General features: G+C 44.2%; 47 protein-coding genes and 1 pseudogene (2 of these 48 only partly in view). 26 read left to right on the top strand and 22 right to left on the bottom strand.

The window, feature by feature from the left end; all coding sequences use genetic code 11:
- Positions 1-157: the final stretch of a hypothetical protein gene (locus M1D71_RS28805; RefSeq protein ID WP_458124663.1), read on the top strand. The gene continues 392 nt to the left of window position 1, outside the view; the window shows 157 of its 549 coding nt (coding positions 393-549); its start codon lies beyond the left edge, outside the window; the stop codon is at positions 155-157.
- Between the two features lie 81 nt (positions 158-238).
- Here M1D71_RS28805 and M1D71_RS28800 read toward each other — a convergent pair whose 3' ends face one another.
- From M1D71_RS28800 to M1D71_RS28775, 6 genes are all read right to left on the bottom strand, one after another.
- Positions 239-1,099, bottom strand: a complete 861-nt coding sequence (locus M1D71_RS28800) for a GNAT family N-acetyltransferase (protein ID WP_458124662.1) — start codon at positions 1,097-1,099, stop codon at positions 239-241.
- A 121-nt stretch (positions 1,100-1,220) separates the two neighbouring features.
- Entirely contained in the window at positions 1,221-3,089 is a 1,869-nt protein-coding gene (locus M1D71_RS28795) for an AbfB domain-containing protein (protein WP_458124661.1), read from the bottom strand.
- A gap of 285 nt (positions 3,090-3,374) precedes the next feature.
- Positions 3,375-4,820, bottom strand: a complete 1,446-nt coding sequence (locus M1D71_RS28790; RefSeq protein ID WP_458124660.1) for a DEAD/DEAH box helicase — start codon at positions 4,818-4,820, stop codon at positions 3,375-3,377.
- A gap of 123 nt (positions 4,821-4,943) precedes the next feature.
- Positions 4,944-5,897, bottom strand: a complete 954-nt coding sequence (locus M1D71_RS28785) for an SDR family NAD(P)-dependent oxidoreductase (protein WP_458124659.1) — start codon at positions 5,895-5,897, stop codon at positions 4,944-4,946.
- A gap of 99 nt (positions 5,898-5,996) precedes the next feature.
- Positions 5,997-6,608 (bottom strand): TetR/AcrR family transcriptional regulator, encoded by a 612-nt coding sequence (locus M1D71_RS28780; RefSeq protein ID WP_458124658.1) that lies wholly within the window; start codon positions 6,606-6,608, stop codon positions 5,997-5,999.
- 64 nt (positions 6,609-6,672) lie between these two features.
- A complete protein-coding gene (locus tag M1D71_RS28775; protein WP_458124657.1) occupies positions 6,673-7,029 on the bottom strand; it encodes a hypothetical protein in 357 nt (118 codons plus the stop codon).
- A gap of 431 nt (positions 7,030-7,460) precedes the next feature.
- Between M1D71_RS28775 and M1D71_RS28770 the strand changes: the two genes are divergently transcribed.
- Positions 7,461-8,393 (top strand): macrolide 2'-phosphotransferase, encoded by a 933-nt coding sequence (locus M1D71_RS28770; protein WP_458124656.1) that lies wholly within the window; start codon positions 7,461-7,463, stop codon positions 8,391-8,393.
- Between the two features lie 186 nt (positions 8,394-8,579).
- On the opposite strand, the gene M1D71_RS28765 is transcribed toward M1D71_RS28770, so the two are convergent.
- A complete protein-coding gene (locus tag M1D71_RS28765) occupies positions 8,580-10,868 on the bottom strand; it encodes a 5'-nucleotidase C-terminal domain-containing protein (RefSeq protein WP_458124655.1) in 2,289 nt (762 codons plus the stop codon).
- Positions 10,869-11,120: 252 nt separating this feature from the next.
- Between M1D71_RS28765 and M1D71_RS28760 the strand changes: the two genes are divergently transcribed.
- Entirely contained in the window at positions 11,121-12,083 is a 963-nt protein-coding gene (locus tag M1D71_RS28760) for an endo-1,4-beta-xylanase (RefSeq protein WP_458124654.1), read from the top strand.
- 96 nt (positions 12,084-12,179) lie between these two features.
- On the opposite strand, the pseudogene M1D71_RS28755 reads toward M1D71_RS28760, so the two are convergent.
- From M1D71_RS28755 to M1D71_RS28745, 3 genes and pseudogenes are all read right to left on the bottom strand, one after another.
- Positions 12,180-13,335 (bottom strand): annotated as a pseudogene (locus tag M1D71_RS28755) (MFS transporter).
- A gap of 309 nt (positions 13,336-13,644) precedes the next feature.
- On the bottom strand, positions 13,645-14,985 hold the full coding sequence (locus tag M1D71_RS28750) for a glycoside hydrolase family 30 protein (protein ID WP_458124653.1): 1,341 nt from the start codon (positions 14,983-14,985) through the stop codon (positions 13,645-13,647).
- Positions 14,986-15,270: 285 nt separating this feature from the next.
- The gene (locus M1D71_RS28745; protein ID WP_458124652.1) at positions 15,271-16,788 is read right to left on the bottom strand and encodes a leucine-rich repeat domain-containing protein; all 1,518 of its coding nucleotides are present in this window, start codon (positions 16,786-16,788) and stop codon (positions 15,271-15,273) included.
- Between the two features lie 360 nt (positions 16,789-17,148).
- On the opposite strand from M1D71_RS28745, the gene M1D71_RS28740 reads away from it, so the two are divergent.
- The 7 genes from M1D71_RS28740 to M1D71_RS28710 all read left to right on the top strand — a co-directional run bounded on the left by M1D71_RS28740 (position 17,149) and on the right by M1D71_RS28710 (position 23,219).
- The gene (locus tag M1D71_RS28740; RefSeq protein WP_458127380.1) at positions 17,149-18,039 is read left to right on the top strand and encodes a diacylglycerol/lipid kinase family protein; all 891 of its coding nucleotides are present in this window, start codon (positions 17,149-17,151) and stop codon (positions 18,037-18,039) included.
- A 147-nt stretch (positions 18,040-18,186) separates the two neighbouring features.
- Positions 18,187-19,104, top strand: a complete 918-nt coding sequence (locus tag M1D71_RS28735; protein ID WP_458124651.1) for an aldo/keto reductase — start codon at positions 18,187-18,189, stop codon at positions 19,102-19,104.
- A 275-nt stretch (positions 19,105-19,379) separates the two neighbouring features.
- Positions 19,380-20,762, top strand: coding sequence for a transcriptional regulator (locus M1D71_RS28730; RefSeq protein WP_458124650.1), 1,383 nt, complete (start codon positions 19,380-19,382; stop codon positions 20,760-20,762).
- Positions 20,763-21,004: 242 nt separating this feature from the next.
- Positions 21,005-21,175 (top strand): aspartyl-phosphate phosphatase Spo0E family protein, encoded by a 171-nt coding sequence (locus M1D71_RS28725; protein WP_336763156.1) that lies wholly within the window; start codon positions 21,005-21,007, stop codon positions 21,173-21,175.
- 99 nt (positions 21,176-21,274) lie between these two features.
- Positions 21,275-21,655 carry a GntR family transcriptional regulator gene (locus M1D71_RS28720; protein WP_036611682.1) on the top strand — a complete coding sequence of 127 codons (381 nt, stop codon included), beginning with the start codon at positions 21,275-21,277 and terminating at the stop codon, positions 21,653-21,655.
- Positions 21,652-22,527: an ATP-binding cassette domain-containing protein gene (locus M1D71_RS28715; RefSeq protein WP_458124649.1), complete on the top strand. Its 876-nt coding sequence runs from the start codon at positions 21,652-21,654 to the stop codon at positions 22,525-22,527. Before M1D71_RS28720 ends, M1D71_RS28715 begins: the two co-directional genes overlap by 4 nt.
- Complete coding sequence (locus M1D71_RS28710) at positions 22,524-23,219, top strand: hypothetical protein (protein WP_458124648.1); 696 nt, start codon at positions 22,524-22,526, stop codon at positions 23,217-23,219. The genes M1D71_RS28715 and M1D71_RS28710 overlap by 4 nt, the downstream gene beginning before the upstream one ends.
- A gap of 94 nt (positions 23,220-23,313) precedes the next feature.
- Here M1D71_RS28710 and M1D71_RS28705 read toward each other — a convergent pair whose 3' ends face one another.
- The 3 genes from M1D71_RS28705 to M1D71_RS28695 all read right to left on the bottom strand — a co-directional run bounded on the left by M1D71_RS28705 (position 23,314) and on the right by M1D71_RS28695 (position 25,791).
- Positions 23,314-23,829 carry a hypothetical protein gene (locus tag M1D71_RS28705; protein ID WP_458124647.1) on the bottom strand — a complete coding sequence of 172 codons (516 nt, stop codon included), beginning with the start codon at positions 23,827-23,829 and terminating at the stop codon, positions 23,314-23,316.
- 50 nt (positions 23,830-23,879) lie between these two features.
- Entirely contained in the window at positions 23,880-24,653 is a 774-nt protein-coding gene (locus tag M1D71_RS28700; RefSeq protein WP_458124646.1) for an isocitrate lyase/PEP mutase family protein, read from the bottom strand.
- A gap of 85 nt (positions 24,654-24,738) precedes the next feature.
- Positions 24,739-25,791 carry a bifunctional transcriptional activator/DNA repair enzyme AdaA gene (locus tag M1D71_RS28695; RefSeq protein WP_458124645.1) on the bottom strand — a complete coding sequence of 351 codons (1,053 nt, stop codon included), beginning with the start codon at positions 25,789-25,791 and terminating at the stop codon, positions 24,739-24,741.
- A gap of 310 nt (positions 25,792-26,101) precedes the next feature.
- Here M1D71_RS28695 and M1D71_RS28690 point away from each other — a divergent pair, with 310 nt between their 5' ends.
- Together M1D71_RS28690 and M1D71_RS28685 are read left to right on the top strand one after the other, a co-directional pair.
- Positions 26,102-26,479 carry a LysM peptidoglycan-binding domain-containing protein gene (locus M1D71_RS28690; protein ID WP_458124644.1) on the top strand — a complete coding sequence of 126 codons (378 nt, stop codon included), beginning with the start codon at positions 26,102-26,104 and terminating at the stop codon, positions 26,477-26,479.
- A gap of 407 nt (positions 26,480-26,886) precedes the next feature.
- Positions 26,887-27,456, top strand: a complete 570-nt coding sequence (locus M1D71_RS28685; protein ID WP_458124643.1) for a hypothetical protein — start codon at positions 26,887-26,889, stop codon at positions 27,454-27,456.
- 349 nt (positions 27,457-27,805) lie between these two features.
- On the opposite strand, the gene M1D71_RS28680 is transcribed toward M1D71_RS28685, so the two are convergent.
- Positions 27,806-28,723, bottom strand: a complete 918-nt coding sequence (locus M1D71_RS28680) for a phosphatidate cytidylyltransferase (RefSeq protein WP_458124642.1) — start codon at positions 28,721-28,723, stop codon at positions 27,806-27,808.
- Between the two features lie 96 nt (positions 28,724-28,819).
- On the opposite strand from M1D71_RS28680, the gene M1D71_RS28675 reads away from it, so the two are divergent.
- The 3 genes from M1D71_RS28675 (at position 28,820) to M1D71_RS28665 (ending at position 32,101) form a co-directional block, all read left to right on the top strand.
- Positions 28,820-29,374, top strand: a complete 555-nt coding sequence (locus M1D71_RS28675; RefSeq protein ID WP_458124641.1) for a hypothetical protein — start codon at positions 28,820-28,822, stop codon at positions 29,372-29,374.
- Between the two features lie 242 nt (positions 29,375-29,616).
- Positions 29,617-30,912, top strand: a complete 1,296-nt coding sequence (locus tag M1D71_RS28670; protein WP_458124640.1) for a GntP family permease — start codon at positions 29,617-29,619, stop codon at positions 30,910-30,912.
- A 22-nt stretch (positions 30,913-30,934) separates the two neighbouring features.
- Positions 30,935-32,101 carry a glycerate kinase family protein gene (locus tag M1D71_RS28665; protein WP_458124639.1) on the top strand — a complete coding sequence of 389 codons (1,167 nt, stop codon included), beginning with the start codon at positions 30,935-30,937 and terminating at the stop codon, positions 32,099-32,101.
- 124 nt (positions 32,102-32,225) lie between these two features.
- Here the strand turns inward: M1D71_RS28665 and M1D71_RS28660 are convergent, their stop codons facing one another.
- Entirely contained in the window at positions 32,226-33,272 is a 1,047-nt protein-coding gene (locus M1D71_RS28660; protein ID WP_458124638.1) for a CdaR family transcriptional regulator, read from the bottom strand.
- Between the two features lie 420 nt (positions 33,273-33,692).
- Here M1D71_RS28660 and M1D71_RS28655 point away from each other — a divergent pair, with 420 nt between their 5' ends.
- On the top strand, positions 33,693-34,076 hold the full coding sequence (locus M1D71_RS28655; protein ID WP_458124637.1) for a hypothetical protein: 384 nt from the start codon (positions 33,693-33,695) through the stop codon (positions 34,074-34,076).
- A 94-nt stretch (positions 34,077-34,170) separates the two neighbouring features.
- Positions 34,171-34,635, top strand: coding sequence for an S-layer homology domain-containing protein (locus M1D71_RS28650; protein WP_458127379.1), 465 nt, complete (start codon positions 34,171-34,173; stop codon positions 34,633-34,635).
- Between the two features lie 295 nt (positions 34,636-34,930).
- Here the strand turns inward: M1D71_RS28650 and M1D71_RS28645 are convergent, their stop codons facing one another.
- From M1D71_RS28645 to M1D71_RS28630, 4 genes are all read right to left on the bottom strand, one after another.
- Entirely contained in the window at positions 34,931-36,040 is a 1,110-nt protein-coding gene (locus M1D71_RS28645; RefSeq protein WP_458124636.1) for a response regulator, read from the bottom strand.
- A complete protein-coding gene (locus tag M1D71_RS28640; protein ID WP_458124635.1) occupies positions 36,037-39,087 on the bottom strand; it encodes an ATP-binding protein in 3,051 nt (1,016 codons plus the stop codon). The genes M1D71_RS28645 and M1D71_RS28640 overlap by 4 nt, the downstream gene beginning before the upstream one ends.
- Before the next feature lie 220 nt (positions 39,088-39,307).
- Positions 39,308-42,670 carry an S-layer homology domain-containing protein gene (locus tag M1D71_RS28635; RefSeq protein ID WP_458124634.1) on the bottom strand — a complete coding sequence of 1,121 codons (3,363 nt, stop codon included), beginning with the start codon at positions 42,668-42,670 and terminating at the stop codon, positions 39,308-39,310.
- A 414-nt stretch (positions 42,671-43,084) separates the two neighbouring features.
- Positions 43,085-43,651 carry a GbsR/MarR family transcriptional regulator gene (locus M1D71_RS28630; RefSeq protein WP_458124633.1) on the bottom strand — a complete coding sequence of 189 codons (567 nt, stop codon included), beginning with the start codon at positions 43,649-43,651 and terminating at the stop codon, positions 43,085-43,087.
- 198 nt (positions 43,652-43,849) lie between these two features.
- Here M1D71_RS28630 and M1D71_RS28625 point away from each other — a divergent pair, with 198 nt between their 5' ends.
- The 6 genes from M1D71_RS28625 (at position 43,850) to M1D71_RS28600 (ending at position 49,374) form a co-directional block, all read left to right on the top strand.
- Entirely contained in the window at positions 43,850-44,725 is an 876-nt protein-coding gene (locus tag M1D71_RS28625) for a carbohydrate ABC transporter permease (protein ID WP_458124632.1), read from the top strand.
- A 59-nt stretch (positions 44,726-44,784) separates the two neighbouring features.
- Complete coding sequence (locus M1D71_RS28620; RefSeq protein ID WP_458124631.1) at positions 44,785-45,630, top strand: carbohydrate ABC transporter permease; 846 nt, start codon at positions 44,785-44,787, stop codon at positions 45,628-45,630.
- 81 nt (positions 45,631-45,711) lie between these two features.
- Positions 45,712-47,085 (top strand): ABC transporter substrate-binding protein, encoded by a 1,374-nt coding sequence (locus M1D71_RS28615; protein ID WP_458124630.1) that lies wholly within the window; start codon positions 45,712-45,714, stop codon positions 47,083-47,085.
- 95 nt (positions 47,086-47,180) lie between these two features.
- Complete coding sequence (locus M1D71_RS28610) at positions 47,181-47,951, top strand: HAD family hydrolase (RefSeq protein ID WP_458124629.1); 771 nt, start codon at positions 47,181-47,183, stop codon at positions 47,949-47,951.
- Positions 47,948-48,286, top strand: a complete 339-nt coding sequence (locus M1D71_RS28605) for a DMT family transporter (protein WP_051447260.1) — start codon at positions 47,948-47,950, stop codon at positions 48,284-48,286. Before M1D71_RS28610 ends, M1D71_RS28605 begins: the two co-directional genes overlap by 4 nt.
- A complete protein-coding gene (locus tag M1D71_RS28600; RefSeq protein ID WP_458124628.1) occupies positions 48,286-49,374 on the top strand; it encodes a metallophosphoesterase family protein in 1,089 nt (362 codons plus the stop codon). The genes M1D71_RS28605 and M1D71_RS28600 overlap by 1 nt, the downstream gene beginning before the upstream one ends.
- Positions 49,375-49,468: 94 nt before the next feature.
- Here M1D71_RS28600 and M1D71_RS28595 read toward each other — a convergent pair whose 3' ends face one another.
- Positions 49,469-50,851: an HlyD family efflux transporter periplasmic adaptor subunit gene (locus tag M1D71_RS28595; RefSeq protein WP_458124627.1), complete on the bottom strand. Its 1,383-nt coding sequence runs from the start codon at positions 50,849-50,851 to the stop codon at positions 49,469-49,471.
- Complete coding sequence (locus M1D71_RS28590; RefSeq protein ID WP_458124626.1) at positions 50,848-53,082, bottom strand: peptidase domain-containing ABC transporter; 2,235 nt, start codon at positions 53,080-53,082, stop codon at positions 50,848-50,850. Before M1D71_RS28590 ends, M1D71_RS28595 begins: the two co-directional genes overlap by 4 nt.
- Positions 53,083-53,329: 247 nt before the next feature.
- Here M1D71_RS28590 and M1D71_RS28585 point away from each other — a divergent pair, with 247 nt between their 5' ends.
- The gene (locus tag M1D71_RS28585; protein WP_458124625.1) at positions 53,330-53,800 is read left to right on the top strand and encodes a hypothetical protein; all 471 of its coding nucleotides are present in this window, start codon (positions 53,330-53,332) and stop codon (positions 53,798-53,800) included.
- Positions 53,801-53,887: 87 nt separating this feature from the next.
- Positions 53,888-54,112 (top strand): hypothetical protein, encoded by a 225-nt coding sequence (locus M1D71_RS28580; protein WP_458124624.1) that lies wholly within the window; start codon positions 53,888-53,890, stop codon positions 54,110-54,112.
- A gap of 1,394 nt (positions 54,113-55,506) precedes the next feature.
- Here M1D71_RS28580 and M1D71_RS28575 read toward each other — a convergent pair.
- Positions 55,507-56,319 (bottom strand): LuxR C-terminal-related transcriptional regulator, encoded by an 813-nt coding sequence (locus M1D71_RS28575; RefSeq protein WP_458124623.1) that lies wholly within the window; start codon positions 56,317-56,319, stop codon positions 55,507-55,509.
- Between the two features lie 287 nt (positions 56,320-56,606).
- Between M1D71_RS28575 and M1D71_RS28570 the strand changes: the two genes are divergently transcribed.
- Positions 56,607-57,671, top strand: the 5' portion of a protein-coding gene (locus tag M1D71_RS28570; protein ID WP_458124622.1) for a carboxylesterase/lipase family protein. The gene runs 393 nt beyond the window's last position; only the first 1,065 of its 1,458 coding nucleotides appear in the window; its start codon is at positions 56,607-56,609; its stop codon lies off the right edge, out of view.

Raw genomic sequence — 57,671 nt, 5'->3', positions numbered from 1 at the left:
CTGGGAGTTGTTCACCAATCCATCGGAGAGAAATAAGATTGGCCAATCTTTCTGGCGAAAAACAGTGGCTAATTATACCAAAGTTAACTATCGGGAGATGTACGGGCAAACGTTCGATGGCTATAAATTGATTTTTCAATTCTCCAATCAGTTCTAAAATAATAATGTAATGGTCTATACCTATAAAAGAGAGAGATCGTCTCCCTTTGCGGAAAACGATCTCTCACTGTACTGCTTTTTATAAATTACCGCTGAAATAGTGGTACTCAGAATTCACTTCAAAACCAACACTGCGGTATAAGTTCAAAGCACGTTCGTTCTCAGTAACAACGGATAGGCGAGTATCTGTATAACTTTGTTTTCGTAAGAGATCAACCAGGATGCTAAGCGCAGTGCGCCCCAGTTTCTGTCCCTGATAAGCAGGTAAGATACAGAAATTATGAATAAATGCGGTTGTCGTGTTAATGGAGTTAACCCGTACCAACCCAACAGGCTGTTGATCCTGCCATGCAATATAGGTGACTCGGCTGGGTTCATTCGTTTGCATGAAATAATCGCGTGTCCAGTCCTCCGAATCTCCAAAGGCCTGGGATGAGCAAATGACCATAAACTCCATATCTTCGGCTTCTGCCACGGACAACGTTAGTTCAGGCGGCTCCACAACCGAAAGGACTTCATTCACAAGTTGCATTGAGTACTCGGCACGATCATAAATGGCTCCAAGGGATTTAGCGGTATGAACACCTGGAGATAAGCCCTGAGGAACGCGATAGCTGAGTTGTTGGATACCCTGTGGTTTCATGTCTAAGATAGCTCGGTCCAGTAGGCTACGGAAAACACCTTGGCGACGAACATCTGGGTGTACGATGGCATTAATATTGCCGGTTACGGTGTCAGAAGCATACCAACTGAGGAGTCCTACTAATTCGCCGTCGCGATAACAGAGGAGCGCATGATCTCCGTCTTTTTTGCTGATATGGTCAAGGTCTGCCTTCAGATGAATGGAATCGAGCTGTTTACATTGTTGTTCGAGTAAAATAATAGCTTCAATCTGCTCCTTGGAATCATAGATCATAGGAACGACTTGATAAGTTGACATAACTTTCACACCTTCATTGTTGAAGGAAACACGCAGTTATTGGACCCGCAGGCGCTATCCTTCGAAATTCGGTCCACTTCCCGATGACTATAACACAATCTATGATGCAGATGACACCCAATTAGAAATTGGTTCGCCCAAATGTGGCATCACTTTTCATCGTTGAGCTGCTGGATGCATTGATGGCATCGAGCTGTAATGCGTAATCATAATGCCGGATGTAATATCCGGGCTGACTGTACGATTGAAGGGATACTTTGGTGCTGTCCGCCCAGCCGGCACTGCTCAGGAACGTAGCATCTCCCTTAAAGGCGGTGGTATCGGCGTAAGCTTCAAGTACAATTTTGTTGCTGGCATTACGCTTCAGAAAGTAGCCTAGGAAGTTGATGGACTCCAGTGATATTCCTGTGGAGCTGGCTAGACCCGGTACGACGCGGAACTGTGAATCCAGAACAGGGGAGACGTTGGCATCCACGCGAGCGGTGTAATTGGCATGACGGATGTATCGATCCGGATAGTTGTGTGAACTGAAGCGGCTGTAACCTGTGGCTTCTGGTGGAGCAGGGCCCCACATTTTGACCTCATGAAGGGTTGGAGTGTACCAGTTCCCCGGATTATTCCACAAGACCGCGTTCACCATATTAATCCGCACATAGCGGGCTGTGAAATGAACAGCATCCGTGGTGAAACCGTAGGTCAGATTGTTGGTGCGATCCAAGGTAGAGTAATTGACACCATCGTTGCTAATCTCGATTTTGTATTTGTAGTAGCCTTCGGAACCTTTATACATAAACCAGGACGTGTCGATCTCCGTGATCGTCTTCGGTGCGCCAAAATCCGCTTGCCACCAGGCAGGCCAGCTATTGGAGGAAGCGACCCATGAAGTCTGGTAGTTGCCATCATTGACGTTGGATGCAGATGAGCCGGAGGCTGTGGAGCTGGCGGTAGCTGTTTTGCCTTGTGCATGATTGACGAGGGCGGGCAGTGTTACCGCACCCGTTACTGCGTCGATATTCCACGTTGTATACCAATCCAGTGATGCTGTTCCGTTCGAATCATTCAAGGTTAGCGGCAGCCAGATATGCTTGTGCTCTCCGAGGTTCATCGGATTCCAGCGATCCCCCATGTAGATGTAGGATGTGGTGTTGCTGCCTGTGATCGTGGCAATATCATGAATCTGCGAACCGAAGGCAGATGGATTGCCATATGGCGTAAGCGCAGTCCATGGACCCGTCATGGAAGTTGCTGTAGCATAAGCGCCCTGATTCGGATACCAGCCAGCGGCTTGGGAGGTGAAGAGGTAGTAACGGTTCCCTTTTTTCACAACAGCAGGCGCTTCACGGTAGGCGTTCTCGAACAGCCAGCCCTCGAAGGATTGTATCCCGGTGTAACTTGCATTCATTTTGAAAATAGCCATCGTATCATTGGCACCGCCATTTTTGCGGGAAGCGGTAACCAGATAACCTGTACCATCTGTATCGACAAAGACGGTCATGTCACGAGATTCATAATTCATTGGGCGGAAGCTGCCCTCATAGGTGAATTTGCCATTCGGGGTATTGCTTGTTGCGACCGCTACACGCCCGAGGTTGTAATCAGTACCGTTCTCGTAGTGTGCCCAGAGCACATACTGGTTGGTGGAGGCGTTATAGATGACTTTGGGGCGTTCAATCTTGCTGGAGGCCAGCTCGGTTGCGGAATCTTTCGTCAGGATGGCGTTGCTGAAAGTCCAGTTCTTCAGATCAGTGGAGGTGTAGACGTTCACGCTGTCGAACCTGCCGCCCACCGCATGTTCACCGTACAGATAATACGTCGAGCCTACCTGCAGAATGTTGCCGCTGTTCGCATGGATGGGGTTGCCTGCGGTGTCGAGCCAATCGGTACCGTTGGTTATCGTGACACTTGCTGCGCTTGTCCGTTGAGGATGAAGTCCAAACAGGGTGAACGTGAGTGCGAAGACCAGAAACCAGACGGCTTTCCTGTTACCCATTACATACACCTCCCGAAAGATATCAGATTAAATGTAGCGCCTTCATTTATATTTTAGTTCGGCTAGACTCTTTTTCAAGTGAACAATCCATCCATTGCTGAACAAACCTTCATTTCTTCGGGGTTGAGCGGTGAGAGCGGGGTTGATTTTTTCAAAATTCATGTTTCGTACAAGCAGCCATTTGACCAAAAACGAAAGCATGGAAAAAGGGGATAGCCGACATGTTTTCCAAGTCGATTACCCCTTTTTTGGTCTGGACCTATTTATTTAAACCCATCTATTAAACTACTTATGACCTTTGCGAACCTTGAGCTGCATCTTTTTGATCGTTGTATTCTGCATGAGCTCCAGTACAAGTGGGCCTTTACCGTTCAGGATTTCAACATCCGTTACATTATCCAGAATCGTAATGATCCCGATGTCGTCGGCGGTTACCCCTTCAAGCTTGGCGATGGTACCTACAAAGTCTACGGCGCGAAGTTTTTTCTTCTTGCCTCCGTTGAAGTTCAGCTTCATGATCTGTTGGTTCAACTGTTCACGCTTGTCCTTTTTGCGTTCAGGAACGATCTTCAATCGCTTCTCGAAGTCTTCTCTGCGGCGATCTACAGCTTCTTCGGAAGGAGCTTTCACGACAGGGATTTGGAATCCAATATAGGATTCAATCTCCGCCAGACGCCGGCCATCTTTCGGTGTAATCAACGTAATGGCTTTACCTGTTTTGCCTGCGCGACCCGTACGGCCTGTGCGGTGCACATAACCTTCTTTTTCCAAAGGAATATCGTAGTTGATGACATGAGTAATATTTGTGATATCAATACCGCGTGCAGCTACATCCGTCGCAATCAGATAACGGAACTGTCCCCGTCTGAATGCGTTCATCACTTCGATCCGCTCATCCTGCTCCATGCCTCCATGGATACGATCTGCTGGATAGTCAAGGTCAGCCATGACCCGGAACAGCTTATCTACATTCTCTTGCGTACGGCAGAACACGATACAACTGTCCGGATTCTCCACAATGAACAAATCCTGAAGCAACGCGGTTTTGTTCACCTCTGGTACGTGAATTACAGCATGTTCAATGGTGGCTGTTGTCAGTCCGCTTGCCTTGATCTCAATCTCCACCGGTTTGTTCATGTATTTACGTGACAGCTTGGCGACATCTTCAGGGAACGTTGCGGAGAACAACATGGTCACTCGTTCCTGTGGCAGCTTCTGAATGATGGACTGTACTGTCTCAATAAAGCCCATATTCAGCATCTCATCGGCCTCGTCAATAACGAGATAAGCGATCCGTTCGAGTGGCAGCGTGCCTCGTTCGATATGATCCAGTACCCGACCCGGCGTACCAACAGCCACATGGGTTCTTTGTTTTAACTCCGCTTTTTGAATATGAAAAGGGGACTGTCCGTATAGTGCGGTTGCTTTAATACGCTTAAAGCGGCCGATATTCGTAATATCTTCGTTAACCTGCAAAGCCAGTTCCCGGGTCGGTGTAAGAATCAAAGCCTGTGGCTTATTCTCATTCCAATCCACCAGCTCGCAGAGCGGAATGCCGTAGGCAGCTGTTTTACCACTACCTGTCTGTGATTTGACCACAAGATCCTGATTCTCCAGTGCTACCGGAATAACTTTAGTTTGAACCTCGGTTGGTGTCTCATAGCCCAGACTGTCCAGTGCTTTTACGATCTCTTCACCAAGTCCATAATCTTTAAATTGTTGCTCGCTCATTGTTTACCTCTTTTGCGTTAGTTTTGAATACTCTACATACAAGCATTGCACCGTACATTGATCGTATACCTTTTTATTATACTCTATATGCGGGCAACCTAACGGAGTAATTCACAATGATGTTTAAATCGTATTATGCAAACCAAGTCTTTCTGAACTCCAGTCCCATAATTCTACGGCACGCTCAGGGCTGTAGGATTCCTCGGAAGAAGGGATTTTCTTCGGTCCATCCCAGTATGTTCCCTTCAATTCGCTTATAGGTTGATGTAATACGAGGCTTGCAAGGTCAGCTCCTGATTGCCTGGTGGTGCGTATGCCAGCATTAAAGAAACGCATCAGAGGCATTACATAATTCCACATGAAACGAAGGAGCGGGCGATACTCTCTGGCGAGAGCGGAACCTTTGCCAGGCATCATCCCAGGATTAAATGCAGCGACTGCAACAGATCTGCCAGATTGTTGGACTTGGCGGGTGAGTTCATAGGTGAAATACAAATTGCATAACTTCGATGTTGTATAACGTAGTTGTCCCCGGGCAGAAGGAGAGAGGTCGGCGAGAAATTGATCAGACTGGGCAGGATTAGACATGATATTGGGATGAGCATAGCGAGGAGCCGGCATACCGGTTCTGGCTCCTGGGTCGTGTGTGTCACTGGATACAACGATGATTCGCCCCTGTTCCTGAAGCGACTCAAGCAGCAAGCGGACGAGGAGGAAATGCCCCAGATGGTTCACACCAAAGGTTGCCTCGACACCATCCGTAGTGGATTGTGTACTTTGCACAAATTGGGAGCCGGCATTGCAAACGATGGCATGGAGAGGTGGAAGATCGGCTTGGATATATAGCGCTGCAAGTTTCCTTATGGATGTCGTTGAAGCCAAATCTAGCTCCATAGCCGAGATATTGGGGTTACCCGTAGATTGGATCAATGTCTGCACTGCAGCGTTCCCTCTACTTAGGCTGCGAGAAGCAATAACGACATGCCACTTCTGAGATGAAGCAATCACTTTGGCACTTTCGTATCCAAGACCGGTATTACCGCCTGTAATAATCACTGTTTTATTTGGTTTACTCATGGATTACACTCCCTTGTATGATTTTATACTATATACGATACTGTATCGTATCGTTAATTGTCAATAAAAAAGGTCTTGCTAATCATAGCGAGACCTAAATCATTTGGATTGTATTCCGTTTAAAATCATATCAATACCACGTTTCAGTTCGTTATCCAGATCGAATGAAGTCGGTTTGAGCAATAGCTGATACATAATAAAACCGATTATAAAATCAGACACCAGATCCAGATCTGTACCTTGGCGGAGTTTTTCCTTCGGGATATGACGTTCAAGCAGACTGGAGATTTCCTTGGTCTTCGGCAGTGAATGGTTTTCCCAATACGACTTTGAAATCTGTGAACTGCCAGATAGGGTAGAAATCAGCAAAGAGAGCATCTGCTTCCCAAGCGGATTGTTCATCTGATGGGCAAAACTTTGGGCCAACTCGTACAACACTTCATGTAGTTCGCCTTGTACAGCTGTGCTGAACTCCGGCTTGAGACGTTCCAGTGCATCCACGACCAGCGCTTCCTTGCTGCTCCAACGCCGATAGATTGAGCTTTTGCCTACGCCTGCGAGCTGTGCGACAGACTCTATACTCAGTTTCTCCACACCTACTTCGCCAAGTAAGGTTAACGTGGCATCCAGTATGCGTTTGTGAACTTCTGTACTCCTTGGTCGACCACGAGAAATGGGATTCTCCCGATCTGGGGGTTGTTTAGCTTCCATGCGAATCCTTCCCTGTTCCTTATAAGATTATTTCGTTATTATAACATATCATGTGTTCAATCTGTTAATGAATGGCCATCTTCACAGCCTTGGTTTGGGGAGGGTAAGATTGAGCAATAACTCCATTGATCCACACTTCTGTACTTCGACCAACGAGTGTCTCATCCAAAGAGACGGTCACAGTCTCTCCTTCGATGATGAGTTCGGCGTTCTTGCTGAGCGAAATCCAAATCGGTCCTGATTCAACACCTCCATCTTCTTTATTGTCGATGAGTACCTGACCTCTTTCTTCCTCATAATCCGTAATAATTCCTCGTACATGTGGCTTCTCTTTCCCTTGTTCCTCAGATTGCTCTGCACATCCGAGCGTTAATAGGACCATGATGACTGGTAATAAGGATAATCTTCGTACAATGTACATCGGGTTACTCACCTCTCATCCTTTTTTAATGTAGCTATAACTATGGACGTTACCTGAGTCAGCGAAGTTCCTGTACATCCATAAAAAAACGAAAATCAGTCCATTCAGTCTGGCACTAAAAATTGGAATATGTTAGCATATAGTTAACTTACTGAACGGAGGGATACGTGTGGTAAATTTTTTTCGATTGAGATAGTAGCGGAACGTTTGCTTGCGCTTGCTGTTTCACTGCCTGTGTTGCAGATCATCGGGAGAAGTTTGCCTGTTTACACGTATGCCGTTATTTGTAGTGGACACTCTTGCATAAGAGTGGTTCTTTGATGTACCACTATGGGATGCGCAAAAATAGGTATAGCCCTATTCCGAGATCGAAAGCACAGGCATGAATGTCTGTGTTTTTTATTTTTCCAAGGAAAAGGGGAGGTTTGGATATGACAAAGTCAAATGAACAAGTGGATTTCACACAGGATATATGGTTGCTGGCTGAACAAAATGGGCTTCAAATCCGTAAGGAATCGATGGAAATCAATGAGTCCGGGATGGACTTCCGGGTAGCCTTCGCCACTGATATAAGTGGACAAAAGTGGGTTCTGCGTCAGCCGCGACGCGAAGACGTATGGGAGCGAGCCGAAAATGAGCGCAGGGTGTTGGATGTGGTCCAGGGGAGTGTTCCGGCACAGGTGCCGGACTGGCGAATCTGCACGCCCGAACTTATCGCTTATCCACTATTGGATGGCGACCCGATTGCAGTGGTAGATCCTGCTGGTGCAGGATATGCGTGGCGTTTCCCGCAGGAGACCTTGTCTGACGAGTTCCTGGATTCACTGGCTGCTACACTTGCCGCATTGCACAACATTGATCCTGAGGAGGCGGCCAAGGGCGGAGTTCGGATCAAGACGCCTATGGAAGCTCGCAAAGAGTTTGCGGCAAATATAGAGGAGATTAAAAAGAATTTTACGGTGCCGGACCAACTGGCGGAACGTTGGACGGTGTGGCTGTCTGTAGGTAGCTATTGGCCGAAGCACTCGACGTTTAATCACGGTGATCTGCACCCACCGCATATCATTGTCGATGATACACAGCGGGTAACCGGACTCATCGACTGGACGGAAGCGGAGATCGCTGATCCGGGTAAGGATTTTGTAATCCTTTATGGACTTTTCCAAGATGATGGACTGCGCGATCTGCTGAAGCGATACGAGAAGGCAGGGGGAAGGACATGGCCTCAGATGTTTGAGCATATTCGGGAACAATGGGCTGCTTACCCGGCACTGGTTGCCAAATTTGCTCTAACCACAGGGGAAGAGTCGACGATGGAAATGGCGAGAGGCATGCTGGCGAGCTGGGATGTGAAGAGGGGCTGAGCATCGAAGATGTATGAATCTTAATGATGTCAGATGAGGGGGATGGATATGGCACGGGTACGGATGATTTGTTTACAGCGATACTCCTAACGTTTTGTTAATATAGCAAAGGGCGATCCCGACCATGATTTCCATGGGAGGATCGCCCTTTTTCTTTTTCGTTAAGCTCGGTGCGTAACGATTACGCTATTTCAACATGCTCACATATTTCCCGTATACGAATGCTACACGTCCATCCAGCTTCACTTTTACCCAGCCAAACTTGTCTGTGCTGATTACTTCAAGTACGGTGCCTTTCGGTACAGCAGCTACGACCTTGGATTTGGATGAAGCGCCAGCGTGTACGTTCAGGTAAGTTGCAGTAACCTTGGCTTGTTTGCCTTTGGTGACAGTTCCTGGTTTGCCAGTGCTTGGTGTTGATGGCTTACCAGGTTTCGGCGTGCCTGGAGTTGGTGTTGGATTTGGTACTGTTGGTGTCGTAGGCTTCTCAGGTGTGGTTTCTTCCTCGCCATTACCTGCTGCTTTGCGAGCTTTGTTCAGCTTTTGATAGAACGCTCCCTTGGTTTTCACGCCAGAGAATTGGGCTGTATTCACACCTGCTTTGGCAGATAGAGTATCCATCTCTTCCTGGGTCACCGCATCCAAAATGTTAATGGAGGCAATATTGGTGTATTTGCCATCTTCCGTTGTTGGCACAGACATGATGCCATCGTTAATTAACTCGACCACATCCGCACGTTCTGGTGCAGTCAGGTCTACGCCGGTGATTTTCCAGTTCTGCTGAATCTTCGGTTCGTAGACACCCTTCATGACATCTTTCAGATAGGCGATGGACAGATTACGAATCGTACCTTGGATCTCACCAAATGCCGAGGCATCCTTGGAAGACCAGAGCTGCTTGAACTTACGTCCTTCCATGGCGCCGCCTTTCGCAATCAGGGCTTCCATTCGATAGGCGTTCATGCCAAGTTTCAACGTATCGTCTTCTTTTACTGCCGTACCGTTACTGTACTTCAGATTCGTAATCCGACTGCCATATGGCTTGGTCAGGTCAATCTCATACGTTACGCCGCCGAAGAAATCATCGGTGCTGTATTTGGAAGCACGTCGTTTCGGATCGAAACTAATGGTCACATCACCAGGGCGTGTAGAGTTGAAGTACCCCGCAGACCACTCCATATAATCTATCAGATCACGTCCGGACACTTCATACACGGTTACTTCACCGAAGGTGTACTGGTAGTTGAACGCAATATCCTTCTTCTTGATCGGGCCTACCTCCAGCTTGGCCTTGTCGTTATCTATCTGGTGCGCGACCACATCGGCATCGCTATAATGCAGCATAACTTCGGTGAAGAAGTCCGAGAGAGGAGTCTCCTGAATCTGCACAGCAGGAATGCCTTTGATTTCGTCCGCAGGAACCAGATTCGTTCCTTTCAGTTCAGCCACTTCGATGTTGGCATCGGCACGAGCGAACTCGTGAAACGGGTGAAGTGTCTCTTCCAGCGCAGGATCGGAGACTTCATACGTTCCGTCAGCTGCTTTTACAGCGAGTGCTTGAGCTTCCTTGCTTTTGAGCACAACTTTATCGCCGTCTTTAGAAAATGTCAGATCAATTCGCGAGATATGTGAGCCATATTTATTCGGTTCGGAGATCAATACGCCGTTAACCGTTTGAGATTCAATCAAAGTATGCATGTGTCCGGCAAAGATGGCAGCCAGCTCCGGGTTCGCATTGGCAATATCCGTCACTCCCGTTCCCGGATTCCCATTCTCATTTTCGAGTCCCAAGTGCATGACTCCAACCATGACATCGACTTTGCCCTTCAACTCGGCAACGACTTTTTTCGTTTCTTCTACGGGGTCTTTGACGATAACGCCGTCGAGATGATCCGTACCTTTTTCATACTCCGTAATTAAAGGTGTTGTCATCCCGATGAGGCCAACTTTGATTCCGTCCTTTTCAATAATCGTATAGGCAGGCATGTAGCGGTCGCCGTTTTCTTTAAAAATATTACCCACGAGAGGCTGTCCATTGAACTGTGAAGATATCTTCTCCAGTACGTCTAAGCCAAAGTTAAATTCATGGTTACCCATGACCCATGCGTCATAGTTCATCTCGTTCATTGCAACCATCATGGGAGATTGCGGTTGATCGTTAAACAGTTCGGCCGAGTTATCTTGGATCATGTCCCCGATATCCAACAGAATGGTATTGGGATTCTCTGTACGAATCTTCTTCACAATGGTGTAGAGCTGAGTTAGACTCCCTGTTGCATTAGGGCCGTCCAGCGCGTAATCCCATGGCATGAATCGACCATGAATATCGGATGTTCCCAGTAGTGTGATTTTGGTTTCTTTGTCTGCTTCAGCAGCCTTCACTGGGGTGGATGCAAATGGGGCGAACAAAATGGAGGCACATAAGAGGAACGATAAGGGCCATCCGGCGATGCGTTTCGTTGGAATTTTGCGCATGTTGTAATCTCCCTTGTTATCTAGTGTATGTAAAGATATGTATCATTTCATACTAGATAAACATTTGGGGAATGTAAACTCCAATGTAAGAATCATGTTGGGTTTAAGCAGATAAATCGATAGAAATATAATATATCATTCTATTATTGGGATAAAATACTATAATTTGTCAGGTTTCTAAAACCATAATTATCCAGTAAAATGTTAATTGTAAGCGCTTTACAAAATATAAGAAACGAAGGAGGAAATACATTGATCAAGTCCAAATGGTTTAAGACGGTCGGCTCATTGGCATTGGTAGGGATTCTCGCTGCATCTGTTGCGGTTGGTAGTGTGAGTGCAGGTTTAGCGAAAGGCAGCAAATTTCTGGGCAATATTATTGCCAACCAGGTTCCTTCGAATTTTAGCCCGTATTGGAATCAGGTAACTCCGGAGAACTCAACCAAGTGGGATGCTGTGGAAGGCACACGCAATGTAATGAATTGGGGCCAGGCGGATATGGCGTACAATTATGCTAACAACAATGGATTTCCGTTCAAGTTCCATACGCTCGTATGGGGAAATCAGCAGCCAACCTGGATTAACGGTCTCTCGGCCGCCGATCAGAAGGCTGAAGTGACACAATGGATCAAGGCCGCAGGGCAGCGGTATTCGAAGTCTGCCTTCGTTGATGTGGTGAATGAACCTCTGCATGCGAAACCATCTTACCGCAATGCCATTGGCGGAGATGGAGCAACGGGGTGGGATTGGGTTATCTGGTCATTCCAACAGGCGAGACAAGCCTTCCCTAACTCCAAATTGTTAATCAATGAATACGGTATTATCGGTGATCCGGCTAAAGCGGACCAATATATCCAGATTATTAACCTTCTGAAAAACAGAGGCTTAGTCGATGGTATTGGAATCCAAGCGCATTACTTCAATATGGACAATGTCTCTGTAAGCACGATGAACACGGTATTGAACAAGCTTGCAGCGACAGGGTTGCCGATCTATGTATCCGAGCTGGATATGACAGGTGATGACAATACACAGTTGCAGCGTTATCAGCAGAAGTTCCCCGTCCTGTGGAAACACTCTGCTGTTAAAGGTGTGACGCTGTGGGGCTACAACCAGAATCAAACCTGGCAGGCTGGCTCCCACTTGGTCAACAGCAATGGAACAGAACGTCCGGCTATGCAATGGCTGAGAAATTACTTGGCGAACAATCCTTAAGCTCGCGTTTTGAAGAGTCTGTGCTTCCATCAAATCTGGTGATTATATACCACCAAATAGCGCCATGTTCCTCTTGATAAGTATGGGGACATGGTGCTATTGGTGGCATTTGATTTTAATCCAAATCAAGACAAAAGCGATGAGTGCAAATATTATCCCGCTCCAGATCAGTTGATGTGTCCCCAGGTTTGCGATAAACCATCCGCCGATGGCAGTACCCAAGGTAATTCCGAGGTTGGAAAAGGATACATACAAGCTGTTGCCGAATTCAGGTGCGTCCTGCGCTTCAGCGGTTAACCAGGTTTGGCTTACAATCAATCCTCCCGAATGAACGGATGCCCAGATGATGACTACAATAATCATCCACATGAAGTGATTACCAGCCCAGTAGACGAGTGCGTATGCTGCTATGTAGAGCAAGGGGAACAGGAGAACAGTACGGATCACGCTCTTGCGCAGAAACTGTCCAAACGCCAAATTTCCGATAATCATGACGACACCGAAGACGGTAAGCATGATACTGATCCATGATCCACTCATCTGGGTAACCTGTCCAAGATACTCGGCGAAATAGCTGTACACGGAGAACATGGCGGCGAATATAAAAATGACTGCGGCAACATTCAGCCATAATCCAGGTTTGCGCAGAATACCGAGCTGCTTACCATAGGACATCTTTTCCTTGATGGGCATCGAGGGTAACCAGATCCAAATGCCGATCAAAGCGACTACACTAACCATCGCTCCAAACAGAAAGGCGATTTCGAGAGATAGGCGTTCAGCAAGATACGATGTCAGTGGCACGCCAAAGGCAAAGCCTGCGGTAACTCCGGTAAAGACTTTAGCAACAGCTTGACTGCTTTTCTCTGCTGGAACGAGCTGGGCACTGGTGACAAGGGCTACGGAAAAGAAGACGGGATGGAACAGTGCGGGAATCATTCGAAAGATAAGCATGGTATCAAATGTTGTAGCGTAGGCATATACGACGTTCGAGATGGCAAACATCAGCACAGCAGCTAAAAGGATGATTTTACGATTGGTCCCCGACGCCAGCAGGGTAAGAAAAGGGCCCGCAATTGGCTACGACCAGCGCAAAAATACTGACCAGCCAATCTGCCTGTGCAGCCGAGATACCGAATTTATCCGCAACCTGAGGTAATACCCCCACGATTCCCATTTCCGTTGTAATAATCCCGAATACTCCGAGTGCCAGCATCAAGATAAGGAGCGGATTGACCTGTTGTGATTTCATGTAAAGCGTACCTCCACTGTATTTAAATATACAGATAAATAGATATAATATGCTAAAATGGGACTGCCTTTCCTCCTGTAATGTGATGGACATGAGAGTAGGTTCTCTGGACTACATTATATCTAGATTCATAGATTTGTAAATATGAAAAGTTAAAGGACTTATCTTCAATTCATCTACAGCTTGCGTTCTACAGAAGAAAAAATGATAACAATAGCATGACCTGCGCCATGAAAAATAGCGCCTGCCCGGGAAATTCCTGAGCCTGACGCTATTGATGTTTATGCTTTTAACGATGTGTTAAGTTTGTTATTTCGGTTGAATAACCATGCTGTTGAAGGAATCGCCCTCCAGCTCAATGTGAAGGGTCTGCCCTTCCTCGAAGGTCAGATGCAGATCCCGACGGTCTTGGAATGGATTATTAATGACAATGATGAGACTGTTGTCCGGGTTGCGGAAAGCGACGGATTTACCGCTCCAGGTGCCAGACAGGCCGACTCTACGAGCACCAGGAACAATATGATGCGCGAAGTGCTTCATCACATAATACTCGGGGTTCCGAGTAAACTCCGTCTTATCCGGATCTATCGTAATCATGGAGTTCTGCTCCCAGCCCCATGTGCTGCGGCCTTTGGGTTCCAAAACCATGTTCCAGTAGATATACGCGTTCACTCCGTTGCTGAAGTAATGTTGGTAGAGGTTATATACATATTTGGCATAGTTCCATGAGTTGTTGCCATCGCCGCATTCGTTCTCGGTCTGCATATAACGAAGCTCCGGAAAGCTTGCCGCGGTACGTTGAATGGCATGTTTGCCTGCCCACTGATATCCAACACCTTTGATGTAGGAATAGGCTTTCGGATCACTCAGCACCAGCCCGGCGTACTCGTCGAAGTCATTGGTTTTCTTCTTGATTAATTCCTCCCATGGATCAGGGGCGTTGATCGTTCCGAGCCAGATTTCCGTATTCAGACCATGCTTGTCAAAAGCCGGGCCCAGATAATCGGCAATAAACTCACGAAGCTGCTCGCCTGTCCACATGCAAGAAGGGAATTTCTGATCTGCAATCACTTCGTTCTGCACATGCACCTGATGGATGGTAATGCCTGCGTCACGGTAAGCCTGTACAAATTTCACAAAATAAAGAGCATACGCATCCAGAATGTCCTTCTCCCAGCGCAGTGTGCCATAGTTATAGGCTTTGGGCGACTTCATCCACGTTGGAGGACTCCATGGCGAGGCGAAGAATTGCAGGTTCGGGTTATAACTCAGAGCTTCCTTGATATAAGGAATCAGATATTTGAAATCACGTTCGATCGAAAAATGTTCCATGGCCACGTCGCCGTCCACCTCATTGTGGCTATACCACTGCTCCGCATAATCACTTGCGCCGATGGGCAGGCGACAGATGTTAAACTTATGCTCACCATCCGGATGGAAGAGAGAGTGGAATACCTCGTTGCGCTGCTCCTCATTTAAGTGGGATAGAGCCATATAACCAAGCTCATTGAAACACCCACCAAACCCTTCCACAAGCTGGTGCTGCTCACCTGTAAGCTTTAAGTTAGCGTTTTCATTTGTAGGTACAAAAGATAACTCTTTCCAGGGGCTGTCTTGGGTTGTGGAATAGCCGCTGAACGTGAATGTCATGTGAATTCCTCCTCGTTTGAACCTTAGCTGTCATATAAATTAGATTCAGTATAACAACTCCCGCTGCAAAAGAAGATATGCTAAACCGTGTAAAATTTACCCTAATCCAAGATGGGCTGTCACAAGTTCAAGTCTGTATAGACAGTTAATATGCTGTACTTTCTTGTACACGACTCTGTCCATATACCATTATCCAATGTGATAACACAAAAAAATCCCCGCCGATGGTTCAGACAGGGACTTTCGCTGTGATTCTTATGGCTGGAAATGAATTTGAGATACGACTCAAGGCTCTGTACGCTCAGCAAGTGGTTTATTTTCGAAGATCAGAATCGTTTTGCTGCTTCCGATATACGCAACCGTCGTATTGAATTGCTCCGAGATGAAGCGTACCGGTACAAATGCTTTGCCATTTTTCATCAAAAGAGGAGCATCATTAATCGCAAGCGTATCGTTCACGATAACTTGCTTGTTGCCCACAGTCCAGCGAATGGTCTGATCATTCTGTGTGATCACGGCTTCCCGCTTATCGCTATTCCAGTTCACACTGGCATTTAACTGCTCTGAGACAAAACGCAGAGGCACATAGGTCCGGCCTTCATCAATAAAAGGTGCAGTATCCAATGCATAAGCACGATCACCTACATAGGCAGTGGTAGACCCCTCAATCAGACGCTGGAAGCTGCCCTGGGGCGTCCTTTTCTGCTCTCGCACATTCATCTGATTCAGGAGCTGCATGGTATGACTGCCACTTACGACATCCAGATAGTTGTTCTGCACCGTGAGTCCGGCAGGCTCAACCTCTGAGGTAGACGACTGAATACCGGAGGATAACGAGGTGGAAGCCGAGATATCCTGTATGGCATTTGTCGCTGACTGATCACGGGTAAATGTAAAACCTGCAATCGGTGTCAAATCCCACACCCGGTTGTTGGACAATTTTAATACATCCAGGTTGGAAAGCCGCCGTAGAGGTTCCAGATCATAGATCTGGTTAGATTCTGCATTCAGCTCTGTCAGCCGAGTCAGTCCCTCAAGCCCCTTGAGGTGCTGTACTTGGTTACCGGAGATATCGAGTGTCCGCAGCCGTGTCATGTGTTCCAATGGTGTTAGATCCGCTATGAGATTGCCTGCCACATTCAGATTCCGCAGCGTATTGGGCAGTTCAGCTATTACGTCCAGCATCTGAATCTGGTTGTTCGCCACATTGAGTTGTTGGAGCTGGGTTTTATCGACGAGTGGCGTCAGATCCGTGATGGTATTGTTCGAGATCTCAAGCCAATTCAGTTCATCCGCATCCGAAAGTGCTTCAAGACTGGCAATCTGGTTCCCACTGGCGTGGAATGTATGTAATCGGGTGAATCCGCGTACAACCTCTATGGAAGAAATGGAGTTATTGCTGATATACAGCCGTCCCAAGTCTTTCAATTCGGCTAGTGCGTGTATGGATGTAATGTAATTATTGCGAACATCGATCTCCCGAAGCTTGGTCAGGTGCTCCAGCGGTGTCAGATCCTCAATCTCATTCCCGTATAATCGGAGGTGAGTCAGGTTGGTAGCATACTCCAGACCGGACAGGCTGTGAATACCTGCATTGCTCAGATCCACCACCTCAAGCTGCTCCAGATCAGATGGAGTCAGTGCGACACCCAGAGGTTTGTTCAGGATTAGCTTCAGTCCGTCCTCAAGTAGGGGATCTTCAATGATTCCCTCGCCCAAGTCTGTAGTCGTGTAAGCCATGGCTTGCCCCGATGCACCGAGACTCAGGATGAATACTAGAAATAATAGCGTCATTCTTTTCATTGCATGCATTCCCTCCGATTCCGATTCTTAAAATATAAAATTATAAAATATTCCGAACAATAGTAATCGTAGGGTTGTTCTGCCCTCGGAGTGCTATGTGTAACTGGATCAGTTTAACTTTTGCACGTTGGAATACAATCACATCTATAGTTATTAACCCGTCAACGGGAAAAAGGAACAAAAAGAATTCGTAATGAATATTCCTATACTTCTATTCTATATGAAACAAACCCAGTTCTGCACTCTTCAGAGACATGTTTATCAAAAAAAATGGAACATCTCCCGCAGAACCTATTCAACCCACCCTTGAAACGGGTATAGATGAAGTAAAGATGCCAATTTGGAGGGGAAGATGTGAGTATGCGCCAAGCCATGATCATTAGTAATCCATCGTCAGGTAAGGAAGAGGCCGAGCAGTATGTGTCCCAAGTCAAAGAAATTCTGGAGTCACAGCAGTATGAGGTGGTGGTGAACGAGACAGCCGGGGAAGGTGATGCCACCAACTACTGCCTGAGCGCCTGCAAAGACGGCTGTGATCTGGTCATCTCTATTGGTGGGGATGGTACGCTGCATGAGACGATTAACGGCATGATGGATCAGGATCATCGTCCCCGACTGGGCGTCGTACCGCTGGGAACGGTGAATGATTTTGCACGTGCGCTGAATATCTCGCTTGACCCGGAAGAAGCCATTAGGCAGTTACGTTCGGATCAGATCCATATCGTGGATCTGGGGAAAATCAATGATCGCCTGTTTGCCAACACTGTGGCTGCAGGTTCTTTGGCGGAAGCCCTGTTCTCCGTATCCTCGGAAGAGAAGTCGAAGCTGGGTTCATTCGCATATCTGAAAGAAGGCTTGAAAGACCTGGTGCATACATCAGCCAATCCATTAACCATCGAATATGATGGCCAGATCTGGGAGGGGGAAGCGCCTCTTTTTCTGGCGGCACTCACCAATTCGGTTGGGGGATTCGAGAAGTTGTCCCCCGATGCTGAGGTGGACGATGGTCTGATACATTGTTTTGTTGTTCGTAATATCAGTGTGTTCAACAGCCTGACCCTGGGCACTTCCCTGTTATTTGGTAGTCTGAAAGACCATAAGGATGTGGACTATTTTACAGCCAGAGATGTCCATGTCCGGTCAGCGGAAGCCATTCGCACCAATGTAGATGGGGAGGAAGGTCCTGCCCTGCCGATTCATATCCGTGTCCTGCCACGACATATTGAGGTCATTGTACCGGAAGAAGTATAACTCACTTCTGTTTATTTACAGGCGGAGACGCAGAATCTATCATTTCTCCATATGAATGTAGGATAAATCTATTGAAACCGATTGCAGATTTGTGTCACAATCAAAAGTAAGATACACGATAATATTCGAATATGGAGGGAAAACATCTTGAGAACCATGAAATTGGGCAACAGCACACTTGAAGTACCCGTAGTCGCCGTAGGCTGCATGCGGATTAATTCGTTAGATGGCAAGGAAGCCGAACATTTTGTTCGTTCTGCGATGGAGATTGGCGCGAATTTCTTTGACCATGCTGACATTTATGGTACAGGAACATGTGAGGAGATCTTCGCCGAAGCGGTACAGATGAATCCCCAAGTTCGTGAAAATATGATTCTTCAATCCAAATGCGGTATCCGCAAAGGCATGTTTGATTTCTCCAAAGAGCACATCCTGAATTCGGTGGATGGTATCCTGCAGCGTCTGAAAACGGACTATCTTGACGTTCTGCTGCTGCACCGCCCGGATGCACTGGTTGAGCCGGAGGAAGTGGCTGAAGCCTTTGATCAACTGGAGCGCGAAGGCAAAGTGCGTCACTTCGGGGTATCCAACCAGAATCCGAACCAGATCGAATTGTTGAAAAAATACGTAAAACAGCCACTAGTAGCCAACCAGTTGCAGATGAGTATTACCAATACTACGATGATTGACAGTGGAATCAACGTGAACATGGAGAACGACGCTGCGGTTAACCGTGACGGCAGTATCCTTGATTATTGCCGTTTGCATGATATCACCATTCAGCCTTGGTCTCCGTTCCAGTACGGGTTCTTCGAAGGTGTCTTCCTGGGAAGCGATAAGTTCCCGGAATTGAATGCGAAGATCGACGAGATTGCTGCGAAGTATGACGTGAGCAATACGACAATTGCGATCGCATGGTTGCTTCGTCACCCTGCGCATATGCAGCCTGTGACAGGCACGATGAATATTGAACGTCTGCAAGATTGTGTAAAAGCAGGAGATGTTCATCTCACGCGTCCAGAGTGGTATGAAATTTACCGTGCAGCAGGCAATATACTGCCTTAAATTCAAGTTATAGTGAGCATACTGACTGCTGAGTCAGTTGAGAACACGAGCCCGTCGATGGCTCGTGTTTTTTGTCTGTTTTCAGGTTTGATACCGGGCACATTTCCGATATAAAATAAGGTAGAGATCTTTGATTTAGTTAAAGGATTAAAATGGTTTTATTACAAATTAGTTGAATTTATTATATTGACCGCTACTTTCTAATTACATATAATTACTTTTGCATACCGATAATCCTGTTTATTTGTTTTTTATTTTGGAGGGTGGTGTTCGTTTTGGAGCCGACAACCACAATACGCGATCATTTAGAGAGTTATCTGAAGCGTGAACAGATGTCCATTAGTTATTTTTCGGAAACGTCAGGGATTAATTCGGGTACGCTGAGCAATATTTTGAACAAAAATCGGCCTATTGCCATGCAGCAGTTGGATCGCATCACTTCCGCCATGAGGCTGGAAGAAGGTTACTTCTATGAATTATACATAGATGAGTGTTTCGTACACGCAACCCCTGACTGGAGAAGACTGGGCCCTTTCCTTCATCGCTGTGCCGAGTTGGACAAGTTAGACTGCATTGAAGAGGTTATTCGTCTGATGATGGATAATCTGTCCTATATTCCTTTGTTATTTGAAGTGGCTGAAGAATTCTATCATGCAGGTAAATTCAAACCAGCCATTCTACTATATGAGAACATCGCTGAAAGCGAGAAAATGCAACATTCCGAGCGACTTGCACTCTGTCAGTATCGACTGTTCAGGTTGGGACTGACCAATGATCAGCAACGGAATCTGATTATCGCGGCCCGGTTCGAATACTATGTGGATCGGCTGGATGAGCGCTATCAATTGGATGCGCTTAACGAGTTGATTAATGCATTTGGTGCATTGCATAGATGGAACAAGGTTCAGGAGTTATCTGAGAAATTGAAAATAAAAGCAGCCATCCATTATGAGATGAATGGGCGAAGGAAACAAGAGGAGACTAAAAGACCTATTGTTTTCTACATTCTTTACTCCTACCTCGCTTATGGTAGTGCATGTTATCACTTAAAGGACTATACCGGTGCGCTGAAATATGTTTCTTTGTATACAGATAACAGTTGGGTGAAGAGTCCGGATCAAGATGAGATGGTAGTCATGAATCAATTCCAGGAATGGGCTGAAGCTAACCGATATATATATCAATTAATGGGTGGTCAGTTTGAGGTGTTGCCTGATTACCTCGCTTATATCTCGTCAAAGGAAAATGAGATTTTCCCGGCACTTTGCGACATCGTCACGGCGGCTAATCAATATGGTGAGAATATTGATAGTGTACTCAGTGAGTATGAGTCTTACTTCACATATCAAGAACAGAGTAACCGAATTGGCAAAGTGAGCAGACAGGTTACGGATGATCGATATTTACGACTTTTAGCCGATCTGGGTGCATACTATCTAAAAAAAGATGAGTATTATTTAGGAATAAAATATGTCCTGGATAGTTTAAGATTTGCTATTGAAATTAGCAGTGGACGAGGTATGCTTAGAGGTGTCGGACTGTTTGAGCAATACAGGGAATTTGCATCTGAGACGGCGAAACAGCAGTACAAAATGATTATTAGTGAGGTGCAGAAACTCAATGAAGAGAAAGTTGGCTTTGCTGATAGCTACCTGTAGTATCGTTGTACAAATCGTAGCTCCTGCTACGGAACCTGTCTCAGGCAATGACGTCCCTAACCTCGAAATTATGAGACCTGCTGATCACGGATTTGGAACGTAATAAAAATGAAAAGAACGCTTCTGAATTTATTTCAGAGGTGTTCTTTTTTTATATCCAAGTGGAAAAATAAGTATGTCGTATCTCACCTGCTCTTTTGATTGGCATAATACACTAAAATATGACAAAAAGGAGGGGTACTATGGATCGCCTGGATTTGATATCACGGATCGAAGATGCCAGACAGTTGCTATATCGCATGCATATGGAGTACGGCAGTCTGCTTCATCCGGAAGTAATCCGACAATCCGTAGTCCTGGACGGACTAATTAATCAATACAACAGAGCCAAGGTAGGAAAGGTGATAAATTAAGTCCGCCTATTTACATTTGCGTTTTTGTATACTATAGTTAGTTACATGAGTAACTAACCGACTAACTGACTAATGAATACGTATGAAAGTTGGAAGCACATGAAATCGACTTTGGATGAATCTCAGCCTATTTTTCATCAGATTGCCACGATGATTATGGATGATATTGTGGAGGGCAGATTGAAGGTGGAAGAACAGGTTCCCTCAACCAATGAACTGTCACGCTTTTACAATATTAATCCGGCTACAGCCCGTAAAGGACTGCAGGAGCTCGTGGACAAGGGGATTATATACAAACAGCGAGGTGTTGGAATGTTTGTTGCGAAGGGAGCAAGAGAAGCGTTGCTCGTTGAACGGAAGCAGGATTTTTATGAAGAATACATCAAGCCTTTACTTGAAGAAGCCAGACGAATTCACATGAATGAAGACATGATCATTGATCTGATTCGAGGCAAGAAGGATAAGGAGAGTGAGTTATGATTCATATGGAGCAGGTCAACTACAGTTATCAAAAGACGCCCGTTCTGAACCAGGTCACGCTACATGAGAGCGAGCCGATCATTAGTGCGATCTGGGGAAGAAATGGAGCGGGTAAAACAACACTGATGAGTTTACTCGCAGGACATAATCGCCCGGACAGTGGGACTATTCGGATTATGGGCCAGGACCCTTACAATAATCTGGCAGCTCAAGAGCATCTATGCTACATCCAGGAGAATCATCCCCTGGGGAAAAACTGGACGATTAATGATATGGTTCAATTGGGTCAATATTTCCATCCGCAGTGGAATCAAACCTTTGCGGAGCAGTTAATCGAAATGTTCGAATTACCGGCGAAGAAAAAGATCGTTAAATTTTCGAAAGGAATGAAAACGGCTGCTCAGATTATATTGGGTCTCGCCAGTAATGCAAATGTAACGATCCTGGATGAGCCAACCAATGGACTTGATGCCGAGAAGCGCAAGTTCTTCTACAATGCCCTATTGGAAAGTTATGAAGATAACCCGCGTCTGATCCTGGTATCAAGCCATCATATTGAGGAGATTCAGCCTTTATGCGAGTCCCTTATCGTTTTGCAGGCCGGAGAGGTGTTAATGAATCAGCCGATGGAAGAGATGCGCGAAAAAGGAGTTCTTCTAACAGGGAGAATTGAAGATGTTAATCGTGTTACAGCAGATGTTAAGGTCATCGAGTCTTCCCAGATGGGATCGACTTTGAAAGTGATGATTGATGAGCCCTACTCGAAAAAGTGGAAGGACATCGCTCATACACAAGGACTTTCCATTGAGAAGGCGACATTGCAAGATTACTTGGTTAACAGGACCCGTAATCAAGAGGGGGTTAAACCATGAATTCAATTAAAGGCACCAACCGATTGATCCGTGAGGATATGCGTTTGTATTTGATTATCTTCTCATCCATTGCTCTGATGCTCACTGTCGTATATTTGGCCATTGGACTCGCGTTTGACGTCACGTATTCCACACAACTGTTTGGTCCAATGTACGGCGGCATATGTGCGTTTGCGATCGCGGGAATCATTACACAGTTTCCGGTTGCGATCGGTATGGGCAGTACCCGAATTCAATTCATGAAATCCTTCTATATGAACTCGATATGGATGGTTGCAGGCACCATGGCCATTTTGCATGTGATCTATTTCATCATACATCTGATTCAGGACAAAGGAATTGTTAACGTTACCTTATATCAACCTGGCATGTTGTATTCAAGCGAATATCATTTCTTCTCCTACCTGTGGATTGATCTGATGTGTGGCTTTCTCGTACTGGGAATCTCCGCCTTCCCAACGGTCTGCTGGAAGCGCTTGGGGATGCGTAACTTTTTCATTATGTTCTTTGGAGTGGGTCTGATCGTTACACTGATATTTGTTTTCGCAGATCTTGGAAAGTGGTTGAATTGGATTATGAATGTAAACACGCTGAGCCTGTTTACTGTTCTTGGGGCGTTTGGTGGTGCGCTACTCTTGTCCACCTATCCCATGATGAAGAACGCGCCGCTTACAATGAAAGCCAGACAATGATCCACTGAATCAGAAAAACACGAGTGCGAATTCGCCTCGTGTTTTTTGGTATCATCTTGGTGAATCTTTGTGTATCCAAATGAATCTGTATGCGTTAAGCCTGAGCTTGTGGTTTGAACCCTTCGTCTTTGAGATACTCTCCAGCTTCGCTACGCGTTTCGAAAGCCATATCTAGATTAACACCGGAATATACATACCACATGTCATCTTCATATTTTAAAGTCAGCGTATGTCCATCTTCATCGATCCACATTCCGCCACCAGCAGAGGTTGTAGTCAATGTAGGAGCAACTTTTACTTGTTCTGGCTCTTTGAATTCAACTGCGTTGGGATTATGAGACATCGCTTTGAGCGTTTCGTCTAACAATGTACGCAGATCTGCTTCGGAGTAATCGCGAATATTGACGAATCCTTTAGCATCGGTCTCATAGTTAGGCAGTAGACCTGCATAGATATAACCGTTACCGTTAGGGTGAATATGCAGAGCAACAATCTTTTTCTCATACGCACTTTCTTCGAAGTGGAAGTTAACACGACCGAGAGAAACATCTTTGCGTTGCAGTTGGGGGTACGATTGTAGCACTTCAAGCTTTTGTTCAACGTTAAGCATATGTGCCTCCTGTAAATGTTGGGTAGAGGTGATTATAACATGCCCTTCAGTTAATTTCCCGATAAAATACTTCGCCCCAGCTCTTTCAGGTGTTCCATGGCTTGCAGATAAGGATAAGGTCCATAGCTTACGCGAGCTACACCGAGTGCAGCAAGTTGTGCGGGTGAAGGCTCAGGAGATGTAACCATAACGTTGATTGGAAGTGGGGAACGTTCACATAACTCCTGAATCAGTTGTTGATCCTGTAAGCCTGGTACGAACAGACCGCTGGCTCCTGCCTCTGCATAAGATCTGGAACGGATGAGTGCTTCCTCAAGGTGGGCGTGGTGATGGTGTTCTGGTGCATGTTGCAGGAAAATATCTGTACGAGCATTAATGAACAGTGGAATGCCTGCCTGCACCGCAGCTTCTCGGGCGGCGGATAGTCTCAGGCATTGCTCCTCTACAGCGTACAGTCCCACGTCATCTGGAAGTTGATCTTCCATGTTAATTCCCACAGCACCATGCTCGATGACTTGCAGGACATTTTCCTTCACTCCTGACGCAAACCTCCCATACCCTCCCTCTATATCGATCGTTACAGGTAACTCCACACTCGCTGTGATCCGTGCCAGATTAGCCAATACCAAATGGAACGGCATCGCTTCACCATCGGATTCACCGTGGGCAGCGGCTACGGACCAGCTACCTGTTGCAATCGCTGTTGCTCCAATCAATTGTATGGCTTGTGCGCTTCCAGCATCCCACACATTGACCAGAACAAGTGGTTTTCCCTTTACATGGTATTGTTGAAACATCGTTGCTTTTTCTTCTAGCGTACTCATATATCTTAACTCTCCTCTGTCATATACATGCATTCCTTTGAACATCTGTTGGGTAATTCATTCATTTATTTATTCATTCATTCATTCAGCTACCCTGTTCCTGTTTCTCGTGATTCAAAAGCCAGTTCTTGCGAGTTAATCCTCCACCGTATCCGCCCAGTTCACCACTGGCATTGATTACACGGTGACAGGGAATAACAATCGCAAGCTGATTGGCCCCATTCGCCTGTGCCACGGCTCGACAAGCAGTCGGTTTCCCCAGTGCATTCGCGATATCCTGATATGACCTTGTTTCCCCTGCCGGAATTGCTACGAGCTCTTCCCATACCCGTTTTTGAAATGGTGTTCCCAAACAGAACAACGGTGTGTCGAATGCTGTCCGAATGCCTTGAAAGTACTCGTTTAGTTCATGCTCAATGGACTGGATGGGAGCTGTAGTGCCAGGCACAATCGCTGATTTGGTTCGTTTGCGCAGACGCTCAACTTCGCGTTCCAGACCTCTGCGGTCCACAAATTCCAGTAAATATAGTGCCTCCTCATCTGCAATGGCCATCATCGGGCCGAGGCGGGTGTCAATCCAGGACGCTTTCAGGACATGTCCTTCATCAACTTGGGTAGGGGCGGCACCCATGATCCGTGAAAAGGCATCGCGGAAGCCGCTGCTTGACTCATATCCGGTAGATAATTGGCTATCAATAACGGTGCGGCCGGAGCGAATATTTTTCAGGGCAAGTCCCATGCGGCGAGCGCGAGCATACTCCACAAAGGTCATGCCGAATCGCTTTTTGAACTGACGTCGAGCTGTGGATTCATCAATAGAGAGTGCCTTGAAATCCTGTCCTTTCCAGCGCTTCTCCGGCTGTTTCTCTACAACTTCCACCAATATGCGAACGACATCTGATACTTGGTTAGGATGAGATAGCGGGCGGCAACGCTGGCAAGGGCGGTAGGAAGCCAGAAGAGCCTGCTGAGCCGTCTCATAGAATTCACAGTTTTCGAATTTAGGTTTTCGCGCAGGGCATGTGGGGCGACAGAATACACCTGTAGTTCGGACTCCGACATAGAATAAACCCTCGTATTCCGAATTCTTGGCCACAAGCGCCTCGTAATATTGTTCCTTCAGATCAGCAGAAATCATGGAGAAGCACGTCCTTACCTCAGTAGAATCTTAATCATTAATTTATTATAGAAAAATATTGCAGCAAGCATCGCCGAAAATCAGGCATGAATATTAGATGGATTAAATCTGATGCAGTAATGAAATTCGTTTTGTTCAGAATTTGTATAGAGTGAACTGGTAGTATAGACCTATCATAGTGGAGTGACTTAGGAAAGTATGCCTATTTCCCGAAATAAAATTATTGTTGAACGTTCATTGTTATAGGGAAAATACATAGGTAAGCATGGAATTGAAGATGATCGGAACGAAAGTTTGGAGGTTGACTGGAATGAGGTATTCTACGTACAAAAGTATTTATGAACCCGTTTATGCAAAAACGTCCGAATCTCGCACCATGTATGTTAAAAAGCTAATCATACAGCGTGTGAAGATGCCAACTTGGCTAATGAAGATGGTCATCATAGCTCTAATTATAGTCATAGGGTGCAATGCTGTATTCACTGCATTTGCTGGTGATGAGCAATGGTTATCGGGTGATCAGGTGGTCGTATCGCAGGGAGATACGCTGTGGGGCATTTCTCTGGCGCATAAACCTCAGCAGATGGACACTCGTGTGTATGTAGAAGCAATCAAGAAAGTGAACGAACTTGAGCATAACGCCATTCGGATTGGACAAGTGTTAGTTTTGCCAGGGTTTGATCGATAAGATAATCTGTGTAATACGTCATTCACAAGTTCCTTTCAGAATCATCAAAGTGCGACAGTATACTGAATTTATTAGTCATTTACATATAATGGAGCTTCATGAGGGACGATATGGTGTAGTGATTAGTAAGTGGTGTGCTATATAAGTTGAACTAAAGAATATTTACACTGACACTACGATGACAGAATAACCTTCCAATCGCAGTTATCCCCAGATTTTTTGATTCCCTTTTCCGAAGGGGAAAATCCGGGGATAGCGTATGCTTCCGATGTAGCTTTCTTACAGAAAGCTTGTAGGCGAACGCTTCGCTTTTTCAGGTTTTTTCTGTCCTCTCCGTTATCGTGTAAATAATTAGTTCAACTGATATAGATCTATGTGCTGTAGATGGATGAAGGGAGAATGGGATAATGAACATGAATATAAAGAAATCTGCACTTTGCATGTCTGTGCTATGTATTTCGTTATTAGTCAGTGCCTGTGGCACTAGTGGTGAATCGGTTCAGGAACATACCTATCCGCAATCGAAGCAGCCCGTAGAGGAAGCAGGAAATACCTCTGTTCCTAATGCGGATGCGAAGAGTGACAATAACCAAGGCGATGCGAATGGTGAAGAAGGCAAGCCTACGGCTCAATCCGAATCCACTGAGACGTCTGAGCAGATTGATATCGTCATCGACCAGTCGGACAAACCGATGAAGGGCAACAGCTTTGATTTTGGAATTAAACAGGTTCCGAAAGGCTATGCCCTAACAGAGATGCGATGGACGTCTAACACGGTGACGATTGTGAATTCGCTACAGGAAGCCATTGAACATGGTGAAACTGGTGAAGAAGGCTTTTATTTTAGCGGGAACGGGCAATTCTCCGGATTTATCTATTCGGATGAGATGAAGGGCGAGCGCGGCAAAGCCACATTTGTCTTCACCAATGATGAAGGAAACATGCTCATGTCCGAAAAAGAAATTAAGTTGAAGTAACAGTCTATCATTCAGGCCCAGCCAGGAGCCTGTTGAACAGGAAAAGCAGCCCATGTGGCTGCTTTTTTGACATACATATTATCAAGGTCGCCGATCCATTTGTTGCTGTATCTATAAAGATTGAACTGAAGATTTACACGAGAACGTAGAGGACAGAAATAACCAGAAGAAGCGGGGCTAAAAGCTTTCTGAAGGAAAGCTGCTTCGGAAGCATACACTGCGCCTTTATCCCCTGATTTTCACCTTTATAAAAGTAATTAAAAAATCGGGGGATAACAGCGATCTGAAGGTTGTTCTGTCATCGGAGTGGCAAGTGTAAATATTATTTTTTGTTCAATTTATATAGTTGCTACATAAAGTCAAAGAAATAACGGACCACGTGGAACATTACCGGAGAGGTGTAGGTCAGGCTGTCGACCCGGCTCAGGTAGCTTTTTTTGAGCGAATCGAACTTGTTGTCATCCCCGATTAATAGATCACGTTTCAGTACAGATACCGTTAGACTGCCGAAGAATCCGGCCAGACTGATCAGCACCCCGATGAACAGTGAGAATCTCCAATCAAATGGCGTCAGGTAGGGATGGATGAAATACGACGTTGCTGTCGTTACAATGAATGCACAGGCGAACCCTTCCCAGGTGACAAAAGGATTGGCGGTAGGCACCACTTTTCGTTTGCCCAGATAGAGAGAGACCAGATAGTGCACCACATCATTAAGCTGTGTTAACACGACGAGAAACAGTACCAGCTTGGAGCCGTACTCCGGTGTGGCGAATGGGAAATAGGCAAGGTGACTCAGCCCGAACACCATCAGCATCAGTCCCCATTGTGTGGAGCTGACACTGCGCAGGAAACCGGCCGTGCCTTTGTTAATCAGGCGTGGCAAGGGCAGCACAAGGAACACATATAGTGGAATAAACACGATAAACATGCCGTACCATCCAATGTAGATCCAGTAAAACTGAACCGGAATCGCCAGATACGCCCATAGGAACAGCCTGCGGTCGGCTTTGCGTGTGCTGCGAATCATGGAGAAGTATTCTTTGAGTGAGAAGAATGCGAGCACCATGAGGGAAATCAGCGATACAATGGGGTTGAATAGGGTAGCGAGGCAGAAGATCACGAACATGCCCCACCAGGTTTTGATTTTTTGGCCGATGCCTGAATAGTCTTTGCTTGGCTGAAGCTTTGCTATAATTTTGTACACGATATGTATCACCAGTAAAGCTATGAAGATGAGTGTTAATGTAAATAATGAACTGCTCACGTACCGATCACCTGCTTATTCAAAGTAAGACTCCAATATAGGGTACCTATGTTATTATGAAGGAATAGTGCCAACTTGATAAGGGGAAATTTTGCTATGACAGATGAACGCTCGATCTATATCCTGCTTACGAACACAGGAACACTGTTTACCAAGGTCATTCAGAGTTACACCAGAGCGCCATATAATCACGCTTCGATCTCATTTGACAAAGAATTATCCGAACTGTACAGCTTTGGTCGCAAGCATCCGAGCAATCCGCTGAACGGCGGGTTTGTGAAGGAAGATATTCAGACAGGTACATACAGCAAGTATCCCAACACAACATGTGTGATCTATGAGCTTCAGGTGACGGATCGTGAAGTGGAAAAGATGAAACGCGTGCTGCATATCTTCATCCGCAGCCGTCAGAAATATATGTATAATCTGCTGGGTGTGATCGGCATTACGCTCAAGGAGCCGGTGGAGTTCAGCAACTCCTACTTCTGCTCTCAATTCGTGGCTGAGATTCTACAGCGTTCGGGTATCAAGCTGTGGAACAAGCTGCCTGCCCTGGTGACACCGGATGATTTTCGTCAGAGTGAACGATTGCAGCTGGTCTATGAAGGGGAGTTAAAGGAGTATACGCTTGGAAACGGAGAGAAGGAGTAGGGTAGGAAAGAATCCAACCCCAATGCCAACCATGAAACAGCCTGCTGCTAAGGATTACGAGGCAACAGGCTATTTGTGTGCTTCATATGAACGAGGATGATGATGATGATCGGCCGAAATCAACTTTCGCCCTTCTCATTGTGCATATGCACAATGAATTTCGTCCATTCATCAATATTTTTTCTAGCCTCCAGCATCTATAATGAAAGCGTGTTCAACAAGTGCATGGGGGGCAATTGACAATGGAAGCATTAACGATTAGCTGGATTGGCGCGCTGGCAGGACTGGCTATTGCGATTATTTTGATTTTGAGGAAGCTGAATCCGGTCTATTCTTTATTTCTGGGTGCGATTGTAGGCGCTTTAATTGGCGGAGCGAACCTGGAAGAGACCGTAAATATACTGGTGGATGGCACACAAAGTGTCATGGGAACCGTACTCCGCGTGCTGGCTGCTGGGGTGCTTGCAGGTGTGATGATGGAATCGGGAGCAGCGGAGACGATAGCCCAGGCTATTGTACGCAAATTTGGCGGAAGCAAGGCCATTCTGGCGCTCGCACTGGCCACGATGATTATTACCGCTGTTGGAGTGTTCATCCCTGTAGCCGTACTGATCGTTGCACCGATTGCATTATCTGTAGGTAATAAAATGGGTATCTCCAAATTAGCCCTGTTGCTGGCCTTATCGGGTGGAGGTAAGGCGGGGAACATTATCTCCCCGAATCCAAATACCATTGCAGCAGCGCGAGGGTTCGACCTGGATCTGAGCAACGTTATGTTGGCTGGAGTCATTCCTGCCATCTGCGGATTAATTGTAACCGTTATCGTAGCTTCAATGCTCAAAAACAAAGGTGTGATGGTTACCGATCAGGAAGCAGATCAGGGGGAAGTAGATACATCTCAATATCCTCCACTGGGCAAAGCCATTGTTGCCCCATTGGTTGCGATCATTCTGTTAATGATCAATCCCATTGGCTCTATTGCGGGCATCGAAGCATTGTCCGCGTTCAAAGTGGATGCGATGTATATCCTGCCGATTGCAGGCGTTATCGGTATGCTAGCAATGGGACAAGGCAGAAACATCGTGCAATATTCAACCGCAGGATTAAATAAAATGACAGCAACCGTGCTCATTCTGGTGGGTGCAGGAGGAATCGCAGGACTCATCTCTGCTTCAGATCTGTCAGGTCAGGTGGTTGGTCTGATTGAGGCATCCGGAATATCGGGTACCTTCCTCGCACCAATTGCGGGTATTCTGATGGCGGCAGCAACGGCTTCGACGTCGACGGGGGTTATTCTGGCAACAGGCTCATTCGGTGATGCCATCCTGAACATGGGCACAGCGCCGCTGGCAGCTGCCGTGATGGTGCACACTGGAGCGACCGTTATCGACTCTTTACCACAGGGCAATTACTTCCACGTGTCGGCAGATAGCATGAAGATGACGATTCGTCAGCGGATGGGCGTTATTCCATATGAAGCGATTGTGGGTGGCACGATGGCTATCGTAGCGACGTTACTGTACGGGTTTATCCTTTAATCTAATGGATGGAGTGAGAGCGATGAGAGAAGCTGGAAAGACTAAAGAGAAGACTTTTTTGTTGGCACCGGATTCGTTCAAGGAAAGCATGACAGCGAAGGAAGTATGTATCGCGATGGAAAAAGGATTGCGGAAAATATACCCGACGGCGGGATATATTCATGTACCTATGGCGGATGGGGGCGAAGGGACTGTGCAGTCCCTTGTGGATGCTTCCGGTGGTGTCCTTCACCAGCAAAAGGTAAGCGGGCCATTGGGCCAGACAGTCACTGCCCAGTATGGCATTCTGGGTGATGGAACAACGGCAGCCATTGAGATGGCATCGGCCAGTGGCATACATCTGGTTACCAAGGACACCCGTGACCCTCTACGGACGACAACCTATGGCACAGGGGAGTTAATTCGAGCATGTCTGGACCTTGGCATACGCAAAATCATCATCGGCATTGGTGGCAGTGCAACCAATGATGGTGGTGCTGGCATGGCTGAAGCGCTTGGCGCCAAGTTTCTGGATGCAGAGGGTCATCCGCTTGCCCGTGGGGGCGGGGCTTTGGATCAACTGGCTCAGATTGATGTATCCGGTCTGGATGAGCGTTTGCAGGAAATGGAGTTCATTGTGGCCTGTGATGTGACTAATCCACTCTGCGGGGAGCATGGTGCATCACGGGTGTTTGGACCACAGAAAGGGGCTACCCCAGAGATGGTTGAGCAGCTGGATGCGAACCTTTCCCATTATGCAGATATAGTGAAACAGCAGTTGCACAAGGATATCTGTGATGTGCCGGGTGCCGGTGCAGCTGGCGGTTTGGGCGCGGGACTTTTGATTTTTACACAGGCGGTATTACGTAAAGGAATTGAAATTGTCATTGAATATACCGGGTTGCGTGAAAAGTTGATTGCTGCGGATGTGGTATTTACGGGAGAAGGCGGTATCGACTTTCAAACGAAATTCGGCAAGACTCCCTATGGCGTTGCTCGGGCAGCCAAGGAAGCGGGTAAACCTGTGATTGCCATTGCAGGCTGTGTGGGCGAAGGGATCGACACCCTGTACGCGGAAGGCATTGATGCTGTATTCGGTATTGTGCCGGGGGCAGCAGATCTGGAGCGACTATTGCGAGAAGGCCCGGAGAATGTGGAGCGAACAACGGAGAATATTGCAAGGGTGCTGAAGCTGGGTCTGCTATCTTAAGTCAGTGAGAATAGAGACCGTACGAGGTCGTATTAAAATGGATGTGAAAAAGACGGGATATGGATATGCCTGAAATCAGGTGATCTGTGTCTCGTCTTTTGTCATTCTCGAAGCTGTTCTGACATTACTGATAGAACGCGAGTAGTCCATGGGTAAGCTCGATGAGCTCCAGCCAGTTGCGAGGGTCTTTGCCGGTAAGGGTCTGTATGCGTTTAAGCCGATATTGAAGCGTATTGCGGTGAATATTGAGATGATCTGCTGTCGTGCTCATACTGCCGTTATGATGGATGAAGCTGCGTAGTGTGTCCAGCAGATCAGCTGTATCTTCAAGTTTGCTGACGATGTTGGCATACGGTGTTAGATCAGCCGAGCTGAATCGCACCAAGAAAGGCACATCTTCATACTGGATGATCGGTGAAGCTGGCTGAAGTGCTAACAGGATGTTCATCACAGACCGGGCCTGTCCATAACCGGTGGCGATATTCGCTTCTTTTCGGCTGATCGCGATGAATGCTTCGGGTGTAGTCTGACTCAAACGCTGGATCATTGGATCCACGTCTGCTTCATTCTGAATGAGGATGATCTGCGTATCTCCATCACCTTCAACAGAGAATGAAGGAACCTGGAGCAATATTCGGTTGATCTCAGTGTCAGCGGCCATGGATGTCCTGGGAAAACGGATATATAGAAGAACGGTTGGCAATTGCAGATCAATACGGTATTGCAGAGCTTCTTTTTTGACCTTTTGTGAGTAGGAACCGGGCTGCTTCAACAGTCGTTCGATAAAGGCTTTTTTACGTGAAGCTTCATGGGCCATACTTTCCAATTGATTACGCTGTTCGATCAGGAGGGATACGGTGGTTCGCACGATGTTGCAGAATGGCCGAACTTCATCCGGATGACCGGATATGCCAATGACTCCGACATGCTGCTGATTAATTATAATCGGCTCATTGGTGCCCATTTTCTCAAGTATGCCATCCTGCCAGACTTCAATCCTGCTTCCTCTCGTCAACGCGCGGACAGCTCCCTGATGAATCGTGCCCACACGTTCCTTCTGCCCGGTTCCAATAATAATGCCGTGCTCATTCATAATGTTGATATTGTATGGAATGTCCTGCATCATTTTATCGACAATATCCTGTGCCTGTTTTTCCGAAAGCTGCAACAACGGAGCTCCTCCCCTTCCATCTCAACGTGCAAAATACACATCTTCTCTGATGAGCATTCTACCTGATATCCATATTGTGCATTTGAACGAAATTATAGAGGAAAGGTAAGGCTTACACAAGTGTGTTTCATAGATAGGATGTAGCATATGTGATTTGCTTTATTTTAATTATTCATATACGAAACCCCTCAAGAGATTCTCCTCATAAATGAAATGTTGGTCTTTGTTTAGATATCCAGGCGATAGGCTGATAGTAGGTCTAAGATGACATGTTTAACGTAAAAAATGAAATAAATCCCCGTTTTTTTCTATATATAATGGAAATAAGACCTTTTATTTGCTCCGATGTTCAGAATCCGTTCAGAGTTGTGTACTACAATAGGCCTATCTTTTGAAAGCGAGATTAGGGGGATAAGAAATATGCAGTACAGAGAAATAGTGAAGATATTGCTCATTTTGCTATTGGTAGCACCATGGTTGGCACCAGTAGGAAAGGTTAGCGCAGAAGTATCGTATCCGGTACCGGGGAATGATGGTCTAATTACAGTAAAGAACATTGGTGATGACTCGGTTGAACTAAGTTGGGAGTATGCCAAGTCGGTTACAACGTCTTCACCTGATCTGAATTATCAAGTATTCGTCTCCCAGGCACCTAATATCAAAGATATGGAGGAAATCAGCGGATTTCCACAATACGCCTATGGTAATTGGGTTGGTGGTAGCGATTCCACAACAGGTACATTCACCAAAGTGATTACGGATTTAGTCGAAGGGGAGAAATTGCATACCAAATGCAATCCATAACATTTACATCTAGTACCTTGCTAAGCGAAATCAACAATGTTATTGGGGCAAATTTTGATGGCTCAAGAATAAGTGAGCTACTTCTTTGGTGAAGATGACCGAAGTGATTGCCAAGGAATCCGTTGGAAAAGCGAAGCAATTGAACATGAATACCGCACGTATTGTCATCCCAGATACCAAAGATGCCGTGTCCGAGACACGTATTGAACTGCCCAAGGTAGCGGTAAAAGAACTGAATGATGATTCGCTTAAGCTTGAAATCTCCACTGAAAATGTAGTGATCTCCGTTCCGACGAATTCCATCGCCGGATTCATTGATGTGTCCGCCGACCTTTGGGCTTTCGATACGATTGCCTACGTGCAATCCACTGGCCTGATGAGCGGATATAATGATGATACATTTAAACCGGACAGTAAACTGACTCGTGCTGAAGCTGTGAAAGTATTAAATGTACTGTTCAAACGGACGCCGGCAACAGGCGTAACTACGCCATCTTTTACAGACGTACCAGCAATACACTGGGCTTATGAAGACATTGAGGCTGCGGCGCAGAAATAAAAATCAGCATATATAACTTAAAAAGGGGTGTCCCAAACCATGTAAACATGGCGGGACGCCCCTTTTACTCGTATAGCCAGAACAAGTCTTGTAGATACATCATTGCTCACTGAGTTGCTTTTTTTAGTTTAACGAACTTTCGAGTGGAGAAGATGTGAATCGGGACTCACTCACCATTTGGATCGTGGAGATCAGTATGCTTCCAAAAAGTGCCGTAGCAAACTCTGGGAATCTGTTATGACAATGCCTATATTGAAGCTTTTCACATCATTGTTATCTTAGTCTTTACTTTAATTTATACATTGACCAAATATTCGTTATATCTTCTATGAATCCTTTCGGGAACATTGAGACCAATTTCAGCTAATTTGGCTTGTATAGTTTCAAAGAATTTTAAACAATCTTGTTTTTTGTTTTGTTCAATTAAGAATTCTAATAATAAAAACATATATTGCTCATTGAATTCATCCAATTCTAGCATCATTTGTAAACAATTGAATTTTAGTAACGAATTAATTGAGTTTGTGCGAGTGACATATTGTTCAAGTACATGCAGTACACCCTGCTTTAGCCGGAGTCTTATTTGAAAAGCCCATAAATATTCTTCCTCCACTAAAAAATCTCCCTCATAGCAATTCATTAACTGTTGAATAGATTTTTCATCATGTTTTTCCCGTTCGAGCAATTGATAGAGCTCCTCATAATCACTTTCAATTTCAACATTTAATTGGTAGTGATTATTTACTAATTGAATCGGGTCTTGTATTCCCTTTTCTTTTAAAAGCTTTCTCAACTGATAAATAGATGTATGTAAATTGCTTGAGGCCTTTTCAAGGTCCAAATTTATCCATAACTCTTCTGAGATGATGGCATTAGACATTGGTCCTTTTTGATTAAATAATAAGAATAAAAAAAGTTCGCGTACTTTCCTTGTACGCCATTTTACTACCTCTTGCTGAGTATCAAGCAGATAGAAACGGCCTAGAGTATGAGCGTATAAAAGTTTTTTATTATTATTACGGGGCGCTTCAACTTGTAATTGTGATTTTTTCTGTGCTTTTGTTAGCGCTGTAATCAACCGTTTTTCATGTACAGGCTTTAACAAATAATCGGTTGCCTCTACTTCAAAAGCATCCACTGCGAATTGCGCATGTGCTGTCACAAAGATGATTTGTAACGATGGATGTTTTTGTAACAGTTGTCTGGCTATTTGCATACCGTGCATATCGATCATTTCGATATCTAAAAAGACAAGTTCAATGGCCTCTTTCTCCAGAAAACGAAGGGCATCTACTGCATTTGTAAATGCCCCCTTGATTGAAATCTGGAATTGTGTCAGCCGTTTAATCATAATACTTAATACATCGATTGCCATTTTTTCATCATCAACAATAATTATGTTCATGCTCCACCACCCTCTGGTAATAAAATGACAATAGTTGTTCCCTTTCCTTCCTCGCTGTATAAACGTAAACTTGCATTTTTCATTAATTTGAATTTTTTTAATGGGTTCATAAACCCAATACGTGTGCTTTCCTCATTTATCAGCTTCTGAAGTTTTTCATCGGGAATACCTACACCATTATCATAGATTTTAATTCGGACAAATTGCCCTTCCCGTTGAATACTTACCTCAATTGTACCGCCTGATTGTTTCTTAGAGATACCATGGAAAACAGCATTTTCAACTAATGGCTGAATGGATAGTGCTGGAATCATTAATTGAATAGATTCATCAATATCATATTTAATATTTAAACGGTCACCATAACGCATCTTTTCGATATATAAGTATGCCTTGACAAGCTCTATCTCTTCTTCAACAGAGACAAAGCTATTTCGGTAATGGACATTAAGTTTGGCACGGAAGTAGGTCGCCAGACAGTAGAGTGCTTCACGGGTGTTGTCCATATCCGTATAGCTTAAACCAATAATTGTATTCAGCGTGTTGTAGACAAAATGCGGTGTGACCTGTGAATACAAATAATTCATTTCTACTTCAATTGAATCAATTGAAGATTGACGGACGGCTAACAGAGATTCAATACGGATAAATAGTTCATCCATTAAAATAGGTTTTTGTAAGTATTCATTTGCACCAAATTTTAAAGATAACACTAAATCAGAATGCTTCATGATCGCTGTTAAGATAATAATCGGTAATTCCAGCATATCATATTGTTTTCGTACTCGCTTACATAGCTCATAACCTGACATTCCATTCATCATTAAATCTATTAACATACAATCTACCTGATTCGTTTTAATATAGTCCACTGCATCGAAACCATTATCTACTGCAATTACAGTATATCCCTTAAGTTTCAGTGCCTCAGCTAAAGCCTTTATATTGACATGGTTATCGTCTACCACAAGTATTTTTTTATTATTTCCTTTATAGATGAGTGGCAATTGAAGCTGTAATTCTTTAGCTCTCTGCCCGGTAATTGTAGATGATTGCTCAATGCTCATTTGTTCGTCAGTGGCCAATGGCATTGTAAATGTAAATGTAGTACCTTCTCCTACCGTACTTGTCACATAAATCTCGCCTTTTAACTTATCGACAATGTTCTTAGTAATACTTAATCCCAAACCGAGCCCTTCTTTTTTATGATGATTATTTCCTTGGTAAAAGGCATCAAAGATCCGATCAATCATTTGTGCCGGAATACCACAGCCTGTATCTCTTACTTGGATGACCATCTGATGTTGATGGGCATAGGCTGTCACAGCAATTTCCCCAACTTCTGTATATTTAATAGCGTTGTGCAGCAAGTTGTATAGAACCTGCTTAAAACGTAATTCATCCGTGTATATATTCGGTAATTCCGAATCCACTTCTGCATTAACACTTACTTGATGATTCTTTGGCATCACACTGCGAATTTCCAACACGACTTCAGTAATAACAGAGGGTGGAACACTACGTGGGGCGACCCTTACTTCTCCGGTCATTTGGTTTGAAGAGAACAACAAATCCTCTACTAAATGTCCTAAACGTTGAGTGACGCTATGAATTAAAATGACTTGCTCCTGTTGAGCCCGTTTTAAGGGTCCCTGAGCTCCTTCCATTAAGGATTTCGATAAATTTAAAATACCGTTAAGGGGTGTGCGTAATTCATGAGAAGTGTTCAGTAAAAATACATCCTTCATTTGATTATGTGCAAGCAATTCCTCTGATAGTGCCTGGACTTTCAAAATAGCCTGGTTCGCACGGAAATTTAATAACGAAGCAAACCCGAATAATATGAGTAAAAATAATGCGAATTCTGTATAATCTATGGGAATCCCCATGATAAAGTTAAAAATCAGTAAAATACCATAACAACAAATCGCTGAAATCACAATTAGAACATAACGAACGCCTTCTAGACGTTGTAGTGTTACTTTAATAAGAATCCATAGATTATAGAATATGACTGGAGCCGTAACACAGATATAGCCTATTTTTCTCAGAAACAACTCCAAATCTGAAGAAGCCCTGTGATTTTGGGTAATTGGGTTATAAATACCATAAAAAAGAATTACAACCCCTAGTAGAATCATAAACAAATATAGGGTTCTTCTTTTTTGAACTTGCGGGTACATCGAATATATAAACAGTGTTAAAGCTAGTAGCGCGATCGGAATAATACTGAGCTGTAAACGCAATTGATTGAAAGGTGAAATGTCAGAGAATAATAGGAAGAACACTTTTTGGTTAATAAATGACATATAAAGTCCTAATGAGATGGTAAAAAGACCAAAGAACAGTTCTTCTTTGCGTTTCCGATTCTGTAAAAATGTAAAGATATAGATGATTCCGAATACCACATGCCCAATACATACGAATGCATCTAAAAATACCTTCCAACGATATTCTTGCTGAATGGCTCCCATCGTCCCAAATTCAATAGGATAGACAATACCTGCCTGTGGGGAATTATAGTTGGTTACTTGGATAATAATATCCAGTCCTTTATGTTCGCTACGAGCAAATACGGTGTATTTATCATCATTTTCGGATCCAAATTCACTTAAAACGGTGCTTGTTTTCCCCCGCGCTCCTACTTCTACATCATTTATAAACACACGATTTGCTTGACGAATAGACCGTATAAACAAACCGTAAAACCCCTCCGTCGGTACATGAACCCTGATATGATAGGTCCCAACTGAGATTCCCTCTTTATTGGGCTCTACGTACTCCTTCCAATGAAATGGTACATCAAGTGTAATTCGTTTATTCTGATAGCTATCCAGTTTTTCGGAAGATGCAATTAGGACATTTGGGTAAAAGCCCCAATCGCCTTCCAACTTAACCGGCCTTTGTAATTGCTTAGTATCTATCTTTACAATTCCATCATGTACAATTTGGGGATGGTTACTGATAAGATAATGCCAATTGCCAAGTGAAAAGACACTAACAAACAGCATGATAATACTTACAATGATTAGGATATTCCTTTTCATTATCATGCCTCCATATACGATTGAATTATTATGATGTTCTCATCATATTGTTAATGTTTTTTACAATCAACTCCTTTTGGAATGTTATCATACTGCGCTTGAACAAAATCTGAACAACGGAGCCTATTCTTAAAGATTTATATTCATATCAAAAACACCCCGTCGAGGTTAAGATCCTGGACGGGATGTTTTACTTTAGCTCATTTCATATATACAGATATTATTTTAATTCGGCTGAAATGATTACATTTTGAAATTCTTCATTGGCAGTAATAATTACGTTATTATTTTCAGCTGTAATAGCGTAATTCGGGAATGCATCTTTAAATGCCTCAGCAATGGCTGCAGCAAGTGTTGAACCCGTAGTTTCACTTGATAATGTAATTACTTTTTCAACTGACGTTCCATCAATAGTAATTGCAATGGTTTGATTACGTGTATTTGTTCCTTCCAAGGCAATCACATCTGAAATTGTAAATGATGCAATTTGTTGTGATCCTGGTGAAGGGATTAGACTTGGCTTTATAGTAGTAGCTTTAAACCCAGCGCTTCCAGCATATCTTATAGAGGACGTTAATTTTGGGTCTATTCCACTTGCAACCTTTTCTGTTACCGTTACTATAGTATATGGGCTTCCACCAAGTTCTACAACAGTATCATATTTTTCAGTTGCAGCTGGAGTTTCATTTTTTTTCATGACACCTCCACTAACCTGAGCAACATATACGTCATCTAGAGCAAATCCTTCTCCATTTGTAGTAAGGTTTATATCAACGGTAAATTTATAAATTCCTTGTTGTGTTACTGTTACAGGTTCAGCACCATTTTGTGTATTATTTACACCAGACATTTTAAATGCCTCGATTGCACTTGGCACTGTTAATTCAACAACGTTGGTTATACTTTGCCCGCCATTTGCATCTCTTACTGAGTCTTTCACTAGGGAAATTTCAGAGCCAACTTTGAAAACATTAGGGCTAGTAGTGTCTCCACCGATTGTCATTGTTAGGCTTGTCCCATCTTCAGACCAAACAGCGTTGATTGGATATTGATCAGTACCCATCCCAAAGACGAAATCTTTCCCAAAAAGATGCTCATCAATATTATGATCCTCTGTGTTCCCACTATATCGAACGGGTTCACTAAATTTGAATGTAATTGTATCTCCTGCTGAAGTATTTCCGTCTTTATCGATATCATTTAAAATCGCACTTACGAGGTATGGCTTTTTCGATTCTAACACTGTAGTTTCGATGGAAGCCTCCTTGATTGCATTTCCATTCGTTGCTGTAACCTTTAAAGTCACTTGGTCATTTTCATTATCCGCATCATCTTGCGTTACGTTTCCTGTTGAAAGATCAATGCTTGCGTTATGGTCGCCCACTTTTGTAGCTGAATCCCATTTAAAGCTTGTACCATTCGGTCCCACTGTAACTAAATCGAGTGGAGTAGATACCTGCTCTAAGCTAGGGTTAACTTTTTTAATAAGTGAAGGGAGCAATGCCGTATCAACGACTAATTTTAATTCATTCTCTGTTAACGGTTTGCCTTTTTCAGCAATCGCTTTTTTCACTGCTGTGGTAACATCTGTGATATTTTCGGGCGTAACACCCTTAATATCAATACCTTCGAACAGTTTTATCAAAACATCTGCATCCGGTGCTGGTGTTGCATTGATTTTATCTTGCACTACCTCAAGAGGGCGTTTAATCGTGTGTGTCATTTTACCGGTGGCATCGACTGTTACGATAATTTGTGACTCTTTTAAGGAAGGTGCATCTTCTTTAATTGAAATAGTAGCTGTACCCGGACCTTTTGAGGTGATGACGATTTCTCCATCCTTTAAGGTAGCGGTTGCGACTGTTTCATTACTTGATGTAATTGTTGTACCAATCATGCCTACAGCAAGTGGGTCTTCGTTGTCTGTATCTTCAATATTATTGGCTTTTAAAGTTTGAGAAACAAATGGATTCGGTACGCCCCCATTGTTTCCACCGTCAGTTGATCCGCCACCATTAGATCCACCACCAGTAAATCCGCCTCCACTCGAAGGTGCTGTCGGTGTTGTTGGAATGATCGGGGAGGTAGAGCGTTCCACCTGCGCGGTATTCGTCACATTTTTAATTGCTGACGGTATACCTCCGGGGTATTTTACAGCTTCTTCAGGATTTATATTTACTGGCTTAATTAAAGTATCAATCGTAGTGTCTTTTGGCACAATCAGTTGACTTCCGTATTGTTTCGTTTCTACTGTCGACAGTTGGGCTTTGTTTTCAAGCGTTACTTTTATTGGCGTGTCAATTGTTAGATTGTTTGTTTCAAGCTGTCCTTTGACGACTACGTTCTGATTTCCATTAAAATGGATTGAATTAATTTTACCGGCAACTTCGATACCCGATACATTATTACCAACCATAATAGATGGTGTAGCATTATTCGTGATAATTTCAGTGTTGTCACGATTCACAACAACTTCATCTACTGTTGTGTTCGTAAGCTTAATAACTGATTTTTGCTCACGTTTTGCATCCCCTTCAATGATCAAGTTTCCGTTTAATGCAAGCCCATTTAATTCAAGTTGCCTTTGGTCACCTTTTTTAATCGTAATATCACCAGTAATATTAGCATTTGCCAGCTTAATATAGTCGCCCGCAATGGTTATATTTGCTTCGACATTACCTCCTGCCAAATCTAATGTTAACGGGTTATCCACCGTTCCTCCATTAGTCAATTCCAGGTTGCGAATACCGATGATTTTTGTGCCAATTTTGATAAAGTCTAAATTTGCCTCATTCAACGCTGCTAAATTTTTGGAATGAAGTAATGGCTGAAGCTCTTTTTTGATGTAAAATACCTGACCACCCATAGTCATTTTATTGCCGCTAATCTCAGAAATAATTTTCTCATCTGGTTGGCGGTTATCGCGATAATCTGTTGTTTTCTCGGATCTTATTGTGAATGCTGCCATATCCCCACGAGTTAGTGTCGAAATTCCACCATATTTTAGGGCGGATTGTCCGGTTGTAATACCTAGATCATATAAGGTTTGAATATATGGAGCAGCCCAATTATTTGTTAATTGTGTATCTGTAAATGGTAAATTAATTTCTTTAGCAGGTTCTAAACCATAGCCATTGACAATAATTTTTGCCATTTGATTTCGTGTAATAGGTGAGTTCGGTTTAAATGTCCCATCCTGAAAGCCATCGATAACACCTGCTTCTTTTAATGCTTCTATGTATGGGTATGCCCAGTCACTCGTTGAAACATCCTTAAACGTAGGATTAAAAGATTTAGTAACATTTAATCCTAGATTGAGTGCTAGAATTTTTGAAGCTTCTGCACGTGTTAACAGTCCTCCTGGCTTGAATGAACCATCTTTATAACCACTTACAAAACCACGCTCAAATAGTTCATTCACATATTCATAGTAATCCGAAGCAACTTTGATATCTGTAAAAGTTTCCCCATTCTCACTCGCTTTTATATAGTCCGGTGCCACAACGGTAAGTGCACTTGTTGCTATTGTTGTAGCAAGTGCTATTTTGAAAAGTTTGTCATATAATACTGTGTTTTTATTCATCCCAATACTTCCTCCTCATGAAGTCTAATTTCAGTTTGATAGATATGTCCTTAATGTAACGAAGTGCATCTGAACAAAATCTGAACAAAATCTAATTAATACGCGATGCCTGATGGAGGCAAAGGAGCGTTACATCGCTTGTCGATGCTTCCCCGTGGGGCGTTCATCATAAAGAAGTGAGAGGTACCCTTGGTTAGTCCGTCACCGCACTGTGTATGGCATTCTTGGCAACGGCACAACGGGGTGATCGAGAAGGCACGTATACAATTCGATCGAATTGAACACCTGCGAATCCACGAGTGATAACAAAGAAGGCCATCCCTGGGGGTTCCTGGGGGTGGCCTTTTGCTGGTTTTTTGTAAGAAGCTCGTTTCATTAAGATCGTTAAACGAGAGATCTCTTCGCAACGCTGTATTAATCACTCTCATGTGGGGCGTCTTTGTAAAAGACGCCATCCCGCAACTGATCCACGAATCCTTGGAGCCACACATAATACTGCTCCGCATGTTGAAGTTTGTGCAGATCACGCAGTGCATCATCTCGATCTTCGGAAGAAGTATGCTCGGAAAGGATCATAGCCGTCAGATCAGGAATGACCTCGTGAATGCTTTCTAACATCACATCCACTTCCCGTTGCAGCTTGGAACCGAAGAAGTTCTGAAATGTACGATAGAAGTCGGTCTCAGCCGAATACTGATCCTGACGCTCCTTTTTTTCCTCCAGTTTATAAATCATCTGTGATTCTGTGAGCGAACGAACCGCGTAGCTCATGTTGCTCTTACTCATATTCATTGAATTCTTCATTTCTTCAAGTGTCATTGGTCGATCCTCAAAATACATAATTCCGTACAATTTGCCAAACGTATGATTAACTCCATACAGATCCATCGTATTGGCGATGGCCTCAATGACTCTCTCCCTCAGCGCATGCCGATCAGGTAACGAAGAATGATTCGGGTTCCCTGCAGTTTCTTTTCCCACAATGTCACCTCTGGTTTATGATAGCGTTCCCACTAGCTGCCTCATATTTTACATGACTTGCTCCAATTTTAACATAAGCCGGAATTAGAATTTTCAATACAAGTGTACAATCAATTTTGTACAGAATAAATATAAAGCTGATTATACTCAAAAATTCCCAAAAATTAAAGAAAAATTGGACAGTAAGGAGTGGGGGAATTGCGTTTAAAACTATGGAGGGAGTCTGAGGCGGTCCTATTCACGCTGCCAGCTCTAATCCCATTGCTGATCTTCTGGCTGGGACCTCTGGGATATATCGTATATCTCAGTTTCACCGATTGGGACTTCATGAGCCCGGACAAGCTGTTCGTTGGATTGGACAATTACACTTATCTGCTGACGAATTCCGAATTCTATCGGTCACTGAAAGTCACCTTGTTATTCGGACTGGGGAGCGTGATCCCAACCATTGTGGGCGGATTGGCACTTGCGATGCTCATGAATAGCAAAATCAAATCATCCGGCATCTTCCGGACATTACTATTCTCACCTTGGGTCACACCGACAGTTGCGGTATCCATTGCGTGGTCCTGGATCTTCGAGCCAGAGGTGGGACTTGCTAATCTCATGCTCGGCTGGGTAGGTGTATCTCCCATTGGCTGGTTGCGTGACGCGGACTGGGCACTGGCTGGAGTTCTGATCGTAACCCTTTGGAAATCAATTGGTTGGGCGATGGTATTCTATCTGGTTGCGCTACGGAATTTACCGTCTGATCTGCTCGAAGCGGCCTCGATCGATGGGGCAAACCGTTGGGACAAGTTCAGAAGTATCACACTGCCGCTGATCTCTCCAACGACATTCTTTCTCTCCATTATTCTTACAATCCAGTCCTTGCAAGCCTATGACCAGATTAATGTCATGACGCAGGGCGGACCGGCGGGATCAACAAGAACGTTGTTGTACATGTATTATCAGTCTGCATTCGAATCCTTTAATGTAGGTGAAGCTTCGTCCATCGCCGTTGTGATTATTCTGATCTGCGTGTTGCTGTCGGGAGTATCGTTCCTGCTTGGCAGACGTCTGGTGCACTACTAATGACAATGACATTGCCTACCAAAAAGTCTAAACGGATGAAGCGCAAGGAGTTGCAGAATGTGTCGCATACAAATTTTAAAATAAGTAAAATAATCCGCTACCTCCTGTTAGCTATTATCGCGCTGGGTACAGCCTTTCCTTTCTATTGGATGGTCATTAGCGGATTCAAAACCAATGATGAGATCTGGCAGTTTCCGCCGACCTTCTGGCCGGAGACGTTCCTCTGGAGCAATTACGCGGATGCCTGGAATGCCGCACCATTTGCTCGTTACATCCTGAACAGTACCGGGGTGGCGTTAGCCATCTGTCTATTTCAGATCGTCAACTCCAGTATGATGGCGTACGCCCTGACACATATGAAATTCCGTCTCAAAGGTGTACTGACATCCCTGATTCTCGTGGGTTATATGATACCGAGTACAGCCGTGTATCTGCCTAGTTACCTGGTACTTAGTGAACTTAACTTGCTGGATTCCTACACAGGCTTGATTGTATCCAACTGTGTCAGCGTATTCTCGATCTTCCTGATCCGTCAGGCGTTCATGCAGGTATCTCATGAATTGGTGGAAGCCGGTCAGCTGGACGGTGCCTCTCATTTCCGGATTCTCTGGACGATTATCACGCCGCTTGTTCGCTCAAGCTTCGCCGTGATGGTTCTGATTACGTTCATTGAACAATACAACAACTATTTCTGGCCTATGCTCATCACCAAAGACCCGGACCTGCAGCTGGTATCGGCTGGTCTGCGCAGCTTCTTTGTAGAAGGCGGAGCATATGGTCTGGCTTGGCCACAGATTATGGCTGCGAGTGCATTCACCATCGCACCACTACTTATTCTCTTCCTGTTCACCCAGAAGACGATTATGCAAAGCGTGAATATCACGGCTGGTGTGAACAAGAACTGATATGAATCATCATGCACAAAGGCATCTATCCAGATGCACCGTGTCAACACCAATATTTCACCTAAAACAGGAGGAACGACAATGAATTGGAGTCAGGCAAGCATGACATGGAAAAAGAGATTGAGATTAAACTGGAAGGGTGGCATGTCGCTGGTACTCGCGACCAGCTTTGCACTGCTGACCGCTTGTGGAACACAAGCACCCGCAGAATCAAGCACGACGGCTGCTGCCAGTGGAACCGAAGCTCAGGCGAAAGATCCGGTGGAGATTGAATTCTGGTATGGTCTGGGTGGTAATCTGGGCGATAACATGAAAAAGACGATTGATGCGTTCAATGCCTCCCAGAACGAAGTCGTTGTAAAAGGAATTGTACAAGCAGATTACACGGAAACGGAACAGAAGCTGCAAGCAGCAATTGCTTCCAAGAAGGTTCCGGCCGCTGTACTCAGCTCCAATATAGACTGGGCACGCAAAGGATATTATGCACCCATGGATGAGATGATTGCCGCAGATCCGAATTTTAAGAAAGACGACTTCATTCAGACGTTCCTGAACCAGGGGCAGGTGGATGGAAAACAATACTTCTTGCCAATGTACGGTACGACTCAGATCATGTATTACCGCATGGATACCTTCAAGGAGAACGGAATCGATCCAGCAAGTCTGACGACATGGGAGAAGCTGGCTGAGGCAGCTGCGAAGATGAGCAAGCAAGAGAATGGCAAGACCACCTTCTACGGCTGGGAACCGATGTGGGGTAGAGACAATATGATTGATGCCGTGCTGGGTAAGGGCGGACAGATTCTTAGTGACGATGGCAAAACCGTCATAATTGACTCCCCGGAATGGATCGAGACATGGGAATTGTTCCGTAAATGGATCAACGAAGACAAGATTATGGGCATTCACTATGGAGGTCAGGGCTGGGAGTACTGGTACAAAACGATCGATGATGTGATGAAGAATAAAGCAGCAGGTTACACCGGATCTAGTGGTGACCAAGGCGACTTGGACTTTAGCGTAGTCGCTGCGATGCAACAACCAGGCTGGGAAGGCGTTGGTGAAGGAAAACCGGTAGCAAGTGCCATTTCGGCAGGTATTCCGGCAGCTGCAAGTCCTGAACAACAACAGGCAGCTTACCAATGGCTTACGTATTTCTCTGAGACTTCGAACACAGCTTCATGGTCCATGAACACCGGATATATCGCAGTGCGTCAATCGGCTCAACAAGATCCAGAGTTCATGAAATTCAGTGAGGAAAATCCACAGATTACTGTACCACTGCAACAAGCAGCTCACGCTTCGGCTCCATTCCAGGATCCAACGGGTGGCAAAATCAATGATGCATTGAAGGATGCAGCTGATCAGGTGCAGATCAATAATATGCCAGCTGAACAAGCGCTGAAGGAAGCGAAAGAGAAAGCGCAGAAAGAACTGGATCGTGTAACGAAATAAGAAACGTATACAGGCAATTGACTCACGCGAAAAGGGCGGTACATGCTGTACCGTCCTTTCCGTTCATACAAGATCGCAGACAAGGAGTTTAACCAATGCAAGATGAGACGTATGTGGACGGATTACCGAATCCGATTGAAGCCGTTTTGTTCGATAAGGACGGGACATTGCTTGATTTTACAGGCATGTGGGGATTCTGGACCGATTGTGTGTTGAACGACTTCAGAGATCAGTTGGCAATCCGAGGACTGCGTATCAACACAGATGAACTTCCGCAGATCTGGGGTACATTCCACGATGAACAGGGGCGGATGAATGGGTATGACGTGCGGGGTCCACTTGCCATGGGCACGATGGATGAAGTGTATGCCGTACTGACGTGGCATGGATATCGTGCGGGTCTCAGCTGGGCGGAAGCCAAGATTGTGGTTCGGGGATGCTTGGTGCGAGCGGAGGAAGAGATGGAGAAGCATCGTCCGGCACGTCCGTTACCGGGCGTTCGTGAATTCCTTGAACAGTGCCGTAGCGAAGGTGTCGTTATGGGCGTAGTGACGGCAGATGATACACCAAGTGCGGTTAAACATTTGCAGTGGATGGAGCTGGATTCCTTTTTTGACGTGGTGATTGGTACGGATCTGGTGGAGCGGGGCAAACCTTTTCCCGATATGCTACTGCTTGCCTGTGAACGGTTGGGTGTATCTGTGCAGCATACTGTGGTCATTGGAGATACGGACGGAGACATGGAGATGGCACGAACCGCTGGTGCGGGGCACAGGATTGGCATTGGAGAACCAGGAAGAATCCGCTTGGCGGACAGAACGATTCAATCGTTCCATGAATTACTGAATGGTGGGCTCGGCCGATGACGAACAGTCATGCTTACTTGGGCTGGGTACTACTGGCATTGGCCATCGGGCTGGAGCTTAGCGCTACCATTTTGCTGAAAGTATCGGATGGATTCTCGCGGTTATGGCCTTCGGTGTTGATGTTTGTCTGTTATGGCGCAAGCTTTACCTTTCTCAACTTTGCAGTGAAGTATATGCCGCTGGCTGTGGCTTATGCGATCTGGTCTGGCGTGGGCATTACGCTTATTGGCGTCGTGGGGCATTACTATTTTGGTGAACGTCTGCGGCTCACGTCCATGGTATGGATCGGTTTTATTCTGATTGGCATTATTGGACTGAAATGGAGTGATTCTTGATGGGAAATGAACATCTAGCTAAGCAACCCCTTGCCACCTTCCAGGTGATTACGGACACACATGTACGGGACGATGCAGACCACATTCATAACCGACATTTGGAGCAAGCGCTCGCTGATATGGCTACGTTTAGTCAGGGGAGCAGTGGGATTATGCATGTAGGTGATGTGACGGATCGGGGTCTGCCGAGCGAGTACCGTGAGTTGCAACGCATATGGAAGCAATATGCGGAGAACTTGCCGGATATCCGGTACACGGTAGGTAATCATGATATCGGAGCCGTGGTATGGCAAGATCCGCCGATTGTTCTGCTTGAGATGAAAGAGGATGAAGTAGCTGAGTTATTGGAGCAAGAGGCAGATATGGAGCTGGTCAAAAAACAAACCGCTGCTGAATCAGCTGCACTTATTGAGCAGTTATCAGGTGGAACGTATACTTTGTCTGCTGCACCTTCGGAGCAGGAGGGTCAGGATATATACGACCAAGCTGAATCCATTACAGTCGCCGGGCTATGGCAACGTCGATTAAGTTATTTTGAAACGACAACCGGCATGAAGGGCTCCTACCACGATCACTGGATCGACGGGTACCATTACATCTTTCTCGGAACCGAGCAACCTCATCCGAAGGATTGTGATATGTCGGCTGAACAGTTGGAGTGGCTGGATGCGAAATTGTCTGAACGTGCAACGCCGGATCATCCCATCTTCCTGTTCTTGCACCAGCCGCTTATGGATACGGTAGCTGGATCGTTGAAGGAACAGGGATGGTATGGGGTGAATCAGGATGTGGAACTCAAGGCTGTTCTGGCTAAATACCCGCAAGCGATTCTCTTCTCGGGTCACACCCATTGGCAGTTAGAGGCGCAGCATACGATGTACGATGGTGCAGGCCACATGCCAACCATGTTCAATGCGTCGTCTGTAGGATATCTCTGGACAGATAAGGACGAGCATCTGGAGGGCAGTGAAGGACTTCATGTGGAGATTTATAAGGATCGAGTCGTTGTGAAGGGACGGAACTTTGTTACGGGTGAATGGATCGAGGGTGCTGAGTTTACGGTGCATTATCGGGTATCGGGAATTTAAACACAGATATAATAATTGAAGAAATTAATAAGACTATCGAGATGTTCTCGATAGTCCCGATGAGTCGCTCAAAAGGGCGGCTCTTTTATTAAAGTTATTTAGTCCAAAAATCCATTTTTTCTAAGAGCCATTGCAGTGCTGATTTTTGCTCCGTTATAATGTGAGCTTCCGTTTGCATACCTGATTTGATCTGCTCCTTTTGACCAAGGGCATCTTTTAGTTGTATTGATTCGAGCGTAGCTTCCACCACGTAATAAGTAGATCCATCTTGAGGGTTTACTAAAGCATCGCTACTAATGGACGTTATTTTACCGAGTACAGAACCGTACTCTTCCCGGGGGAAGGCGGCAAAATGAAAGCGTACAGGATCTCCTTCATGTATACGCCCAATATCTTGGTGACTCATAGCAATTTGAATGGAATAGATCGTATTATTTACGGGAACGACATCCATGACTTGTAACCCTTCCTGGATAAGCTGTCCTTCACCTACTTCATTTATGGTATTAATAACGCCTGAGATAGGTGCTGTTGCCGTATAATTATCCAGATTAGAACGAATCGTATTAATTTGGCTATGGAGTTCCTTTGTCTGTGTTCTTAACTCATCAATGCTTCCTTGCAACTGAACGTATAAGTCAGATTCTTGTTTTTTTAGCGTTTGTTTTTGCACCAGTGCATCTTCTAGTTCTGTCTGAATCGCATATCGCAATTCACTTTGATTAGTCTCCATCTGTAGCTTTATCGTTTTCAGTTTTTCTTTGGCCGCAGTAGCGGTCATTTCGTCACCGTCAAAGATAGCTCGTTTATAATCTTCCTGAATTTGCGTTTCATTCAATGAATTCTGAGATACCTTTAGGCTATAGTTCTCATATCGTTCATATTCAACGGAACCAGTGGGTAGATAATTTCTCCCATAGTTAAGACTTTTGAGTAGGAGACGTTTACTTGCAATGCTTTTATCTGTCTCAACCTGATCAGCAGTCACCTTAGAAATATCCAATTCTAGCTTGTTCTGTACTGGATTATCATGACTTAATATAGCACCTGCTGTTTTTTTGTTGGACTTTATATTCTCATTACCTGACGAAAGTGCTGTAGAGAGTTGTTCAAGTCCAACCAATCTCTGTTCTGCTTCTTTGTAATCATTTTGCAAACGAGTTTTGTCACTTTTAAGAGTCCCTGTCTGAATAGAAAATAGCTTATCACCGGCCTGAACTCGTTGTCCCTGTTGTACATATATTTTTGAAACACTTCCTGTAGCCTTGTTAACAATTTTGGATATCTTCTCATTAGGTTTGACTACTCCGGGAGCTTTAACAACGACATCAATCTGAGCTTTCCAGCTCCAGATAAACGCAATGACTAATATTAACGTAAGTAATATAAGAAACCAGCTAATAAATGCAGGTGATTTCTTTTCCAGCATTTCTCTGCTGTCCTTCAACTCTTCAGGATTCAGAAGTTTAAGACTCATACCATCGCCCCCGTGTGTTCCAGCTTAGGCAGAGTAGTACTATCTTCTTGTGTAGTTTCCGTATCTACTCCAGGTAACTGATCTTTCCAGAGCTCATAATATCTCCCTCGCTGTTGAAGCAGTTGATCATGTGTTCCGGACTCTACTACAGTACCTTTGTCCATGACAAAGATACGATCACAACGCATAACCGTACTCAATCGATGAGCAATAATGATCATCGTCATATCATCTAGGCTATGTATCGTATCCGATACGGCTTTTTCTGTTGTAGTATCCAGATTACTAGTTGCCTCATCCAGAATCAGAATGTCAGGCTTGGTAAGTAACGCACGCGCCAAAGCCAGTCGCTGACGCTGTCCTCCTGACAAATTGGATGCATTCTCCTCCAGATTTGTCTGATAACGCATAGGCAATTGATTAATAAAATCATGAGCACTTGCTTGCTTAGTTGCCTCAATGATTTCATCCATTTCAATCTCCGATGTAGCTCCCATAGCAAGGTTATCCCTAATCGTACCGCTGAAGAAAAACGTTTGTTGTGGGATGTAACTTATTTTCTGTCGAAGCGAATCGATAGATATGTCTTTTATATTATTTTCAGAAATCAATAGTTCTCCCTTTTCCGCCTCGTAGAAACGAAGTAACAGTTTGACCAAGGTTGTCTTACCAGAACCGCTCTCACCTACCAATGCAACCTTTTCTCCTCTTTCAACATGTAGATCTACACCATTCAGAATGGATTGTCTCGTTCCATATCGGAAATGCACATCTTTGAAGTCAATAGATCCCTTTAATGATGTTGGTTTAATATTGCGTTCATCGGATTCCTTTTTCTCAGGTTCAAGATCCATAATTTCAGTTAGCCGATCTGCAGCGACAACAGCCGTTTGTAGTGAAGACTGTAGGTTGATCAGGTTTAAAATAGGATTTATAAAGTATGCAAGCAAAGCATTGAACGTAATCAGTTGCCCCATGGTTAAATTTCCTTTTAATACCTCGTTAGCGCCAATCCAAAGGATAACAATCCCGCCGACGCCTTGAAGAGTTCCTTTTAAAGTAGCCTGAAGATTGTTGGAGTAACCGAACTTGAAAAGAGTACGTAGTAATTTAATGAATTTCTTTTCAGTTTCCAGATTGGCTTCTCTTTCAGCCTGATAAGCTTTAAGGGTCTCAATGCCATTGACCGATTCCACAATATATGAAGTAAGCTCTGCGTTCTGTTCCATCTGCTCACGATTTTGTCTCTCAAATGTGCGATGGAATCCCCAGACAATTAGTGCGTATAGTGGTATCATAATTGCCGTTATACCAAAGAGGAAGGAGTTCTGAGTATATAAGATGATCCCGCCTGCAATAACCATCAGAGAATCAATCATAATAGTTAGAGCGGCACTGGATATTGCATCTCTAACCTTGGAAGCGTCCAGAAGTCGTGAGATGATTTCACCTGTTTTACGGGTCTCGAAAAAAGAGAGAGGCAATCTCAGGACATGGTAGTAATATCCAAGTATTAATGAAATATCGAGCTTTTGGCTTAAATACAATAATAAGTGACTTCTAAAAGCATTTAATAATGTCTGCAATAGGGTCAGAATAATAACACCAATTGAAATCCATTGTAAGGTCTGTTCTAACCTATAAGGGACGATCGAATCAAGTAAAAACTTAAAGTAAAATGCGCCCAGTATTCCCAAAGCCGTATATAGCAATGACGCAAAAAAAATCCCCAGCAACATGCGTTTCTGTGGGAGCAGTAGGGTGAAGAAACGTGATAAAGCACCTTGTGTCTCATCTTTTTTCTGGAATTGTGCGGTCGGAACCATAAAAATAAGAACACCTGTCCAAATTTTGAAAAATTCTTCAGGGCTATACTTTACAATTCCTTTTGCTGGGTCAGCTAGTATTACTTTTTTCTTTGTAATTTTATGTATGACTACATAATGAAGAAGCTTTTGGTCGATAACTACATGGGCAATACAAGGGAGTGGGAAGTCACTGAAGAACGCTTCAGGGTTTCCTTTGACTCCTTTTGCGGAGAAGCCCATTTCTTCTGCTGCTTTTATGATACCTAGTGCATTGGTTCCTTGTTTGTCAGTGCCAGCGATTTCTCGGATTCGGGCTAAAGGAATCTTTAGTCCGTAATGTTTTGAGATTGTAGCTAGGCAAGCTGCACCACAATCCTTTAAGTCGTACTGTTTCTGGGAAGCGTATCTTTTAAGTAGTGACATGCTGCGGAACCTCCGAAAATAGCTAAAAAGCCTAGCCTTAATCTATAAAACTTAGTTTCATTATGAATTATAAGTTATATATTAATTCCAATAAGTTACACTAATCGGGGTCAGAATCCTATATCCAATATTAGATATATGCAATATATATATTACAGATTTATGATTTGTATATAAGACAAGTGAAAGAATGCGGAGACTTAGATTTTCCGATGCTCACATTTTTTATTGAAAGGATCGATGGTGCGTGTTTAGTGAAATTCAGTCAAGCCAAGACATTAAATACGAGCATTTAGCTTGTTTTAGAAGTGAACTTCTCGAAGGAAATATTAACTCTCAATTAGAGAGATTTCTCAAAATGTTAGAGACCAATGGATATCAGGCTCGTGGGCCATTAATTAGCGTGACCTTCAATCAAAGAGTTGTTGATAAGGAGATATTCCTAGACATAGAGTATTTAGTGCCAATAGATCGAGCGTTTGCTGAGCAAACATCGATTTATAAATATAAGCCACTCTTTCATCTTACAAATGCTTTAAAATTTACGGTAAGTCAGCCGGATATTGAGAGTATTAAAAAAGCCTGTGCTGATTTATCCAACTATATTGAGGATACAGGTTTACAGCAAATCACTTACTTCTACAATGTGACTTACCTCCATGGAAAAGATAAAAATGAGTTGGATATTTATGTTGGAATTAATCCTTCATCCTTGTGATTGTAATTTTCTGTGTGTTTAAATTAACCTAGGAAATTAAAATACATAGAAATTATAATAAATAAATAAAGTATAGGAGAAATTTAAATGGAAATGGTTCTTTCTTCAAATTTTAGCGAGTTGACTTTCGGAGAGACTCTGTCCATCGAAGGTGGAGTCAATTGGGGGCAGGCATTGGAAGGCGCCGCAATTTTAGGTGGCACCCTGCTTGCTGTAGCTTCGGCACCAGTGTCAGTGCCAGCATTAGTTATTGGTTTTGCAGGTGCTAGTGGTGCCGCTTGGGCAGGATACAAAGTAGGCTCATCGTTCTAAAGACAGTAGCTAGGATCTCATTAACAATGAGTTCCTAGCTATATTTTCATTTTGTTTATGAACTGTTTGACAAATTGGGATTGTTTATAAGGAGATGGCTTGTTTATGAACAAAAAGTTTATTAAATATATGATTTTGGTTGACTTTCTGATAGGCCTCGTTGTTGTATTGTTGAATTTTGAAACGAGTCCAACATCTATTTATAATTTTATAATTTTTTTATTGCTTGTATATTTTTACAATAAGAATGGTAATCAAATGTACGTACCTTACTTTATATTTCAGTTCTTTGTATTTAGTCTTATATTATTGAATCGCTTATTCCCTCAATTTCTAAATTCAGATGATCCCTTTACTAATAATTCCATGATTATTATCAGTATAGTAGCTGTTGTGTTTATGTTATCTGTATCGTTTGGCATATGGAAGAAGAAAAAAGGATGATGGTGTTACTGTACGTGGTATTATCCCCTTATGGTAGATAGTGAAAAAAGAGTGCATGTTACAATGAACTCAAACACTGGAGACCGTAGGGGCTTTTATTATGTTAGTGAAATGTACGTGTGATGGATCCGTATAGCAACGAAATTATAGCCTGGGAACTTTGCCTAGCGAAATGAATTACAACTCTTGACGGATACGTTGAAGAAGCTGAAGTGTGGGCTAACATCCTTGCTCCATTCGCAACGTGGGAACTGCTATGGCAACACTCCCGATTGAATTCTGGGGAAAATGTTGCAGCTTATTAAAAATTCTCTTTCTTTATAGTCTACTTGACGGGCTATGACCTGTTGTTTCTTACGGAACAATTGCCCGTCAAATGGAGAATGATACAACAGTATCATTGTTTAAGGTCGGTTTTCACTAACATGAATTTAATAATTAGGATATTCAACAGGCATGACTTCATATAATTTGAATGCACTAGTTTTACTATTGTGAGTTCACAAGAACAAAACACTATGGAGGAAAAAATGAAAAAAAGAAGTAACTACGGAGTTCTTATATTGTTAATTCCTCTTATTAATCTTATATATGTTTATCTAAAAGAAAAAGAGTTGGCTGTTTTTTCTTTGATTGCATTCTTGTTTATAATTTCATTTATTCTTGTAGAGTTTATAAAGCTCAGAAAATCCAGAAAATAATCAGTAGATCGTAAGTCAGGATCTTTGTGAACCAAGTTTATTGTTTAGCTAGGAACAAGTGCTCCTTATTAATACAAGAGAATTGTAAAGTGTTCTCCCGTAATAGGGAGTTGCTGTTTCCCAAAGAAGGGATAAAAAAGAAACCTGCTTAACTGATATCCAGAAGCAGGTTTTTGAATTATGATTTTCATTCAATCAAAATATATTCCGAAATTTTCTGTTTAAAAAAAAGCCTTTTCCAATAACTACTTAAGCTTGATAGAACTTTTGTATAAAGCCTCCACGATCATTAACACTACATTTCGTATAGATTTTCTTCACAAAATTTCTAACTGTCCCCTCAGTAATCCCCAATTTCTCGCTTATATATAGTGCTCCTTTATTCTGCAGCCACAACGTAGCAACTTCACATTCTCTATTGGTAAAACTGTATGTAGTAAATAATGCTTGTATTCGATTCTGATCATTCAAATCCTTTTCTAATTCGAATTCAATATAAGAGACAATGGAGTAAACTAGAGCAAATATACTATCGTAAACAAATGGCATTGAACGAGAGAAGTTCAGAAAGGCTATAGTTTTCCCATGAACTTTAATTGGGCAGCAGAGACATAGCCATTCTTTGAAGGGAACCAGTTGATGTTCGTCACCTTTAAGGAATATATTCTCTCCAGTTTCTAAAGCAATAGAAATTGCATTAACCCCTCCTGATTCCATTGCCATTGAACTTCCTAACTTAACCACTAATGGTCTAAGTCCATTATGGAGAGATTCTTCTCCGATAATATCCAGTATAACTCCTTCTGAATCCGCCAGAAAAAACAGATGTGAATAAAAAAGTTGTCCCTCTAACATATCTACTATAAATTTAAAAAGGTCTACTATTTTTCTGTTTAAGTGTAGTCTCTCTTTCAATTCACTATGAGAGCTTTGCATTTTAAGTTCTGTAGCTAGATTGGCTTTATAGTCTGCTTGCCAATCTAGCCATTGTTTTCGAGAGAAAGAAGATTTTGAGCTCCAATTCTTTGGAATTACCGGTTGGGGATTTTTAATTAAATTCATATTACTCATCCTTAATCATTAGTTAATAAACTACAACTGTATGGTAAAATTTTCTTTAAGTCAAATTACCTACTAATCAGTAATTTTTTAGGTGCAAAGATTCGCTGGCTAGGGACAAGTTAAACTCCATAATAATTACATAAAAGTTCCACGTGAAACGTAGTAGGATTACATAAGTCTGGGTAAAGTTGTAAATGGGTGTTCGTACAAACTATACTCAAATAAGTACACATTAACTTATTAATCGTTAGTCTAACCTATTCATGGAGAGGAAGTAGAGGCGGCATATGAGAGAACTTCAAGTTGCAACGAAGTACGGTACAGTTCAAGGCGAGCTTTTGCATGGTGCAAGCGTATGGAAGGGCATTCCCTATGCGAAACCCCCAGTAGGTGAATTACGTTTCCAAGCTCCGGCACAACCCGAGTCATGGGATGGAATCAGACAGGCCACTCAATTTGGACCTGAGAATATACAACCTCGAAATCATCAACCAGAGGGCCTGACAGAACTTCCGAATGAGTCAGAAGATAGTCTATATCTGAACATCTGGGCGCCTAAGGAAAAAAGCGCGGAACCACTGCCGGTCATGGTATGGATTCACGGCGGCTCCTTCGTATCAGGTTCAGGTAGCCAGCCTATATATGATGGTACGCAGTTAGCGGTTCGGGGTGAGGTCATCGTTGTGACAATCAACTACCGACTAGGACCTTTGGGTTTCCTTCACATGGCCCCATTGGGTGATTCATTTGTATCCAATGCAGGCCTGCTGGATCAGGTTGCGGCGTTACAATGGGTGAAGGACAATATCTCTGCTTTTGGTGGTAACCCGGACCAGGTTACGGTGTTCGGTGAATCAGCAGGCAGCATGAGTATTGCGGCGCTGATGGCGATGCCAGCGGCCAAAGGACTCTTCCATCGTGCCATTATGGAGAGCGGTGCTTCACAATTCATGCCGGCAGAGCAAGCTTCAGCTATGCGGGAAGGGGTGCTGAAGATTCTTGGCGTGGACCGGGATAATCTGCAGAAGCTACGTACAATCCCTGTAGAGCAGATTATTGCAGCTGGTGAAACGGTCAAACAGCAGAGCGGAGTAGGCATAGGATTATTATTCCAACCTGTATTGGATGGGGAGATACTTCCACAGATCCCACTGCAGGCGGTGAGCGAAGGATCAGCACAGGACATCCCGGTGCTGATTGGTACGACGTTGCACGAGGGTGCACTGTTCATCCAGCCGCATGTACCGTATTCAAAAGAAATCGATATGGTTCAGGGCGTAGACTTTATGACGCCAGATCTACAGAACCGGGTATCTATCGCGGACAGTTATCCGAAAACGGCTGATGGACAA

The sequence above is a fragment of the Paenibacillus sp. Z3-2 genome (assembly GCF_054161325.1).
This window is presented reverse-complemented; position numbering and strand designations above follow the sequence as displayed.

Excerpts from the sequence above, each read along its gene's own strand:
- M1D71_RS28695 (WP_458124645.1), bottom strand. The coding sequence starts at position 25,791 with ATGATTTCTGCTGATCTGAAGGAACAATATTACGAGGCGCTTGTGGCC.
- M1D71_RS28785 (WP_458124659.1), bottom strand. The coding sequence starts at position 5,897 with ATGAGTAAACCAAATAAAACAGTGATTATTACAGGCGGTAATACCGGT.
- M1D71_RS28650 (WP_458127379.1), top strand. The coding sequence starts at position 34,171 with ATGACCGAAGTGATTGCCAAGGAATCCGTTGGAAAAGCGAAGCAATTG.
- M1D71_RS28600 (WP_458124628.1), top strand. The coding sequence starts at position 48,286 with ATGGGAAATGAACATCTAGCTAAGCAACCCCTTGCCACCTTCCAGGTG.
- M1D71_RS28705 (WP_458124647.1), bottom strand. The coding sequence starts at position 23,829 with ATGCTTAACGTTGAACAAAAGCTTGAAGTGCTACAATCGTACCCCCAA.
- M1D71_RS28715 (WP_458124649.1), top strand. The coding sequence starts at position 21,652 with ATGATTCATATGGAGCAGGTCAACTACAGTTATCAAAAGACGCCCGTT.
- M1D71_RS28765 (WP_458124655.1), bottom strand. The coding sequence starts at position 10,868 with ATGCGCAAAATTCCAACGAAACGCATCGCCGGATGGCCCTTATCGTTC.
- M1D71_RS28720 (WP_036611682.1), top strand. The coding sequence starts at position 21,275 with ATGAAATCGACTTTGGATGAATCTCAGCCTATTTTTCATCAGATTGCC.
- M1D71_RS28725 (WP_336763156.1), top strand. The coding sequence starts at position 21,005 with ATGGATCGCCTGGATTTGATATCACGGATCGAAGATGCCAGACAGTTG.
- M1D71_RS28590 (WP_458124626.1), bottom strand. The coding sequence starts at position 53,082 with ATGTCACTACTTAAAAGATACGCTTCCCAGAAACAGTACGACTTAAAG.
- M1D71_RS28745 (WP_458124652.1), bottom strand. The coding sequence starts at position 16,788 with ATGAAAAGAATGACGCTATTATTTCTAGTATTCATCCTGAGTCTCGGT.
- M1D71_RS28775 (WP_458124657.1), bottom strand. The coding sequence starts at position 7,029 with ATGTACATTGTACGAAGATTATCCTTATTACCAGTCATCATGGTCCTA.
- M1D71_RS28700 (WP_458124646.1), bottom strand. The coding sequence starts at position 24,653 with ATGAGTACGCTAGAAGAAAAAGCAACGATGTTTCAACAATACCATGTA.
- M1D71_RS28740 (WP_458127380.1), top strand. The coding sequence starts at position 17,149 with ATGCGCCAAGCCATGATCATTAGTAATCCATCGTCAGGTAAGGAAGAG.
- M1D71_RS28610 (WP_458124629.1), top strand. The coding sequence starts at position 47,181 with ATGCAAGATGAGACGTATGTGGACGGATTACCGAATCCGATTGAAGCC.
- M1D71_RS28750 (WP_458124653.1), bottom strand. The coding sequence starts at position 14,985 with ATGACATTCACGTTCAGCGGCTATTCCACAACCCAAGACAGCCCCTGG.
- M1D71_RS28690 (WP_458124644.1), top strand. The coding sequence starts at position 26,102 with ATGAGGTATTCTACGTACAAAAGTATTTATGAACCCGTTTATGCAAAA.
- M1D71_RS28575 (WP_458124623.1), bottom strand. The coding sequence starts at position 56,319 with ATGAATTTAATTAAAAATCCCCAACCGGTAATTCCAAAGAATTGGAGC.
- M1D71_RS28770 (WP_458124656.1), top strand. The coding sequence starts at position 7,461 with ATGACAAAGTCAAATGAACAAGTGGATTTCACACAGGATATATGGTTG.
- M1D71_RS28595 (WP_458124627.1), bottom strand. The coding sequence starts at position 50,851 with ATGAGTCTTAAACTTCTGAATCCTGAAGAGTTGAAGGACAGCAGAGAA.
- M1D71_RS28640 (WP_458124635.1), bottom strand. The coding sequence starts at position 39,087 with ATGAAAAGGAATATCCTAATCATTGTAAGTATTATCATGCTGTTTGTT.
- M1D71_RS28615 (WP_458124630.1), top strand. The coding sequence starts at position 45,712 with ATGAATTGGAGTCAGGCAAGCATGACATGGAAAAAGAGATTGAGATTA.
- M1D71_RS28685 (WP_458124643.1), top strand. The coding sequence starts at position 26,887 with ATGAACATGAATATAAAGAAATCTGCACTTTGCATGTCTGTGCTATGT.
- M1D71_RS28675 (WP_458124641.1), top strand. The coding sequence starts at position 28,820 with ATGACAGATGAACGCTCGATCTATATCCTGCTTACGAACACAGGAACA.
- M1D71_RS28790 (WP_458124660.1), bottom strand. The coding sequence starts at position 4,820 with ATGAGCGAGCAACAATTTAAAGATTATGGACTTGGTGAAGAGATCGTA.
- M1D71_RS28710 (WP_458124648.1), top strand. The coding sequence starts at position 22,524 with ATGAATTCAATTAAAGGCACCAACCGATTGATCCGTGAGGATATGCGT.
- M1D71_RS28665 (WP_458124639.1), top strand. The coding sequence starts at position 30,935 with ATGAGAGAAGCTGGAAAGACTAAAGAGAAGACTTTTTTGTTGGCACCG.
- M1D71_RS28780 (WP_458124658.1), bottom strand. The coding sequence starts at position 6,608 with ATGGAAGCTAAACAACCCCCAGATCGGGAGAATCCCATTTCTCGTGGT.
- M1D71_RS28645 (WP_458124636.1), bottom strand. The coding sequence starts at position 36,040 with ATGAACATAATTATTGTTGATGATGAAAAAATGGCAATCGATGTATTA.
- M1D71_RS28795 (WP_458124661.1), bottom strand. The coding sequence starts at position 3,089 with ATGGGTAACAGGAAAGCCGTCTGGTTTCTGGTCTTCGCACTCACGTTC.
- M1D71_RS28800 (WP_458124662.1), bottom strand. The coding sequence starts at position 1,099 with ATGTCAACTTATCAAGTCGTTCCTATGATCTATGATTCCAAGGAGCAG.
- M1D71_RS28580 (WP_458124624.1), top strand. The coding sequence starts at position 53,888 with ATGGAAATGGTTCTTTCTTCAAATTTTAGCGAGTTGACTTTCGGAGAG.
- M1D71_RS28635 (WP_458124634.1), bottom strand. The coding sequence starts at position 42,670 with ATGAATAAAAACACAGTATTATATGACAAACTTTTCAAAATAGCACTT.
- M1D71_RS28605 (WP_051447260.1), top strand. The coding sequence starts at position 47,948 with ATGACGAACAGTCATGCTTACTTGGGCTGGGTACTACTGGCATTGGCC.
- M1D71_RS28655 (WP_458124637.1), top strand. The coding sequence starts at position 33,693 with ATGCAGTACAGAGAAATAGTGAAGATATTGCTCATTTTGCTATTGGTA.
- M1D71_RS28670 (WP_458124640.1), top strand. The coding sequence starts at position 29,617 with ATGGAAGCATTAACGATTAGCTGGATTGGCGCGCTGGCAGGACTGGCT.